This window comes from Prauserella endophytica (assembly GCF_005146945.1).
GTDB classification, from domain to species: domain Bacteria; phylum Actinomycetota; class Actinomycetes; order Mycobacteriales; family Pseudonocardiaceae; genus Prauserella_A; species Prauserella_A endophytica.
In genome coordinates this window covers 112196-167946 of sequence record NZ_SWMS01000003.1, presented here as the reverse complement: position 1 = coordinate 167946, position 55751 = coordinate 112196, and the positions used below count along the sequence as shown (strand labels likewise).

Annotated in this window: 52 protein-coding genes (2 of these 52 running past the window's edge); 23 read left to right on the top strand and 29 right to left on the bottom strand. The window is 72.0% G+C overall.

Features of this window, described 5'->3' with window-relative positions; genetic code table 11:
* From FCN18_RS07895 to benA, 5 genes are all read right to left on the bottom strand, one after another.
* Nucleotides 1-2428, bottom strand: the 5' portion of a protein-coding gene (locus FCN18_RS07895) for a helix-turn-helix transcriptional regulator (protein WP_137094160.1). 251 nt of this gene lie to the left of the window's left edge; the window shows 2428 of its 2679 coding nt (coding positions 1-2428); its start codon is at nucleotides 2426-2428; its stop codon lies beyond the left edge, outside the window.
* A gap of 150 nt (nucleotides 2429-2578) precedes the next feature.
* The gene (locus FCN18_RS07890; RefSeq protein ID WP_137094158.1) at nucleotides 2579-3919 is read right to left on the bottom strand and encodes an MFS transporter; all 1341 of its coding nucleotides are present in this window, start codon (nucleotides 3917-3919) and stop codon (nucleotides 2579-2581) included.
* A 103-nt stretch (nucleotides 3920-4022) separates the two neighbouring features.
* Complete coding sequence (gene benC, locus FCN18_RS07885) at nucleotides 4023-6683, bottom strand: benzoate 1,2-dioxygenase electron transfer component BenC (RefSeq protein ID WP_137094156.1); 2661 nt, start codon at nucleotides 6681-6683, stop codon at nucleotides 4023-4025.
* 126 nt (nucleotides 6684-6809) lie between these two features.
* Nucleotides 6810-7343 (bottom strand): benzoate 1,2-dioxygenase small subunit, encoded by a 534-nt coding sequence (benB, locus tag FCN18_RS07880; RefSeq protein WP_137094154.1) that lies wholly within the window; start codon nucleotides 7341-7343, stop codon nucleotides 6810-6812.
* A gap of 10 nt (nucleotides 7344-7353) precedes the next feature.
* The gene (benA, locus tag FCN18_RS07875; protein WP_112269389.1) at nucleotides 7354-8745 is read right to left on the bottom strand and encodes a benzoate 1,2-dioxygenase large subunit; all 1392 of its coding nucleotides are present in this window, start codon (nucleotides 8743-8745) and stop codon (nucleotides 7354-7356) included.
* 257 nt (nucleotides 8746-9002) lie between these two features.
* Between benA and FCN18_RS07870 the strand changes: the two genes are divergently transcribed.
* From FCN18_RS07870 to FCN18_RS07850, 5 genes are all read left to right on the top strand, one after another.
* Complete coding sequence (locus FCN18_RS07870; protein ID WP_112269387.1) at nucleotides 9003-9911, top strand: LysR substrate-binding domain-containing protein; 909 nt, start codon at nucleotides 9003-9005, stop codon at nucleotides 9909-9911.
* Nucleotides 9908-11011: a mandelate racemase/muconate lactonizing enzyme family protein gene (locus tag FCN18_RS07865; RefSeq protein WP_112269385.1), complete on the top strand. Its 1104-nt coding sequence runs from the start codon at nucleotides 9908-9910 to the stop codon at nucleotides 11009-11011. The genes FCN18_RS07870 and FCN18_RS07865 overlap by 4 nt, the downstream gene beginning before the upstream one ends.
* Nucleotides 11012-11043: 32 nt before the next feature.
* Nucleotides 11044-11907 (top strand): catechol 1,2-dioxygenase, encoded by an 864-nt coding sequence (catA, locus tag FCN18_RS07860; protein ID WP_112269383.1) that lies wholly within the window; start codon nucleotides 11044-11046, stop codon nucleotides 11905-11907.
* Between the two features lie 32 nt (nucleotides 11908-11939).
* Nucleotides 11940-12215 carry a muconolactone Delta-isomerase gene (gene catC / locus FCN18_RS07855; protein ID WP_112269381.1) on the top strand — a complete coding sequence of 92 codons (276 nt, stop codon included), beginning with the start codon at nucleotides 11940-11942 and terminating at the stop codon, nucleotides 12213-12215.
* A 95-nt stretch (nucleotides 12216-12310) separates the two neighbouring features.
* On the top strand, nucleotides 12311-12964 hold the full coding sequence (locus tag FCN18_RS07850) for a GNAT family N-acetyltransferase (protein WP_170200521.1): 654 nt from the start codon (nucleotides 12311-12313) through the stop codon (nucleotides 12962-12964).
* A gap of 100 nt (nucleotides 12965-13064) precedes the next feature.
* Here FCN18_RS07850 and FCN18_RS07845 read toward each other — a convergent pair whose 3' ends face one another.
* Nucleotides 13065-13847 (bottom strand): IclR family transcriptional regulator, encoded by a 783-nt coding sequence (locus FCN18_RS07845; protein WP_137094151.1) that lies wholly within the window; start codon nucleotides 13845-13847, stop codon nucleotides 13065-13067.
* Between the two features lie 132 nt (nucleotides 13848-13979).
* Here FCN18_RS07845 and FCN18_RS07840 point away from each other — a divergent pair, with 132 nt between their 5' ends.
* Together FCN18_RS07840 and FCN18_RS07835 are read left to right on the top strand one after the other, a co-directional pair.
* Complete coding sequence (locus tag FCN18_RS07840) at nucleotides 13980-14714, top strand: CoA transferase subunit A (protein WP_112269379.1); 735 nt, start codon at nucleotides 13980-13982, stop codon at nucleotides 14712-14714.
* 10 nt (nucleotides 14715-14724) lie between these two features.
* A complete protein-coding gene (locus tag FCN18_RS07835; protein ID WP_113642155.1) occupies nucleotides 14725-15369 on the top strand; it encodes a CoA transferase subunit B in 645 nt (214 codons plus the stop codon).
* A 192-nt stretch (nucleotides 15370-15561) separates the two neighbouring features.
* Here the strand turns inward: FCN18_RS07835 and FCN18_RS07830 are convergent, their stop codons facing one another.
* The 4 genes from FCN18_RS07830 to FCN18_RS07815 all read right to left on the bottom strand — a co-directional run bounded on the left by FCN18_RS07830 (nucleotide 15562) and on the right by FCN18_RS07815 (nucleotide 19187).
* Complete coding sequence (locus tag FCN18_RS07830) at nucleotides 15562-15939, bottom strand: sporulation protein (protein ID WP_137094149.1); 378 nt, start codon at nucleotides 15937-15939, stop codon at nucleotides 15562-15564.
* A gap of 93 nt (nucleotides 15940-16032) precedes the next feature.
* Nucleotides 16033-17208 (bottom strand): acyl-CoA dehydrogenase family protein, encoded by a 1176-nt coding sequence (locus tag FCN18_RS07825; RefSeq protein ID WP_112269373.1) that lies wholly within the window; start codon nucleotides 17206-17208, stop codon nucleotides 16033-16035.
* A 26-nt stretch (nucleotides 17209-17234) separates the two neighbouring features.
* Entirely contained in the window at nucleotides 17235-18218 is a 984-nt protein-coding gene (locus FCN18_RS07820) for an alpha/beta fold hydrolase (protein WP_228713743.1), read from the bottom strand.
* 15 nt (nucleotides 18219-18233) lie between these two features.
* Nucleotides 18234-19187 (bottom strand): VOC family protein, encoded by a 954-nt coding sequence (locus tag FCN18_RS07815; protein ID WP_137094147.1) that lies wholly within the window; start codon nucleotides 19185-19187, stop codon nucleotides 18234-18236.
* Between the two features lie 156 nt (nucleotides 19188-19343).
* On the opposite strand from FCN18_RS07815, the gene FCN18_RS07810 reads away from it, so the two are divergent.
* A complete protein-coding gene (locus FCN18_RS07810) occupies nucleotides 19344-20342 on the top strand; it encodes an AraC-like ligand-binding domain-containing protein (RefSeq protein WP_137094145.1) in 999 nt (332 codons plus the stop codon).
* Here the strand turns inward: FCN18_RS07810 and FCN18_RS07805 are convergent.
* On the bottom strand, nucleotides 20331-20870 hold the full coding sequence (locus FCN18_RS07805) for a YceI family protein (protein WP_113642158.1): 540 nt from the start codon (nucleotides 20868-20870) through the stop codon (nucleotides 20331-20333). The two genes, FCN18_RS07810 and FCN18_RS07805, sit on opposite strands and share 12 nt — an antisense overlap.
* Nucleotides 20867-21466 (bottom strand): class I SAM-dependent methyltransferase, encoded by a 600-nt coding sequence (locus FCN18_RS07800; protein WP_112269365.1) that lies wholly within the window; start codon nucleotides 21464-21466, stop codon nucleotides 20867-20869. Before FCN18_RS07800 ends, FCN18_RS07805 begins: the two co-directional genes overlap by 4 nt.
* A 131-nt stretch (nucleotides 21467-21597) precedes the next feature.
* Between FCN18_RS07800 and FCN18_RS07795 the strand changes: the two genes are divergently transcribed.
* Nucleotides 21598-22737, top strand: coding sequence for a sensor histidine kinase (locus FCN18_RS07795; RefSeq protein WP_112269363.1), 1140 nt, complete (start codon nucleotides 21598-21600; stop codon nucleotides 22735-22737).
* Nucleotides 22734-23387 (top strand): response regulator transcription factor, encoded by a 654-nt coding sequence (locus FCN18_RS07790; RefSeq protein WP_137094143.1) that lies wholly within the window; start codon nucleotides 22734-22736, stop codon nucleotides 23385-23387. The genes FCN18_RS07795 and FCN18_RS07790 overlap by 4 nt, the downstream gene beginning before the upstream one ends.
* 334 nt (nucleotides 23388-23721) lie before the next feature.
* Here FCN18_RS07790 and FCN18_RS07785 read toward each other — a convergent pair whose 3' ends face one another.
* The 5 genes from FCN18_RS07785 to FCN18_RS39705 all read right to left on the bottom strand — a co-directional run bounded on the left by FCN18_RS07785 (nucleotide 23722) and on the right by FCN18_RS39705 (nucleotide 30679).
* The gene (locus FCN18_RS07785) at nucleotides 23722-24921 is read right to left on the bottom strand and encodes an NAD(P)/FAD-dependent oxidoreductase (protein WP_137094141.1); all 1200 of its coding nucleotides are present in this window, start codon (nucleotides 24919-24921) and stop codon (nucleotides 23722-23724) included.
* Between the two features lie 372 nt (nucleotides 24922-25293).
* Nucleotides 25294-25791: an SgcJ/EcaC family oxidoreductase gene (locus FCN18_RS07780; protein ID WP_158303071.1), complete on the bottom strand. Its 498-nt coding sequence runs from the start codon at nucleotides 25789-25791 to the stop codon at nucleotides 25294-25296.
* A gap of 142 nt (nucleotides 25792-25933) precedes the next feature.
* Entirely contained in the window at nucleotides 25934-26917 is a 984-nt protein-coding gene (locus tag FCN18_RS07775) for an Acg family FMN-binding oxidoreductase (RefSeq protein ID WP_137094137.1), read from the bottom strand.
* Entirely contained in the window at nucleotides 26914-27810 is an 897-nt protein-coding gene (locus FCN18_RS07770; protein ID WP_137094135.1) for a universal stress protein, read from the bottom strand. The genes FCN18_RS07775 and FCN18_RS07770 overlap by 4 nt, the downstream gene beginning before the upstream one ends.
* Before the next feature lie 157 nt (nucleotides 27811-27967).
* Nucleotides 27968-30679: an alpha-L-fucosidase gene (locus FCN18_RS39705; RefSeq protein WP_158303070.1), complete on the bottom strand. Its 2712-nt coding sequence runs from the start codon at nucleotides 30677-30679 to the stop codon at nucleotides 27968-27970.
* 461 nt (nucleotides 30680-31140) lie between these two features.
* Between FCN18_RS39705 and FCN18_RS07760 the strand changes: the two genes are divergently transcribed.
* Nucleotides 31141-31326 (top strand): hypothetical protein, encoded by a 186-nt coding sequence (locus FCN18_RS07760; RefSeq protein WP_112269355.1) that lies wholly within the window; start codon nucleotides 31141-31143, stop codon nucleotides 31324-31326.
* Here FCN18_RS07760 and FCN18_RS07755 read toward each other — a convergent pair.
* Entirely contained in the window at nucleotides 31289-31810 is a 522-nt protein-coding gene (locus tag FCN18_RS07755) for a GNAT family N-acetyltransferase (protein WP_112269353.1), read from the bottom strand. The two genes, FCN18_RS07760 and FCN18_RS07755, sit on opposite strands and share 38 nt — an antisense overlap.
* A gap of 9 nt (nucleotides 31811-31819) precedes the next feature.
* The gene (locus FCN18_RS07750) at nucleotides 31820-32611 is read right to left on the bottom strand and encodes an LLM class flavin-dependent oxidoreductase (protein ID WP_113642164.1); all 792 of its coding nucleotides are present in this window, start codon (nucleotides 32609-32611) and stop codon (nucleotides 31820-31822) included.
* Nucleotides 32612-32667: 56 nt separating this feature from the next.
* Here FCN18_RS07750 and FCN18_RS07745 point away from each other — a divergent pair, with 56 nt between their 5' ends.
* Nucleotides 32668-33075, top strand: a complete 408-nt coding sequence (locus FCN18_RS07745) for a helix-turn-helix domain-containing protein (RefSeq protein WP_228713741.1) — start codon at nucleotides 32668-32670, stop codon at nucleotides 33073-33075.
* Between the two features lie 35 nt (nucleotides 33076-33110).
* Entirely contained in the window at nucleotides 33111-33569 is a 459-nt protein-coding gene (locus tag FCN18_RS07740; RefSeq protein WP_137094132.1) for a VOC family protein, read from the top strand.
* Between the two features lie 44 nt (nucleotides 33570-33613).
* On the opposite strand, the gene FCN18_RS07735 is transcribed toward FCN18_RS07740, so the two are convergent.
* Nucleotides 33614-35239 (bottom strand): ABC-F family ATP-binding cassette domain-containing protein, encoded by a 1626-nt coding sequence (locus tag FCN18_RS07735; protein ID WP_137094130.1) that lies wholly within the window; start codon nucleotides 35237-35239, stop codon nucleotides 33614-33616.
* Between the two features lie 215 nt (nucleotides 35240-35454).
* Between FCN18_RS07735 and FCN18_RS07730 the strand changes: the two genes are divergently transcribed.
* A complete protein-coding gene (locus tag FCN18_RS07730; protein WP_112269619.1) occupies nucleotides 35455-35970 on the top strand; it encodes a nitroreductase family protein in 516 nt (171 codons plus the stop codon).
* Nucleotides 35971-35993: 23 nt separating this feature from the next.
* Here the strand turns inward: FCN18_RS07730 and FCN18_RS07725 are convergent, their stop codons facing one another.
* Entirely contained in the window at nucleotides 35994-36356 is a 363-nt protein-coding gene (locus FCN18_RS07725; protein WP_112269346.1) for an ArsR/SmtB family transcription factor, read from the bottom strand.
* A 242-nt stretch (nucleotides 36357-36598) separates the two neighbouring features.
* On the bottom strand, nucleotides 36599-37984 hold the full coding sequence (locus FCN18_RS07720; protein ID WP_137094128.1) for a M14 family zinc carboxypeptidase: 1386 nt from the start codon (nucleotides 37982-37984) through the stop codon (nucleotides 36599-36601).
* 179 nt (nucleotides 37985-38163) lie between these two features.
* On the opposite strand from FCN18_RS07720, the gene FCN18_RS07715 reads away from it, so the two are divergent.
* From FCN18_RS07715 to rnhA, 3 genes are all read left to right on the top strand, one after another.
* Nucleotides 38164-38745: a dihydrofolate reductase family protein gene (locus FCN18_RS07715; protein WP_137094126.1), complete on the top strand. Its 582-nt coding sequence runs from the start codon at nucleotides 38164-38166 to the stop codon at nucleotides 38743-38745.
* Between the two features lie 364 nt (nucleotides 38746-39109).
* Entirely contained in the window at nucleotides 39110-39841 is a 732-nt protein-coding gene (locus FCN18_RS07710; RefSeq protein ID WP_228713739.1) for a polysaccharide deacetylase family protein, read from the top strand.
* Between the two features lie 36 nt (nucleotides 39842-39877).
* On the top strand, nucleotides 39878-40351 hold the full coding sequence (gene rnhA / locus FCN18_RS07705; protein ID WP_112269617.1) for a ribonuclease HI: 474 nt from the start codon (nucleotides 39878-39880) through the stop codon (nucleotides 40349-40351).
* A gap of 102 nt (nucleotides 40352-40453) precedes the next feature.
* Here the strand turns inward: rnhA and FCN18_RS07700 are convergent, their stop codons facing one another.
* The 6 genes from FCN18_RS07700 to FCN18_RS07675 are packed head-to-tail and all read right to left on the bottom strand — an operon-like array spanning nucleotide 40454 to nucleotide 46051.
* A complete protein-coding gene (locus tag FCN18_RS07700) occupies nucleotides 40454-41437 on the bottom strand; it encodes an LLM class flavin-dependent oxidoreductase (RefSeq protein ID WP_137094124.1) in 984 nt (327 codons plus the stop codon).
* A 26-nt stretch (nucleotides 41438-41463) separates the two neighbouring features.
* Complete coding sequence (locus FCN18_RS07695; protein ID WP_112269336.1) at nucleotides 41464-42090, bottom strand: VOC family protein; 627 nt, start codon at nucleotides 42088-42090, stop codon at nucleotides 41464-41466.
* The gene (locus tag FCN18_RS07690) at nucleotides 42087-43430 is read right to left on the bottom strand and encodes a M20 family metallopeptidase (protein ID WP_137094122.1); all 1344 of its coding nucleotides are present in this window, start codon (nucleotides 43428-43430) and stop codon (nucleotides 42087-42089) included. The genes FCN18_RS07695 and FCN18_RS07690 overlap by 4 nt, the downstream gene beginning before the upstream one ends.
* Entirely contained in the window at nucleotides 43427-44206 is a 780-nt protein-coding gene (locus FCN18_RS07685) for an ABC transporter ATP-binding protein (RefSeq protein WP_137094120.1), read from the bottom strand. The genes FCN18_RS07690 and FCN18_RS07685 overlap by 4 nt, the downstream gene beginning before the upstream one ends.
* Complete coding sequence (locus FCN18_RS07680) at nucleotides 44203-45204, bottom strand: ABC transporter substrate-binding protein (RefSeq protein WP_137094118.1); 1002 nt, start codon at nucleotides 45202-45204, stop codon at nucleotides 44203-44205. The genes FCN18_RS07685 and FCN18_RS07680 overlap by 4 nt, the downstream gene beginning before the upstream one ends.
* A gap of 34 nt (nucleotides 45205-45238) precedes the next feature.
* Complete coding sequence (locus FCN18_RS07675) at nucleotides 45239-46051, bottom strand: ABC transporter permease (RefSeq protein ID WP_113642172.1); 813 nt, start codon at nucleotides 46049-46051, stop codon at nucleotides 45239-45241.
* A 228-nt stretch (nucleotides 46052-46279) separates the two neighbouring features.
* On the opposite strand from FCN18_RS07675, the gene FCN18_RS07670 reads away from it, so the two are divergent.
* From FCN18_RS07670 to FCN18_RS07660, 3 genes are all read left to right on the top strand, one after another.
* Nucleotides 46280-46972 (top strand): GntR family transcriptional regulator, encoded by a 693-nt coding sequence (locus tag FCN18_RS07670; protein WP_137094115.1) that lies wholly within the window; start codon nucleotides 46280-46282, stop codon nucleotides 46970-46972.
* Between the two features lie 23 nt (nucleotides 46973-46995).
* Nucleotides 46996-48663, top strand: a complete 1668-nt coding sequence (locus FCN18_RS07665; protein WP_137094113.1) for an AMP-binding protein — start codon at nucleotides 46996-46998, stop codon at nucleotides 48661-48663.
* Nucleotides 48664-48906: 243 nt separating this feature from the next.
* Nucleotides 48907-52077, top strand: coding sequence for an arabinosyltransferase domain-containing protein (locus tag FCN18_RS07660; RefSeq protein ID WP_113642174.1), 3171 nt, complete (start codon nucleotides 48907-48909; stop codon nucleotides 52075-52077).
* Between the two features lie 160 nt (nucleotides 52078-52237).
* On the opposite strand, the gene FCN18_RS07655 is transcribed toward FCN18_RS07660, so the two are convergent.
* Nucleotides 52238-52768 (bottom strand): TetR/AcrR family transcriptional regulator, encoded by a 531-nt coding sequence (locus FCN18_RS07655; RefSeq protein WP_112269320.1) that lies wholly within the window; start codon nucleotides 52766-52768, stop codon nucleotides 52238-52240.
* 91 nt (nucleotides 52769-52859) lie between these two features.
* Here FCN18_RS07655 and FCN18_RS07650 point away from each other — a divergent pair, with 91 nt between their 5' ends.
* The 3 genes from FCN18_RS07650 to FCN18_RS07640 form a co-directional block, all read left to right on the top strand.
* Nucleotides 52860-54392, top strand: a complete 1533-nt coding sequence (locus FCN18_RS07650) for an MFS transporter (protein WP_112269318.1) — start codon at nucleotides 52860-52862, stop codon at nucleotides 54390-54392.
* Nucleotides 54393-54400: 8 nt separating this feature from the next.
* Nucleotides 54401-54898 (top strand): pyridoxamine 5'-phosphate oxidase family protein, encoded by a 498-nt coding sequence (locus FCN18_RS07645; RefSeq protein WP_137094111.1) that lies wholly within the window; start codon nucleotides 54401-54403, stop codon nucleotides 54896-54898.
* Between the two features lie 140 nt (nucleotides 54899-55038).
* Nucleotides 55039-55751, top strand: the 5' portion of a protein-coding gene (locus tag FCN18_RS07640; protein ID WP_137094109.1) for a hypothetical protein. The gene runs 412 nt beyond the window's last position; 713 of the gene's 1125 nt are visible here — the first part of the coding sequence; it begins with the start codon at nucleotides 55039-55041; the stop codon falls past the right edge of the window.

The following is a 55751-nucleotide window of genomic DNA, read 5'->3' as shown; positions in this document are numbered from 1 at the left end:
TCGTCGCGCCGAGCGCCGCGAACGTCTCTCGCGCGGTGGTGAGCACGGTGTCGGCGTCCCTGCGTTTGCCCGCTCGGCGCAGGATCTGGCCGTAGGCGAAGTTCACGCGCGCGCTGTCGTAGCGCAGCGGCAGGTCCTCCAGCAGCTCCAGCGCCGCTTCGAACGCCTCGCGCGCCTGGTCCAGCTCACCCTGACTGCCCAGGAGCCTGCCGCGCGCCGCGCCGAGCCGCGCCCGAGCCGAACCGGGGCCACGGCCGGCGGCGAGGGCCTCCTGCCGGGTCAGGAACGTGTCCGCCTCAGCGTACCTGCCCTCCAGCACGAGTGCGTGCGCGTACATGTCGGCCCACGGCCACTGGCCCGGCTGGTCGACACCGCCGCCCGCCCACGGCTGCGTGAGCGGGCGCAGCGCCCGCAGCACCCCGGCGGAGTCCGCCCGCGCCTCGGCCACGTGCGCGCGGGCCAGGTACGACGGCACGCGCATGATCTCGTAGTCCTGCGGCCCCGCGTCGGCTCGGCGCAGCGCCAGCTCGGCGTCGTCCCAGTCGCCGCGCAGCGCGTGCACGGCGACGGCCGTCCAGTACAGCAACGGACCCGCCAGCACGATTCCGGCCCGGTCGAGCAACGGCGTCGCCTCCCGTACCGTGCGCACCGCGTCGTCCCAGTCCCCCGTGAGGAACTGCGCCCGCGCGAGCCAGGCCCTTGCCCACAGCGAGATCCGCGTCGAGCCGCCGAGGAACGTGGTGGGCACCGAGCTCTCCAGGTCGGCCCTCGCGTCGTCGACCGCGTCGACCATGAGGCTGAGCCAGCCCCGGCCCATCAGGATCCGCTGGGCCTGCGCACCGTGCTGCACGCGCTCGGCCAGCTCGGCATAAGCGGCGAGCGCTTCGGCCGCCCGGCCCGCGGCGGCGAGGCCGAGCCCCCGGATCGCGGCCGCCTCGACGCCCGCGGGCGCGTCCTCACCCGCCAGCGCCACGGCCTGGTCCGCCCACGACACCAGTTCCTCCGGGCGGAGGCGGGACAGCGAGTGCAGCACGTAGCGCTGGCAGATCGACGCGGCGACGTCCGGCTCGCGCTCGGTGTTCACCAGATCCCAGGCCCGGCCGAGCCGGTTCTCGGCCTCCGCGGCGCGGCCCCGCACGATCGCGAGGTAGCCCAGCACGGCGTTGCGCAGCGGCGTCTCCCGCAGGCTCTCCACCTCCGGAACCAGAGCCGCCGCCGCGAACGCGTCACCCGCGCCGATCAGGGCGTCGACGGCCCTCGTGAGCCTGCTCTCGCGCTTGAGACGGTCCTCGGTGAGCCTGCTCGCGTCGTTGAGCAGCGAGGCCGCCACGCCCCACGCGCCCTCGGCCGCCCGCTCGGCGGCGAGCGCGTCGAGCCGGTCGGCCACGTCCGGGTCGGGCATCGGCGAGGCGGCGACCAGCAGCCGCATCCGGCGCACCGGGTCGTCGATGAGGTCGGCGGCCCTGCGGTGGGCGCGCGCCGCCGCGGCGGGTCCCATCGCGGCGAGCACGGCGGCCCTGACCATCGGGTCCGGCGGGCCGATCTCGGTGAGGCCGCGGCCGCCGAACTCCACGAGCCGGGCGGCGACCGCCTCGTCCAGCGCGGGCAGCACGTCTCCCGGCACCCCGGCGAGCAGCGCGGCGTCGCGCACGGTGGTGCCGGGTCCGAGCACGGCCGCGGCCTCGGCCAGCCCACGAGCCTCCGGCGAGCACCCGGCCAGCGCCGTGCGGACACTGGCCGCCACGGCGGCCGGAGCGGGCAGCGCCGGGTCGAACCGGGCCCACGTCGTCCTCGGCACCTCAGCCAGCAGCTGCCCGATATGCCGCGCGACGCCGCCGGTGTGCCGCCACAGCCGTTCCGCCATCGACGGGTGCAGCAGGGCGCCGTGCGCGGCGGCGAGCTCCCCCACCTCGGGCGGGGTGAACGGCTCCACGGTGATCGCGTGGTCCGCGACGCGGTGCAGCAGCTCCAGCGCGGGCGCGGGGACGTCCGGATCGCCGGTGACGGCGGTGGCGAGCACGAGCAGCCGCGTGTCCCGGTGGTGACGGACCGCGGAGGCCAGCGCCTGCAGCGACGGCTGGTCGGCCCAGTGCGCGTCGTCCACCACGGCGAGCACGGTGCCGCCAGCGGACTCGGCGTTCCGGGCGATCGCGGAGGACACCTCGACGGCCCCGCCGCGGCTGGATTCGCCGATGAGCTGGCCCAGGACGCCGTAGGCCCGGTCCCGTTCCCACTCCGCGCCCGTGGCACGCAGCAGCGGTCCGTGGTGACGGGCCGCCAATGCGTCGGCGAGCGTGGTCCTTCCGACCCCCGCCTTGCCGCTGACCAGCACGAACGCGGACCCGCGCTCGGCGGCGCCGTGCAGCAGGCGCTCCAGCTCGCCGAGTGCGGCGTCGCGGGCGATCAGCGGAGGGCGGGGGCGGACCACATGGTCACCCTAGGCCGTGCCTGCGGGAACTCTTCCGGCGCAAGCGGGATCGGCGCGGCGGCTGCCAAGGCGAGGACGAGCCTCGCACCGGCCGTTCTCGGCTCGTCCGGCGACGTGGTCGCGGCAGCGCCAGGATGCGTCAGGCTCGGCCTAAGCGGGATGCGGCGTCCCGGCCGCCGGCGCCGTCACGGGCAGGTCGTCCTCGGCGTGCCGCGAGCGGGGCACCAGCGCCGTGACGACCGCCGCGGCGAGCGCTATGGCGGCGAACAGGTAGAACGCCGTGGTGCCCCCGAGCCCCGCACCGACGAGCACGCCGCCGACCACCGGCCCGACGATGCCGCCGAGCCTGCCGAACCCGGCGCACCACGCGACCCCGGCCGCGCGTGCCCTGGTCGGGTAGTAGTTGGACACCAGGCCGTAGACGAGCACCTGGGTGCCGATCGTGCCGACCCCGGCCACCGCGACCGCGAGCAGGAGCGCGCCCAGCGGCAGGCTCAGCGGCAGCAGCGCGAGCGTGCAGGCGGCGAGCACGAACGTGGTGGCCACGACGCGCTTGGCCCCGGCCCGGTCGGCCCACAGCGACGCGAGCAGGCCACCGACGATGGCGCCGAAATTGAGCACGAGCAGGAAGGTCAGCGAGTAACTCTTGTCGTAGCCGTTGTCGGCCATGATCTGCGGCAGCCAGGTGTTGAGGCCGTAGGTGAGCAGCAGCCCGGCGAAGCTCATCGTGCCCAGCAGCAGTGTCGGAAGCGCCAGCGACCTCGTGGCCAGCGCGGGGAAACCGACGCGGGCGGTCCCGGCCGGTCGGCCTGGCTCAGCGGACAGCGCGATGCCGGTGCGCTCGGCGAGGGCCTTCGCCTGCTCGACCCTGCCCCGCGAGGCGAGCCACTTCGGCGACTCCGGCAGCTTCACCACGGCCAGCGGGAGCACCAGCACGATCGGCAGCGCGCCGACCCAGAACAGCCCGCGCCAGCCGACCGCGTCGGCCAGGACGAGCGCGAGGAGCGCGGCAAGCACGCCGCCGGCGGGCACTCCACTGTAGACGATCGCGTTGAGCCGGTTCCGCCGTCCCGGCGGGGCGAACTCCGCCACGAGCGCCCCGACCGTGGCCACCAGCGCGCCGACCCCGATGCCGGTCAGGAATCGGCCGATTCCGAAGGCGACGACGTTCTGGGTCAGCGCGGTCGCGCCCATCCCGATCGAGAACCAGGCGAGGTTGATCAGCATGATCCTGCGGCGCCCGATCCAGTCGCCGAGTGCGCCCGCGGCCAGTGCCCCCACGAGGACACCGACGAGTGCGTAGCTGCCGAGCGCGCCCGCCTGGCCGGGCGTGATCGCCCCGAGCTGGGAGGGATCGGCGAGCAGGGTGGGCAGCACGGTGCCGTAGACGACGAGGTCGTATCCGTCGAAGACGAGCGCGACGGTCGACAGTGCGACCACCCAGGACACGGTGCGCTGACGCCGGCGCGTCATTGCGTCGGTTTCGGACATGAGGAACTCCCCGGGAGTGTTGGAGGGGGCGGGAGGGCGGCCACGGGCTGAGGCCGCCCGGGCGGCGCGAGGCCGCACAACTGCGAGGGCGGGCGGACCGGTGTCAGCCGAGGTCGCCGCCCGCCACCGGCAGGACGGTGCCGGTGATGTAGGACGCCTCGTCGGAGGCGAGGAAGGCGATCGCGGCGGCCTGCTCGTCGAGCGTGCCGTAGCGCTTCATCAGCGACGTGCTCACGGTCTGCTCGATGTGCGCCTGGAACCAGGTCTGCTCCTGCTCGGTTTCCAGTGCCGAGCCGCCGCGGGAGATCCGGCGCGGCGGCGCCTCGGTGCCACCGGGAGCGGTCGCGACCACCCGGATTCCCGCGTCGGCGCACTCGAAGGCGAGCGAGGCGGTGATGGCGTTGATGCCGCCCTTCGCCGCCGAGTACGGGATCCGGTGGATGCCGCGCGTCGCCGCGGACGACACGTTGACGATCACGCCGCGGCCCCGCTCCGTCATCGACGGCAGGGCGGCCCGGCAGGAGAACAGGGTCGTCATCAGCGAGCGCCGGATCTCCGCCTCGATCTCCGCCGGGGTGAACTCGGTGAAGGGCTTGAACCAGATCGCCCCGCCGACGTTGTTGACGAGCACGTCGATCCGGCCGTAGCGCGCGAGCGTGGCCTCGGCCACCTCCTGGGCCCCCTCCCACGTCTCCAGATCGGCGAGCACCGGCAGTGCCTCGCCGGTCAGCTCATCGGCCAACTCGGTGACGAGGCCGGCGCGGTCGGCGAGCACCACCGTGCCGCCCTCCGCGCTGATCCGCCTGGCCACGCGCTCACCGATGCCCTGTGCCGCGCCGGTGACCACCACGACCTTGCCGTCGAAGCGGCCGGGGGTCACGAACGCGCGCGCACGCGACGGCCTCGCGTCGTCCATGGCCCTGCGCGTGGTGGTCTTCGCACGCTCGGCGTGCTCGACGACCAGCCTGCGGGCCGTCGTGCGGTCCCCCGCCTCGAACGCGGTGACGATGTCGAGGTGGTCCTGCGTGCACCGGGGATGGCACCACGTCGCGTCCCGCAGGGTCTCCTCCATGTGCCCCTGCACGCCGAGCGCGCGGTAGGCCTGGAGCAGGTGCTCGTTGCCGGTGAGGGTGAACAGGTAGTCGTGGAAGGCAGCGTTGGTCTCGGTGAACGCGGCGGCGTCGACGAACCGGTCGCCGTCCACATAGGGCACGGTCGCCTCGGCGAGCAGCCGGTAGCCCGCGAGCTGCTGCGACGAGAGCCTGCCGATCACGAGCTCCAGCGCGCCCAGCTCGAGTGCCCGCCTCGCCTCGAACACGGCATCCGACTCGTGCACCGACGGGTGCTCCTCGCCGATCTCGTAGCTGCCCTCCGGCTGGGGCGCCACGAGCGGCGCGAGATCGTCGGGCGCGGGCAGCATCTCCTGACCCGCGACGGCGCGGGCGTTGCCCGCGGGCAGCAACGCCTCGCCGGAGGTCAGGGAGCGGGTACCCGTGCCCTCGCCGGGCCAGATCGCCTGTCCGGCCACGGTTCTCGCCGTGGCGGCCTCCTCGGTGGCCGTGCGCACCGCGCCCGCGCCCAGGGGGCTCAGCGCCACGGGCTCGAAGATCCGCTGCCCCGCCAAGGCCCTGCCCTCTCCCTCGGTCACCGGGCGCACCGGCTCGGGTTCGGGCACCGCTTCCACCACGGGTTCCGGCGCGGCGGCGGGTTCCGGCTCGGCCATGGTCTCCACCACCACGGGCTCGGCCTGGGCGGACGCTCTGGAGAGCGCGAACTTCTCGTAGTAGAACCCGGTCGGCTCCACTCCCCGCTCGGTGAAGTGCGCGCGCACCGCCTCGACCATGGGCGGCGGCCCGCACAGGTACACCGCCACGTCCCCGCCGTGCAGGTGCTCGTCGCCGATCAGGCTCGTCACATAGCCCTTGTTGGGCGCGGAGCTGTCCGGGTCGGCGACGCAGTAGTCCCAGGTGAACCCGTCCACCTGCGCGGCCAGCTCGGCGAGCGTGTCCAGCTCCACCAGGTCGTCGTCGGTGCTCACGCCGTAGATGAGGTGCGCGGGCCGCGCCGAGCCCGTGGCCCGAAGCGTGCGCACGATCGACAGGATCGGCGCCAGGCCGGTGCCACCGGCCAGCAGCAGCACGGGCCGGTCGGCCTCACGCAGGAAGAAGCTGCCGTTGGGGCCGGTGAAGGTGAGCTCGTCGCCCGCGCTCGCCCGCTCGGTGAGGTAGTCCGACATCGCGCCGCCGGGCGTGAGCTTCACCAGAAAGGTCAACGACTTGTCGTCCGGCGCGTTGCTGAACGAGTACGACCGCGTCTCCCCGGTGCCGGGCACCTCGATATTCACGTACTGGCCGGGCAGGAAGGCCAGTTTGTCCCGGTCGGGGGTCTCCACGGTGAGCGCGAACGTCGTCGGCGAGAGCCGGTCCAGCGCGGTCAGGGTCGCGGGGTAGGTCGCCGCCTCGGTCTTGGCGACCGCCGACGTGCTCGCGATCTGCAGCACCAGGTCCGACGTCGGCTTCATGCTGCACGGCAGCACGTAGCCGCGCCGCGCCTCGTCGTCGGAAAGGGCGTCCTCGATGTAGGTCCCGCCGTCGTAGGTGCCCGACTCGCAGAACGCCTTGCAGGTTCCGCACGCGCCGTCCCGGCAGTCCAGCGGGATGTTGATCCGCTGGCGGTACGACGCGTCGGCGACCGTCTGGTCCTCCGCGCACGTGATGAAGCGGGTGACACCGTCCTCGAAGGACAGTGCGACCTGGAAAGTCATGATCCCTCCCTGGGACCGGGGTCATTCCGCAGCGGCGGAGCCGCTTGCACATGCGCCGTCAGCTTGCGCCGCCGCGGGTTCTGGTTCCGCCACCCGCACCGCAACGCAAGCCGCTCCGGGCAGTTGTCAGAAGTGGTAGATGTCGACGACGTGGTGGATGTAGTCGTTCTTCAACACCACGGTCTTGCGGCGGATGAGCGGCGAGTCGCCGGAGAAGTCGATGGTGTAGAACGAGGTCCCGTAGTACGGATCCACCGTCTTGTACCGGAAGTACATGGTGTGCCAGTTGAACCGCACGTCCACGAGGTCGCCCCGCCGCTCGATGAGCTCGACGTTGCTGATGTTGTGGCTCGTGCGCGGCTCCGGGATCGACGTCGCGCTGGAGCGCTCCGTGCGGATCCGGAACACCCGGTCCTCGAGCCCGCCCTTGTTCGGGTAGTAGATCAGCGAGACGTCCGTCTGCGGGTTCTCGGTCAGCAGGTCGTCGTCGCCCCACGAGGGCATCCAGTACACGACGTCGTCGGCGTAGCAGTCCAGCCACTTCTCGAACTCGCGGTCGTCGAGGTAGCGCGCCTCCCGGTAGAGGAACTGCTCGATGTCGTTCTGGGTGATGGTCTTCGTCGTGCTGGCGCTGGTGGCGGTGTCGGCGGTGACAGTCATCGGATACTCCTCAGGCGGTGGCGGCAGGCAGCGTGTCGTCCTCTTCGGACCGCGCCCGTTCGCGGGCGATCGCCTCGCGCATGGTCTGCGCCCAGAAGCCGTGCTGTACGGGGTAGAGGCCCTCGTCCTCGTTCTTCTGGCCCGCGGAGATGACGCCGGTCATGCCGAGCGTCCGCGCGACCTCGTCCGGCCCGGTCAGCCAGTGCTCGGCGCCGCGGCTCATGTCGTTCCACGGCGCGGCCGAAGCACGGAACGTCAGCTGGCAGGAGCGGAACTCCTCCAGGTCGTCCGGGGTGGCCATGCCGGAGGCGTTGAAGAAGTCCTCGTACTGGCGGATCCGCCACGCGCGGGCTTCGGAGCTCTCGCCCTTCGGCGCGATGCAGTAGATGGTGACCTCGGTCTTGTCCGGCGCGATCGGCCGGAAGTGCCGGATCTGCGTGGAGAACTGGTCCATCAGGTACACGTTCGGGTACAGGCACAGGTTCCGGGAGCCCTTGACCATGAACTCGCCCTTGGCGTCGCCGAACTCGCGCTTCAGCTCGTCCATCTTGTTCCACAGTGGACGGTCTTGCGGGTTGCCCGCCCACGTCCACAGGCACAGGTGACCCTGCGGGAACGACCAGTAGCCGCCACCGGACTTGCCCCAGCTGCCCGCGTCGAGCGTCTTCGTGTCGTTCTTGGAAGCACCGGTGCCGCGTCGCGCCGTGGTGGCCGCGTAGTTCCAGTGCGTCGCGGTGACGTGGTAGCCGTCGGCGCCGTTCTCGGCCTGCACCTTCCAGTTGCCGTCGTAGGTGTAGGTGGAGGAGCCGCGCAGCACCTCGAGACCTTCCGGCGACTGGTCCACGAGCATGTCGATGATCTTGGTTGTGTCGCCGAGGTGCTCGGCTAGCGGCAGGACGTCGGGGTTGAGGCTGCCGAAGAGGAACCCGCGGTAGCTGTCGAAGCGGGCGACCCGCGTCAGGTCGTGCGACCCGTTCGCGTTGAACGACGGGGGGTAGCCGGCGCCATCGGGGTCCTTGACCTTGAGCAGCTTGCCGTCGTTGCGGAAGGTCCAGCCGTGGAACGGACAGGTGAGGGTCGACCGGTTGTCGGTCTTGCGGCGGCAGATCATCGCGCCGCGGTGTGCGCACGCGTTGATCAGGCAGTGCAGCTCGCCGTCCTTGTCACGGGTGATGACCACCGGCTGCCTGCCGATGTAGGTCGTGAAGTAGTCGCCGGGGTTGGGGAGCTGGCTCTCGTGCGCCAGGTAGATCCAGTTGCCCTCGAAGATGTGCTTCATCTCGAGCTCGAAGATCTCCTCGTCGGTGAAGATCCGACGATTCGCCCGGTAGATCCCGGCCTCCCGGTCCTCGATGACGGCGTCGGCGAGGACGGCGGAGAGGCGATCGAGCGTGTCAGTCATGAGTCCTCCACGGTGGCCTTGATCGGCTTTGACCGGCCTCCAGCGGCCGGGGGCCGCCGTGGCGTGTTCCCCTGACCATGACAGCGGGTGGCAGCAGTCACACCGGGCGAATACCTAGTCCTGACCTAGGGTGCTATTAATCGATAGCATCGATCAATCACTCGAAAATCGCTCCTTGTCTTGACTCAATATCGGTACCTACGGTGAATCAATCGAGGCCACCGGTACGTCGACGTGGAGCCAGAGGAGGTCCGGCGATGGAACTGCGTCACCTGCGCTACTTCGCCGCGGTGGCCGACACCTGCCACTTCGGCAAGGCCGCGGAACGCCTGCACATGGCCCAGCCCGCGCTGTCCCACGCCATCCGGCAACTGGAGGCGGAGCTGGGCGCGCCCCTGTTCACCCGCACGACGCGGCAGGTCCGGCTCACCCCCGCAGGCGAGTACCTCCTCGCGGAGGCCCGCAGGGTGCTCGACACGGTCGAGCAGAGCATGCAGGGCGTGCGCCGGATCGCCGACGGCAGGCTCGGGATCGTCCGGGTCGGCTTCACCGGCACCTCGGCGTTCTCGCAGCTGCCCCGCATCGCCCGCGCGGTCAAGCGGGACGTGCCCGAGGTCGCCCTGGAGGTCCACGCCGACCTGCTCACGCCCGACCAGTGCGACGGATTGCGCACCGGCTCGCTCGACATCGGTGTGCTCCGCCCGCCGGCCAGCGGCGAGGGCATCGAGCTGCGCACGATCGAGGTGGAACCGCTGATCCTCGCCGTGCCCGCCGACCACCGGCTCGCGATCGAACCCGAGGTCTCGATGGCCGACCTGCGCACCGAGGGCTTCATCGTCTACACCAGCAAGGACTCCGTGGTGAACGACGCCGTGCAGCGCAGCTGCCAGGCCGCGGGGTTCACGCCACAGCGCGAGCACGAGGCCGCGGGCACGGCCGTGCTGCTCGCGCTCGTCGCGGGCGGACTCGGGGTCGCGGTCCTGCCCGCCTCGGCCCGCGCGCTGCCGCTGGCGGGCGTGGTGTTCCGCGACCTCACCGACGCGGGCAGCGTCGAGCTGGCGCTCGCCTGGCGCGCCGACAACGACTCCCCCCTCGTGCGGTCGGTCCTCGACGTGCTCGAAACCGCCATCTCCACCGAACCACACCCCTTCGAGGTCAGCCGATGAAGATCACCAGCGTGGAGGCGATCCCCTTCGCCATCCCGTACCGCAAGCCGCTCAGGTTCGCCTCCGGCGAGGTGCACGTGGCCGAGCACGTCCTCGTGCGCGTGCACACCGACGACGGCATCGTCGGCGTGGCCGAGGCCCCGCCCCGCCCGTTCACCTACGGCGAGACGCAGGCCGGCGTGATCGCGGTGATCGAAAAGATCTTCGCGCCGCAGGTGGTGGGGCTGAGCCTGCTGGAGCGCGAGACGATGGCGACCAGGCTCGCCCGCACCGTCGGCAACCCCGCGGCCAAGGCCGCCATCGACATGGCCGTGTGGGACGCGCTCGGCCGCACGCTCGACGTGCAGGTCACCGAGCTGCTCGGCGGCTACACCGATCGGATGCGCGTGTCGCACATGCTCGGCTTCGACGAGCCGGCCGCGATGGTCGCCGAGGCGCAGCGCATGCGCGAGCAGCACGGCATCACCACGTTCAAGGTGAAGGTCGGCCGCCGCCCCGTGGGACTCGACACCGCCGTGGTGCGCGCCCTGCGTGAGGGACTCGGCGACGACATCGAGCTGTACGTCGACGGCAACCGCGGCTGGACCGCCTCGGAGTCGGCCATGGCGATGAAGGAGATGTCGGACCTCGGCCTGCTCTTCGCCGAGGAGCTCTGCCCCGCCGACGACGTGCTGGGCAGGCGCTGGCTCGTCTCCCAGCTCGACGTGCCGTTCATCGCCGACGAGTCCGCCGTCACCCCGGCCGACGTGACCAGGGAGGTGCTGGGCGGCTCCGCCACGGCGATCAGCATCAAGATCGCCCGCACCGGCTTCACGCATTCGCAGCGCGTGCACCACCTCGCCGAGGGCCTCGGCCTTGAGGTCGTGATGGGCAACCAGATCGACGGCCAGCTGGGCTCCATGTGCACGGTCGCGTTCGGCTCGTCGTACCAGCTCACCTCGCGCCGCGCGGGCGAGTTGTCGAACTTCCTCGACATGAGCGACGACCTGCTCACCGAGCCGCTGGAGATCCACGACGGCGAGCTCACCATCCGTCCCGGCGCGGGGCTCGGGGTCGAGATCGACCCGGACAAGCTCGCCCGCTACCGCCAGGACACCTGAACCCCACCCCCGAGGAATCAAGGAGGATCCCCATGACCGCCACCCACCACGCCCCGGCGCCGTCCGCCGCGGACTCCGGCGCCAGCGCCACCGAGCGGTTCAAGTCGGACAAGTACGCCAACGTCGCTGACACCCCCAAGGAGCGCGTGTCGCTGCTGGCCCGCGAGGTGCTCGAGGCAGTGCACTCGACCATCCGCAGGCACAAGGTCACCTACGACGAGTACAACGCCCTCAAGGCGTGGCTGATCAGCGTCGGTGAGGACGGCGAGTGGCCGCTGTTCCTGGACGTGTGGGTCGAGCACGTCGTCGAGGAGGTCGCCACCGAGCACCGCGAGGGCAACAAGGGCACCATCGAGGGCCCGTACTACGTGCCCGGCGCGCCGGAGCAGGGCTCACGCGGCTCGGTGCCGATGCGCGACGACGAGCCGGGCACGCCGCTGGTGTGGACCGGCCGCGTCACCTCCACCGACGGCAGCGTCCTCGACCAGGCCAGGATCGAGTTGTGGCACGCCGACGCCGAGGGCCTGTACTCGCAGTTCGCGCCAGGCATCCCGGAGTGGAACCTGCGCGGCACCTTCTCCGTGGACGCCGATGGCCAGTTCGAGATCAACACCGTCCGCCCCGCGCCGTACCAGATCCCAACCGACGGCGCGTGCGGCAAGCTGATCGCCGCGGCGGGCTGGCACGCCTGGCGGCCCGCGCACCTGCACGTCAAGGTCTCCGCGCCGGGACACGAGCTGCTCACCGCGCAGCTGTACTTCCCCGGTGACGAGCACAACGACGACGACATCGCCTCGGCCGTGAAGCCGGAACTGGTGCTCGACCCGAAGCCCGCGGCCGACGGCAAGGGCGAGACCGTGTCCTACGGCTTCGTCCTCGACCCGGTCAAGGCCTGAGCACCACCGACGCAGAGAAGGAGTACTCACCCATGCTGTTCCACGTGCGGATGGACGTGCACCTGCCGGCCGACCTGGACCCGGAGATGCGCGCCGACATCGTGGCCCGAGAGAAGGCCTACAGCCAGGAGCTGCAGCGCTCCGGGAAGTGGCCGCACATCTGGCGCATCGTGGGTGAGTACTCCAACTTCTCCGTCTTCGACGTCGAGTCCGGCGACGAGCTACACGACATCCTCTCCGGCCTGCCGCTGTTCCCGTACATGGACATCAAGGTCACGCCGCTGGCCAAGCACCCGTCCAAGATCTGAGGCGCGCGCACCGTTTCCGCGCCACCGCAACGGACTTCGCCAGGGGCCGAGTACCCCTGCGAGTCCGTCGCGGCAGCGCGGTATGGTCATCGCCGATGATGACGCACCCGCCTCGTTCCGCGCTGACCACCTGTCGTGTGCCGGTGCCGGGCTGGGCCGGGCGCAAGGTGCGGCTGCGCGAGATCGACTCCGCCGACCATCGCACGCTGATCGGCTTCGACCGCGCCTCGGCGCGCGAGCGGTCCGCGCAGGTGGGTGGGTACCGGCACTGGGCGGCACACCGCGCGGGTGCCGCCGCGTCGGGCGACAGCCACTTCGCGATCGAGACCCTGCGCGGCGGGATGCTCGTCGGGTCGCTCTGCCTGAGCCAGGACGACACCGAGTCCGATCGGTTCAGCTACGGCATCGGCATCGGGGCGCAGCACCGGCGGTGCGGCTACGCCAGCGACGCCATCATGGTGCTGCTGTCCTTCATGTTCTTCGAGCGGAGCTTCCGCCGGTGCCAGGTGAGCATCTACGGCGGCAACGTCGGATCGCTGTCGCTGCACGGCGCGCTCGGCTTCCGTGAGGAGGGCAGGCTGCGCGACACGGAGCTCTCCCTCGGCGACATCCGGTACCTGGTGCTGATGGGCATCACGGCGCCCGAGTTCGCCGCGCGCCACCGCGACGTCATGCTCGCCCACGCCGACCCGAGCCCGCGCCGGGGCAGGCACTGGCGCCCCCGCCGGGGCAGGCACCGCCACGGCTAGAGCCTGTTCCAGCAGCGGCGAAGCCGCTCGCAGGTGCGCCGTCCACCAGCTCCGCCACCGGCACCGCCACGCGAACCGCATCCGGAGCACCCGCGGGCCTTCAGCGCCGGGCGGGCTCTCCGCTGCCGATGACACGGCTGAGCGCGTGCGCCTCCCGCAGCAGCAGGGCGCCCAGTTCGGACCTGCGCTCGGGGCGGAACCTCGTCTCCACGCCGGTCAGCGTCAGCGCCCAGGACGGTTGCCCCGCCCGGTCGAACACGGCCGCCGCCATTCCCCAGCTGCCTTCGACCACGAGGCCGGGGTTCACGGCGTAGCCATCGGTGCGGGTGCGGGCGATCCGTTCGCGCACCGCGTCCGGCGCGTGCGCGGCGCCCCAGCGGTTCACCAGATCCGTGCTCTCCAGGTAGGCGTCGATCTCGGCGTCGGTGAGGAACGACAGCACCACCAGCCCCGCCGACACGACCCCGAGCGGAAAGCGGGCGCCCTCGTACAGCACGAAGGACCGGATCGGGAAGTCCCCGTCCTCGCGCAGCAGGCACACGGTCTCTCCGCCCCGGCGCGCGGAGAAGAACGCGCTCTCCCCCGTCGCCGCCGCGAGCCGGTGCACGCTCTCCCGCGCGTGCTGGGTGACGTCGTAGCGCCTGCCTGCCGCCTCCCCGAGCAGGTACAGCTCGGGGCCGAGGAACCAGCGGCCGCTGCGCTGGTCGCGGTCGACGAAGCCCTCGTCGGCGAGCGAGCCGAGCAGGCGGTGCACGGTCGGCCTCGGCAGACCGGCCGCCCGAGCGAGCTCCGCGGTGCCGGCCCCGGACTCGTTGACCGTCGACAGCGCGCGCAGCACGGCGCCCACCCTGCCGACGAGGTGGGCGGCGGGGGTCGGGTCCATGCCTCCGAGCATACGTTCACTCAGTGAACGCCTGATCGCGCCCACGGCCGCCGGGTGATCGGTTTCCGGGTCGCTTGGGCCTGTTCCTTGCGAAAGGCCCTGGTGCGCACGTTGACTCAGGGCGCTCGAAGAATGAACGACCGAGAGGTGGGCGAGTTGTCGAAACTCCGCGCGGACGCGCAGGCCGCCTTGGCCGGAGTGCTGACCGACGGGATGACCATCGCCGTCGGCGGGTTCGGCCTGTGCGGCATCCCGAACGACCTCATCGAGGTGGTGCGGGACTCCGGGGTCACCGGGCTGACGATCGTGTCCAACAACATGGGCGTCGACGGCAAGGGGCTCGGGCTGCTGCTGGAGAACCGCCAGGTGACCAAGGTGATCGCCTCGTACGTCGGCGAGAACAAGCTGTTCGCCCAGCAGTACCTGGACAAGGTGCTGGACGTGGAGTTCTCCCCACAGGGCACGCTCGCCGAGCGCATGCGGGCGGGTGGCGCCGGGATCGCCGCCTTCTACACCCGGTCCGGCGTGGGCACGCCCGTCGCCGAGGGCAAGCCGCACGCGGAGTTCGACGGGCACACCTACGTCCAGGAGCGCGCGATCGTCGCCGACCTGGCGCTGGTGCACGCCCACACCGCCGACGAGGCGGGCAACCTGACCTACCGGGCCACCGCGCGCAACTTCAACCCGCTGGTCGCCACGTGCGGCCGGGTGACGGTCGCGGAGGCCGAGCATGTGTCCCCCGGGTTCATCGACCCGGGCCTCGTCGCGACGCCCGGCATCTACGTGAACCACCTCGTGCGGGCGCGCGAGCGGGTCAAGGACATCGAGAAGCGCACGGTCCGCCCCCGCGAGACCGTCGGAGCCTAGGAGTAGCCGCATGCCCTGGACACGTGACGAGATGGCGGCGATCGCGGCCGCCGAGCTCAACGACGGCGACTACGTCAACCTCGGGATCGGCATCCCGACGCTGGTCGCCAACCACATCCCCGACGGCGTGCAGGTGACCCTGCAGAGCGAGAACGGCATCCTCGGTCTCGGCCCGTTCCCCTTCGAGGGCGAGGAGGACGCCGACGTCATCAACGCGGGCAAGCAGACGGTGACCGTGGTCCCCGGCGCCAGCTACTTCGACTCGGCGACGTCGTTCGGGATGATCCGCGGCGGGCACATCGACATCGCCATCCTCGGCGCGCTGCAGGTGACCGCGAAGGGCGACCTGGCGAACTGGACCATCCCCGGCGCGCTGGTGAAGGGCATGGGCGGGGCGATGGACCTCGTGGTCGGCGCCCGCCGGATCGTGGTGCTCACCGACCACGTCGCCAAGGACGGCAGCCCGAAGATCGTCGGCGACTGCACGCTGCCGCTGACCGGTGCGGGCGTGGTGAACCGGATCATCACCGACCTCGCCGTGATCGACGTGACGCCGGACGGCCTGCGGCTGGTGGATCTCGCACCCGGCGTCGGCGAGGACGAGGTCCGCGCGAAGACCGGTGCCCCGCTGGAGCTGCCCGCCGCGGTCGGCTGAGCCCGGGCACAAATGAGGACCCACCCCGCCGCCACTCGGGGTGGATCCTCTTTTCGAGCAGGTCAGGCACGGGCCCGGCGGCCGACGAGTCCACTCCGGTTCCCGAGCGCGGCCTGTCGGGTCGTGTTCACGGCCGTGCGCACCGGCCGGCCCGGTGAACGGCGCGAAGGCGGTGGCCCTTGCCCGATCGGATCACTCAGTCGCCGGTTCGCCGGCCACCTCCGGACGGGTCCTGGCCTTCGCGCGGGCCCTGGCGATCCTCACTCGGACGAGCAGGAAGACGGTCACCACGACCCCGAGAACGATCAGCAGCCGGTTGACGTCGACCGCGGGCACCCACGTCACCGCACGGTCCCGGATCCGGTACGCGCCCACCGGACGGGCGGCGGCGCCGAACCCGCCACCCTCGCCCTGCCCACCCTTCTCGTCGACGCCCTGCCCGGCCCCGCCGCCGCCCAGCACGGCGGCGGCCGGGATCACGGTGACGCCCGCGCGCTCGATCGGCTCGCCGTAGACGCGGCCGACGGTGATGGTGTCGCGGGCCCTCGTCAGCAACTCCTCGACCTTCATCGGTTCTCCCCTCCAGCGTCCGCGCGGACCGGCGGTGGTCCCCGGCATCCAGCATGGACGCCGAGAGGCCGGCCGGCGAAGGGTCGTTGGTCCTCACTCGGTGAGGTCGAGGAAGGCCCACTTCGCGTTCGGAGCCAGGCCGGCCAGCCATCTGCCGCAGTTCTGCAGCACCACCGGGCCGGAGGTGACGTGCTGGGTACCGGCGTGCAGGTCGCGGAAGTAGCGCTGCAGGTCGCCCCGGCGCAGCGCGGCCGTCGCCGCCCACTTGTGTACCGTCTGCCCCACCGCGTGCACCGACCACGTCGTGTTGTTGAGCATCAGCCGGGTCAGCGTCTCCTGCTCCGTGTCGAGCAGGTCACCGGCGCCCAGGGTGGCCTCGTTGCCCTCCCACACCTCCATCGCCCACGCCCGCGCGGCCCGCAGCTTCGCCTCCGCCTGCGCGTACTCGGCGTGGAACTGTCCCGTGTCGACGGACGCGCCCGGAGTGCCGGTCTTCTTGTCCACCAACGCTTTCAGCTCGTCGAGCATCCGCCGGCCGACGCCGAGCGCCCACCCGGTGTGGCAGACCCCGGACATGTTGGCCAGTCCCATCCGGTAGATCGCGCCACCGTGGCGCGCGGCCATCGTGGTGACCTCGTAGACGTGCGTCTCCGGCACGAACACGTCCTCGCAGACGTAGTCGATGCTGTTGGTCGCGCGCAGCCCCAGCACGTCCCAGTTGTCCACCAGCGTGGCCTGCTCCTTGGGCAGCGTGAACACGAGCGGCGTGCCGGTGCGCTCACACAGCGCGGCCGTGTGGATGTGGGTGGCCATCGAAATGCCCGACGCGAAGCTCCAGTGCCCGCTGACGCGGTAGCCGCCTTCGACCGGCACGGCCTTACCGAGCCGCGTGCCCTGCCCGGCGACGAGCGCGTAGCGGTCGCCCGCGACGTCGGGGAACAGGTCGGCCGCGGCCTCGTCGCCGAGGTAGGCGGCCGTGGTACCGGTGACCATCTGCAGCGCCATGAACGACCAGCCCGCCGAAGCGTCCGCCTCCGTGATCCGCGCGATCGTGTCGATCACCTGCCGCGGCGAGAACTCGTAGCCGCCGAGCTCGGCCGGGATGCCGACCTTCAGCGCGCCGCTGCCGCGCAGTGCCTCGGCGACCTCGTCGGTCAGGCGGCCCAGTTCCTCGCCCTTCTCGGCGCCCGCGCGCAGCACCGGCGCGATGTCGTCCAGGCGGCGCATCATCTCGTCGTAGGAGTCGCTGACGTGCAGTTGGGAGCCCATTCGCCTTCCTTCGCCTCAGTGCCGGCTCAATGTGAGTCGATCCAGTCGATGACCGGTCGCACCGTCTCGTCGGAGTTCGCCTCGAAGATCAGCCCGTGGCCGTTGCCCTTGATGCCGTGCGCGGGCAGGTGGAGGTGCTCGGCCCGCGCGCCCGCGGCGGCGAGGAACTCGGCCACCTTCGGCGCGAAGGCGGCGAACGCCGACGCGCCGCCACTGACCACGGCCACCGGTTTGCCCGCGAGCGCGGGCATGCGCAGTTCCTGCGCCGCGCGGGCCTCTCCGGGGCTCGCCACCGGTGGGTCGTAGCGGATCGGTGCCGCCGTGAGTCCCCAGTCGAGCGAGCCGAGCCCGGGGAACTCCGCGAAGGCCGGGCCGATCGGCTCCACCGCGACGATCGCGGTCACGTGCCCTGGCCGGGCGTCGGCGGCCAGCCAGCCGACGGGGCCACCGGCCGAATGGGTTACCAGCACGGCCTCGCCGGTGAGGTCCAGCAGCCGAGCGAGACGGTCCGCGTCCATGCGCTGCGACTCGGCGAGGTCGGCCGGCAGCGGACCCATCGGGCTCACCAGCTGGTCGAGGTCCGCCGAGCCGAGCTCACGGTCGTAGGTCCACTGCACCTGCTCGCCGCGCGTCTCGTCCGGCAGGAAAAGCGCCCGTGCCGCCTCGTAGGGGAACGGCGCGCCCATCGGTCCGACGACGTCCGGGTGGTACGGCGAGCGGCCGTGACCGCACCGGTCGACCACGTACACGGCGAAACCGGCCTCCACGAACCGGGTCGCCCAACCCGGGCGCCCGTCCGGGGTACCCGTCCAGTCGGTGCCCTGGCCGCCACCGCCGTGGACGAGCACGAGCGGACGCGGGCGGGTCACCTCTGGCGGCGCCTCCCACTGCACGAACATCGGGGCCCGCGCGACTGTGCCACCCAGCGTCTCCACCCGCTCGCCCGGAATCCAGAACTGGCCCCGGCGCACCGTGATCTCGTACCCGCCCCGCACGTGTGGTGCGACCATTCCCGGCCTCCCAGGCTAGATCGAGATCGGTTCGAGCCTACGGAAGATCTCGTCCCTGCGGTGCTCGAACCGCTCGGGAAGCTGGAACCGTGTGCCCAGCTCCCTCGGCGACTCGTCACACGTCCAGCCGCCCTCGGGGTGGGTGACGGCCAGCTCGAACAACGCACCACCCGGCGTGCGGACGTAGACGCTCTTGAAGTACTTGCGGTCCTTCAGCTCGGAGATGTCGGTGTAGCCCCGGCCCTCGATCTCGAACTTCACCGCGTCCTGGTTCTCCAGATTCGCGACGTTCCAGGCGAAGTGGTGATAGGTACCGGCGCCGTAGCCCCACGTCCCCTGCTCGTCGGTCCGGTTGACCGTCAGCTCCAGGTGATTGCCGTGCTTCCGCTCGCCGATCCGCAGGCTCACCCGGTCGCCTTCCTCGACCAGACCCTCCCGCGCGAAGAAGGACTCCTCGGCGAACTCCACCATCCGGTCCGGCGTCGCGACGTGGACGCCGACGCCGTGGATGCCGTGGATCGCGTGCTCCGGCGGGACGCCGTAGCCCGGATGGCCGACCCGTTCGTCGCCGGTGTTGCCGACGAACACGTACTCGATTCCGCAGGGATGCCGGAAAACGAGCCGCCGGTCGCCGAAGGGCTCGATGTTCTCCACCTCGATGCCGTGCTCGGTGAGCCGCCGGTGCCAGTAGTCGAGCGAGCCGTTGGGCACGGACAGCAGCACCTCGCGCGCCTGGTTGGTGCCGCGTGTGCCGTAGAACCCGGCCTGTGCCCACGGAAACGTCGTCACGACGCTGGACGGGTCGCCGGCCGCGTTCGAGTAGTAGAGGTGGTAGATCGGCAGGGACCCGTCGAAGAGCACGGTGCGCTTGATGAGCCGCATGCCGAGCACCTTGACGTGGAAGTCCACGTCCTCCTGTGCGCCACCGACCGACAGCGTCACGTGGTGTGAACCTTCGACGAACGCCATGACGACCTCCACGGTGAGGGATCGAGCGGTGTGCCCGACGCTAGGAGACCGCCGCCTCCGCGTCATGAGCCGCAGGCGCACGGCAGTGTCGAATCCGCGCACTCCTGGTAGCCTCCGGCGTTGGACCGAGGGCCCGCCGAGCCCCTGGAGACGACGATGACGTCACGCGCAGACCAGGCAGACCAGGCAGCGCACCCGGTGCTGACCGCGGACCTCGTTCCCCGGCCGAGGGGTCCGAGGGTCGAGTTCGGCACCTGGACCCACGCCGTTGAGCGCAGCGTGCTGCGGTTCCGCTTCGACTGCGAACGCCCCGGCGCGTTCACCGGTGTCGTCAGCAACCGCCCGCTCGCGGACGTGAACTTCGTCGACATGGAATGCGGCAGGCACGCCGCCCACCGCGACGCCACGACGATCTCGGAGGGCGAGCCACCGTACTGCGTGCTCACCCTGCAGCTCTCCGGCGAGCTTCGCCTGGCACAGGACGACCGGGTCGCCGTGCTGAAGCCGGGCCTGTTCGCGATCTACGACTCCGCCAAGCCCGCCACGCTGATCTCCAGCGACGACTACCGTTCGACGTGCATCCGGTTTCCCCGGCGCTACCTCGGCGGCAGGCACGACGATCCGCTCGCCGGCATCACGGCCACCGCGTTCGACTGCGCACCGGGCCTGCCCTCGGCGGTGTGGGACATGCTGCTGAGCCTCAACCGCAACGTGGAGACGCTCGGCCCGAACGGGCCGCACGCGGTGCGCTCCGTGCTGGACCTCGTCGCGGTCATGCTGCGGGCCGAGCGGGGCGAGCGCGCAGCGGGGCCCGCCGACCCGAGGGAGGCGTTGCTGGAACGCGTGCGCGCCTACGTGGACGAGCACCTCTCCGATCCGGAGCTCGGGCCGGCCGGTATCGCCGCCGCGCACTACGTGTCCCCGAGGAGCTTGCACAACCTGTTCGCCCGCACGGGCTTCACGGTCGCGTCGTGGATCAGGGCGCGCCGGGTGGAGCGCTGCATGCGCGATCTCGCCGACCCGCTGCTGCGGGAGGTGCCGGTAGCCGCGCTCGCGGCCCGGTGGGGGTTCACGAGCGCGTCGCACTTCGGGCAGGTGTTCAAGCGGGAGACCGGCCGCACGCCCGCGGAGTTCCGGCAGGACTCACTCGGGTGAACGAACGGCCGTGACGTCGAGCGTCAGCGTCAGGCGCCGCCCGGTCATGCCCTTCATGGCGGTGATGCCGAACGCGTAGCGGTCGACCTCGGCGCTCGCCCGCAGGCGGATCCTGCCGCCCTCGGCCCGCAGCCGCTCCACCCGCACGTCGAGCGGGCGGGTCGTGCCCCGCACCGTCAGCTCGCCGTGCAGGATCCAGCCGCCGTCGCCGTGGTCCAGGCCGGTCGAGACGAACCCGATCCGCGGATGGTTCTCGGCGTTGAGGTACTGCGCGGAACGGACCGTGGTGTCCCTGGCGGCGTTTCGGGTGTCGACGCTCGCTGCCGGGATGGCCGCCCTCGCCGACGACTCGGTGACCGGCTCCGCCACCTCGATGTGCCCGTCGCCCAGCGCGAAGCTCCCGCGCACGGGCGCCAGCCCGAACAGGTGGCGGGTGACGAAGGTGATCGTGGAGTTCTCCGGGTCGATGCGGTAGCCGCCCTCGGCGGGGATCTCGACGGTGTCCGTGGTCGCGGCCGGGTCGCTCATGAGGTGGGTCCTTTCCCTGTGTCGGCCGGGCGCACGGCGGCGCCGGCGAGGTGCGGAATGCCGGCCCCCAGCGGACCTGGCACGACGAACCGGTGGACGTCGGCGAGCTCGAAACCGGCCCGCGCGATGGCGGACCCGGCGCACCGGTTCGGCCGGCATTTCCCGCCGAACCAGCGGCTGGCCCGCGCCAAGCCGTCCTGTCCCCGCCGCACCCAGGTGCCCTGGGGAGCGGCGACGTGCTCGGCGAGAACATACCGTCCGCCAGGGCGCAGCACCCGGCGGATCTCCGTGAGTGCCGCCGTGACGTCGTCCACGGAGCAGAGCACGAACGTCGCCACGACGGCGTCGACGCTGTGGCCGGGCAGGTCGAGCCGCTCGGCCCGGCCGTCCAGTACCTCGCCGGTGCCGCCGAGCCGGGCGATCGCCCTGCCGAGCCGCCCCCGGCTCCGCGGGTCGGGCTCCACGCCGATCCAGGTGACGCCGGGCGCGTAGTGGGGCAGGTTCACTCCGGTGCCGGGGCCCAGTTCGAGCACCGTGCCGCGCAGCGGGGCGAGCAGTGCGGCCAGCAGCGAGGCGGGCTGGAAGCTCGTGGTCATGGTGCCCAGCGTCGCCGCACGGGGCCGTCGCGTGCATCGGCCACCGGGAGCGCGGGCGCTCTCCGGAGGCCGGGTGCGGTTTCGACTTTGGTCGGTGTGCCGACCGCCGGGCCGACCGTAGGCTCAGCCTCGTGCCTGGTGAGCTGTTCTGCGCGACCCGCACCGCGCTGCCCGTCGTGGTGGTCGGGGCGGGCGCGGCCGCGACCACGTGGGGGGAGTTCGCGGCGGGCACACGCGGCTGGCCGCTCGCGATCGACCTCGCGGTCGTGGTGGCCGGCTGCTGCCTGGTGCCGGTGCTGCTGCGCAGGCCCGCGGCCACGACGCTGGTGATCACGGCGCTCGCGCTGAGCTCGCCCGCCGGCACCCCGGCGGCGAGCGTGGGCGTGCTGCACACCGCGCGCACCCGGCCGTTCCCCGTGGCGGTGGGGGTCGCCGCGGTGAGCGTTGCCGCGCACCTGCTGCGCTGGCTGTGGCGACCGCTGGGAGGGCTGTCCTTCTGGTGGTGGCTGGCGCTGGTGGTGGTCGCGCACACCGCCCTGCTCGGCTGGGGGGCGCTGGCCGAGGCCCGCAGGGCGCTCATCGCGTCGCTGCGGGAACGCGCCGAGCGCGCGGAGGCCGAGCAGGGCAGGCGGGTCGCCGAGGCGCGGGCGGCCGAACGCACCCGTATCGCGAGGGAGATGCACGACGTGCTCGCCCACCGCCTTTCGCTGCTGGCCACCTACGCGGGTGCGCTGGAGTACCGGCCCGGAATGCCGGCCGAACGCGTGTCCGAGGCGGCGGGCGTGATCCGCAGGACGGTGCACCAGGCGCTGGACGAGCTGCGGGACGTGATCGCGCTGTTGCGCGACGACCCCGTGAGCGAGGGCACCGACCGTCCCATGCCGGCGCTGGCGGACCTGCCGGAGCTGGTCGCGGAGTCCCGCTCCGCCGGCACGGTGGTCGACGTGCGCGACGGGCTCACCGATACCGCCGCGCTGCCCGGCACCACCGGGCGTACCGCGTACCGCGTGCTGCAGGAGGCACTGACCAACGCGCGCAAGCACGCGCCCGGCCAGCCGGTGAGCATCGCGCTCGACGGCACGCCGGGCACGCGGCTGGTGATCACGGTGTCCAACCCGCTCGCCGACCGGGCCGCGGTGTCCTCCGTCCCCGGCGCCGGGACCGGGCTGGTCGGGCTCACCGAACGTGTGCGGCTGGCCGGGGGCAGGCTCGACCACCGGGCGACGGCCCGCGAGTTCCGGCTGCACGCCTGGCTACCGTGGCCGGCATGACGGAACCGGTCAGGGTGCTCATCGTCGACGACGACGCGCTGGTGCGCGCGGGACTGACGATGATGCTCGACGGCGCCGACGGAATCGCCGTGGTCGGCGAGGCCGACGACGGCGACCGGGTGCCCGCGGCGCTCGACACGCGCGTCACCGACGTGGTGCTCATGGACGTGCGGATGCCGAGGGTGAACGGGATCGCCGCGACCCGCCGGGTACGCGCCAGGCGGAACCCGCCGGAGGTGATCGTGCTGACCACGTTCGACACCGACGAGAACGTGCTGCGCGCCCTGCGGGCCGGGGCGAGCGGGTTCCTGCTCAAGGACTCGCCGCCGGCCGAGATCGCCGAAGCCGTGCGCACGGTGGCCTCCGGTGACCCGATCCTCTCCCCCGGCATCACGCGCAGGCTGATGGACCGCGCCGCCACCGACGCCACGGCCTACGACCGCGCCCGCACGGCACTCGCCGCGCTCAGCACCCGCGAGCACGAGGTCGCCGTGGCACTCGGCAAGGGCAAGTCCAACGCCGAGATCGCCGGGGAGCTGTTCGTCAGCGTCGCGACGGTCAAGGCGCACATCACCCGCATCCTCACCAAGCTCGGGCTCGGCAACCGCACCCAGGTGGCGCTGCTCGTGCACGACGCCGGGCTCTGCTGAGCGGCTCCGCGCGAGCCCGCCGCCCGGATTCGCCCCACGCGGCCGCCGGCCACGGCGCGATGCGGAATCGGCGCAACGCCGGAGGCGCCGGGGTTCACCGGCGACCTTTCCCGCGCCGTTTCCCGCCCGCACTGGCTCGCTCCGGCTCGCGAGTTCGGCGCTCATCGGGCTCATCGCCTACGGGCGCAGGGCGCGCGACCACGTCGATCGGGGCGAGCCCGTGCCCGCACAGCCGCGGGAGCGGACGGCGACCGTGGTGGTGACGCCTCAGTCCGACGGCTCGCCGCGGATCCCCTCGCCGGCGGGCCCGGGCGCTCGTGACCCGCCCGCGTGGTCAGGCCGGGGTCAGCACCTCGGACCGCTCGGCGCCCTTGGCCACGAGCGCCCGGTAGCGGGCGACGTGGCGAGCCGCGCCGAACCCGGCGACGCCGACGAGCCGGTCGCCCGAGAAGTAGCCGGCCACGGTGCCGCGCACGTCCCCGCCCGCGAGTCCGTCGCCCTGCAGGGCCACGACGTTGTCGGCGAGCTCGGGCCTGCCGATGACCTGGATCTTCATGCCGAACTGGTCCGACCACACGTACGGCACGCTCGCCGGCGGCGGCGGGGCGCCTGCGATGTCCCTCGCCACGACGGCGGCCTGGTCGACGGCGTTGGTCCAGTGCTCGCAGCGCGACCGCGCGCCGCGAGCGGGGTCCGCCCACGCGGCGACGTCGCCGACCGCCCACACTCCCGGCGCGCCGACCACCCGGCCGCGCTCGTCGCAGGCCAGGCCGGCGCTGACGTCCAGTTCCCGCCCCGCCGCGGTGCCGCCCAGCCAGTCGAGCATCGGCGCCGCGCCGACGCCGACCAGCACGACGTCGGCCGTCAGGCGTTCCCCGCCCGCCAGCTCCACGGTGCGGGCGTCCACGAAGCGTTCCAGCCGGGCACCGAGCCGCAGGTCGACCCCGGCCTCGGTGAGCAGCCTGCCGCACAGCACGCCGACCTCCGGGCCGAGGGCACGCTCGCACGGCACCGGCAGCGCCTCCAGCACGGTGACGTGCAGGCCCTGGTCGCGGGCACCGCTGGCCACCTCGGCGCCGATGAAGCCCGCGCCGACGACGAGCAGCGACCGCGCGTCCTTGAGTGCCGCCTGCAGGGCGAGCGAGTCGTCGAGGGTCCGCAGCGTGTGCACGCCGTCGGGCTGACCAGGCAGCTTTCGTGCCCGCGCCCCGGTGGCGATCACAACCGCGTCGGCGTTCAGCAGCGTGCCGTCGGCCAGTTCCACCGCGCCGTCGTGCACGCCCACCGCGGCGACTCCGAAACGGGTCCGCACCCTGAGTTCCGCGAGCGCGTCCTCGTCGCGCAGCACGACCTTCTCGGCGGGCCAGGCACCCGTGAGCACCTGCTTCGACAGCGGCGGGCGGTCATAGGGCGCGTGCGGTTCCGCGCCGACCAGGCTGATCTCGCCGTCGTACCCGGCGCCTCGCAGCTGCTCGGCCGTGCGCACACCACCGAGCCCGGCTCCGATCACCACGACGTGCTCGGGCTGACTCACCACTGGGCCTCTCCTCGCGTCGCTCGACAACGGTCGATCCTGTCACGAAGCGCCGCACCGGGTACGCGACGTAGGACACACCGCCACGAGGTCGTGCGCAGGCTACCCGCCGTCCGAGGCGCTGACCGGCGACGGCGGCGGGCGCCGCGGACCGCCGCCGGTTCTCGGGCTTGTGCGCCTCCACCGTGACGACGTCACTGAGCTTCAGCGGCCCCTCGGGAGTGGGCGAAGCAGATCGGCTCGCTCACGGCGGGACTCACGTCGCCGCTCCCCGGTGAGATGGCCGTGATACGTCATCGTGCCTCCCTCCTCACGCGCCCTGCTCCAGGCATCCGTTTTGGAAGGGCCAGGGCCGGCCGCGTCGCGGCAGCCTCAGTTCGGATCCGGAAGCTCCATCACCCGGGTGTTCTGGAAGGACTGCTGCAGCCAACGGCCTTGGCGTTTCACCATGACGTTCGTGTTGCGGGACAACGAGTCCTCACGGCACTCGGTGCCCTTCGGCTCGAGCTGGCAGCCGGTGCGCACGATGATCGCGAGATCCGGCCCGGCGAACCGGACGTGCTCGTCCACAGTGCGCAGTCGCGTGTGGTCGATGTAGTGCTCGAAGTAGAACCGCATGCCCTCCTCGATGCCGTCTCGGGTGCGCAGGTGGTCGCCGTTGAAGGTCACCACGTCGCCGTCGGCGGTGAAGGTCGCCGCGAACGCGGCGCTGTCCTCGCGGTACCACGCATCCGCCTGCTGGTCACGGATGCGGTCGAACGCGGCCAGCGCACGCTCCCGCTCCCCGCCGGAAGCCGGCGTCGTGGTGCCCGGCTCCGCTCCGGCGAGCAGTGCCGAGCCGCCGACGATCGCGGCCGTGACAGCGGCCACGGCCACACCTCTCGTCATTGCCTTGCGTCCCAAGGGTTTCTCCCATCCGATCCGGCCGGTGCACCTCACCGGCACGGGAGAAACCTAGAAGCGCGAAGGCGAACGCGTCCTCAGCCCCCGGTTGCGTCCTGCGCCGAGGCTCCTACCGCTGAGGTAGTGCCTCGACGACCGCGTGCACGGGCCTGCGGGGTGTGGCGGCGCCGGGAAAACCGTAGCCAAGGCGCAGCACCGCCTGCGGGTGCTCGTGCTCACCGAGCATCGCCTTGAGCACGGCGCGTCCCGCGGGCACCTCGACCGGCTGAGCCAGGAACGAGGCGCTCAGGCCGTGGGCCGTCGCCGTCAGCAGCACCCGCTGCATCGCCTGCCCCGCGCGCAGCCGCGCCAGGCGGGTGTCGCCGGGTGCCTGCAGCACCGCGACGAGCGGGTCCCGCTCGAACCGGCGCTCCACCGCCGAGTCACGCTCGCCGTAGTCGCGCAACGCCAGCACGCCGCCGTCCAGCGCCCTCGGCCCGCCCGCCGTCCTCGGCACGCCGTCCACGGCGGCGCCATCGCGCGTCCACGCGGCGAGCTCGGCGCGGAACGCCGGGTCCTCGGACTGCAGGTGGTCGGAACGCCGCAACAGCGCCGCGAATGCCTCCAGCTGCCCCGGCTGGTCCAATAGCACGAGCCGGGCGCCCTCCGCGACGGCGGCCCGGCGCAGCGCGTGCCGCAGGTGCAGTGGCACCCGGCGGTCGAGGAATGGCCTGCGGTTGGTGTGGCGGCGCGGGATCGCCGCGGCGAGCCGGGTGTCCTCGGGTCCCGGCCTGCGCACCCGGCCGGGCCGGATGGTGGCGAGCAGCAGCGGCTGTTCCCGGTCGGGCAACAGCTCCACGAGCGGAGTCCGCCCGGCGTCGGCGATGCTGAGCCGCATGTTGAGGATCGCCGCGCCGCACGCGAGCACGGCCTCTCTGGCGTCGGGATCGCACACGGGCAGGACGCGGCCGGGGTCGAGCCAGACATCGATCCGTCCGGCGTGGACCCGGAACCGCCAGGGCTGGGTGTTGTGCGGCGAGGGTGCCCGGACGGCCGCCGCGAGTGCCGCCTCGACGCCGGGTGTGGTGGGGCTCGCCGGGACGGTCGTGCTCATCGGTTCTCCCCGGTGGCAGGCGGGCGCACCACCGCGACGGGGCACGACGCGTGCGTCACCAGTGCCCGGCTCGTGGAACCGAGCAGCAGCCCCCGGAATCCCCCTCTGCCCCTGCTGCCGACGACGACCAGCTGCGCGCGCTCGCTGTGCTCCAGCAGCGTGCGCGCCGCGCGACCGCGCGCCACCACCGCCTCCACGGGAACCTCCGGGTAGTCCTCACGCACGGCGTCGACCTGCGCCTCCAGCAGCGCGCGCTCCTCGGCGTCGATGTCGTCCGGGTTCACCGAGAGCGGGTACATGCGCAGTGTGGCCTCGAGCATCGCGTCGTTCCAGGTGCGCACCGCCACCAGCGGCAGGCCGCGCGCCGAGGCCTCGGCGAAGGCGAACTCGATCGCGGCGACGCTCGCCGGGGAGCCGTCGAGCCCCACGACGACCGGTCCCTCGGCCGGCGCCACGCCCTCGGCGCCGCGGCCGCGCACCACCACGACCGGGCAGCTCCCGTGCGCGGCCAGGGCCACGGCCGTCGAGCCGACGAGCAGGCCGCTGAAGCCGCCGAGCCCTCGTGAGCCGAGGACCACGACGCGGGCGGTCCTGGACTCGCCGAGCAGGGTCACGGTCGGGTCCGCCTCGACGAGCACGGTCTCCACGTCGATCCCGGGCGCGGCCTTCTCGGCGGCCTCCCTCGCCTCCCGCAGGCGGTCCTCGCCCTGGGCGCGCAGGCCCTCCCGTAACTCGCCCACCGAGGTCAGGAACGCCGGGTAGCCGTGCTCGGGTACCGCGTACGCGCTCACGAGCCGTAGCTTCTCGCGGCGTGGTGCCGCCTCGGTGGCGGCCCAGGCCACCGCGTGCAGAGCTGAAGTGGACCCGTCGACGCCCGCGACGATCGTGCTCATGTGCTCCCGGCCTTCCGTGAAGGGACTGTGCCCTCATCGTGACCGGAGCGAGGGGCCGCACGCGTGGGCCGAAAGCCCCTGCTTCGAGTGACCTCGGGCCCGCCCGCGAGTCGTGCGTTCGGGCGCGCCTGAACGCACGACTCGCGGTCGGGGCCCGTCAGGGCTCGGTCACGAAGGTGACGTAGCTCGACGAGCTGCCCGAGGTCGCCCCGTTGGGACCGAGTGCGATCCGGCCCGCGGGCAGCTCGGCCCGGTGCACCACGAGACGGGAGCCGCCCGGGTCGTCGGTGCCGACGGTGAGGCCGGTGCGCTCGAAGCCCAGCTCGGCCAGCCAGTCCGGCCACCAGTCGGCACGCTCCGGGGCGCCCCGCTCGTCGAAGGCCACGTACACGGTCGCGTCGCGGCGCAGGTCCAGGACGAGGTAGTCGGCGAAGGCGTCGTTGTCCCACTGCCCCGTGCCTGCCGAGAAGTCGTCGGCCAGGAGCACCTGCCCGCCGGGATCGGTCACGCGCACGTCGTCGAACTCGGCCGTCTCGTTGGCCGCCTCCCGGAAGCCCACGGTACCGGCCGCGAACGTGCCGTCCTCCCGCTCGTCCACCAGCTGCCCGTCGACGAACGTGCGGATGAGCGACCCGCGCAGCTCCATCCTGACCCGGTAGTCGCGTCCGGCGACGACGTCGAGCGGGATGGTTCCGGCGAGACGAGTGAACGTGCCGTCCCGCAGGAGGTGAGGGGTCAGCCCGGTGCCGGGGTACAGCTGCCACATGTACCCGTTGCGCCGGTCGGGCGCACGGAACACCCAGCCCGCGCCGCGCGTGGTGGGCCGCACCGTCAGCTCCACGTCGTAGTCGGTCCACTCCTGGCCCGTCTTGGCCAGGGTGACGTCGCCGCCCGCCACGCGCGCCCGTCCGTCCACAACGGACATCGGTCCCGGCTGGATCCGCTTGTCGTCGTTGGCTCCGGGCACGAGCACGGCGCCGGTCAGCTCGTCCGGCAGCTCGGTGAGCGCCCAGTTGCGGTCGACGTAGGGCCGCACGCCGGCGCCCGCGATGGTCAGCGCGGTCAGCTTCTCGGGCTTGACCACGCGTACCAGGTCGCTCAGCAGGATCGAGTCGGCGGGCTGGTAGGTCACGTGTCCCGCCGTGACGTCCGCGGTGAGCCGGTAGTGCGCGGGCGGCGCGTCCTCCGGCGGGGTCACGGTGAACGTCATCGTCCTCGTCTCCCCCGGCCGCAGCGGCGGCTGGTGCGCACGGGCGGGCTCGACGCTCCAGCCGTCGGGCGCGGTGAGCCGCACGCGGGTCGGCGGCGCGACGTGCCTGCCGGGGTTGGTGATGGTCACCGTCGCCGGGATCGGCTCGCCGGGCTCGGGCTGGCCGGGCAGGTCCAGCCCGGTGTGCAGCGGCGCCTCAAGGCCGGGCGTGGCGATCTTGAACGTGTAGGCGTAGCGGCTCTTGGTCGCCGACTCGCCCCGCTCCGGCATCGTGATCCGCACGCGGCCGTCCGCCCGCTGCCACGCCAGGCTCTCGCCGTCGGAGCCGAGGAGCGTGACCTGGCTCGACGCCGCCAGTGGCAGATCGCCGGAGAGCGTGAGCTCCTCGCCCGGCCACGCGAACGCGGTGACGTAGAGGTTGCCGTCCCGCTCGGTGTAGCGCACCGGCACGTTGCTGTGCTCGTCCTCCGCGTGCGCCCAGTACGTGCTGCCGTAGATGGCCTCGCCGTTGATCTTCAGCCACGCGCCCAGCTCGCGGACACGCTCGGCCTGGATCTCCGGGATGGAGCCGTCGGCCTTCGGGCCGATGTTGAGCAGCAGGTTGCCGTTCTTGCTGACGATGTCGACGAAGCTCTCCACCAGGTCCTCGGAGCTGAGGTAGTCCTCGGGCGCCTCCTCGGCGTTGTAGCCGAAGGAGTGGCCGATACCCCGGGTCGCCTCCCACTTGGCCGGTTCGATGTCGGCCTGGGTCTCGTACTCGGGAGTGGTGAAGTCGGCGTGCTCGTTGCCGCAGCGGTCGTTGACCGTGACGTCCTTCGGCTGGGGCCGGTTCGCCGCCTGGTCGAAGTAATGATCGACGAACGCCTCGCTGTTGTTCGGCACGTGGATGCCGATGTCGCACCACATGATGTCGGGGTCGAACTTCTCCACCAGCTCCATCATCTGCGGGTACTGGTGGTCCATGACGTCGTCGTCCACCGGGGTGTAGCCGGTGTAGGGCACGGGCTCGCCCGTGTACGGGTTCGCCGGCCCCTCCTCGAGGCTGTGGCCGCGCGGCGGCACCCAGCCGCCCTTCGGGTGGTACCACTCGGCGAGGGAGTAGTAGAGCCCCTTCTTGAGCGGGTACTTCTCCGCGGCGGTGAACAGTTCGGAGACGAGGTCGCGGCGCGGGCCGAGCTCCACGGTGTCGCGACCGGTGGTCTCCGAGTCCCACAGGGCGACACCGTCGTGGTGTTTGGAGGTGAGGACGAAGTACTTCGCGCCGCCGTCCACGAAGAGGTCCAGCCATTCCTCGGGGTCGAAGCGGTCCGGCTTCCACTGCTCGATGAACCGGTCGTACGGGAAGTCCGTGCCGTACTTCGCGGCGTGGTGCTCGTACGTCGCGCTGCCGGGGTGGTTCATCTCGTACCAGTACCACTCGGCGTAGCGGAAGGAGCCGTCGCGAGCGCCGCCGGTCTTGGGCGCATAGGCGGGCACGGAGTACGGGCCCCAGTGAACGAAAAAGCCGAGCTTGGCGTCGTTGAACCACCCCGGCGCCTCGTGCGGCGCGGGCTCCGGTTCGGCCGGCTGGGCTCGAGCCACCGGCCCCACCGGCCCCGGGGCAACGGCGACCATGACCGTGGCCAGAATTCCCGCGAGCGCCGCCCTGCTGGTCCTCATACGAGCCTCCCAGAGATCGGATCTCTAGCGAGACTAAGGACTCACCCAGACCGGATCAACGCAAGAACTTGGCCGAAACCGGACAATCGGGCGCGTCGATTCATCCAATGAATCGGCTGCCATGTGGACGGCCATGTGACCGCGGGCTCCTCGCCCGAGCCGGGGGCCGGGCAGCATGGCGACCGGGCCCGGTCGCTCCCCCGCCGGCGACCTGCGGAGCAGCCCCTCGCCGCCGAGGCTCGCCGTCGCCTCCGGCCCGTCGGCGCCCTCCTGGTCAGCACCGCCCGATGGCTGGTGACGCCGCCCGCCGCGTCACGGGTGACCGAGCCGCGGCGGAGGCTCTGTGACCGGTGGGCGACGCTCGCGCTCCGGTACGGCCGACATCCGCAGGCACCGCTCGAACTGGTCGATGTGGACGGTCGGGTCCGGCAAGCTCGCCATGGGCGGCGGCCGGGAAGCGCGTGGACAGCGCGTTCGTGTGCCCGTTCGCCTCCTACCACCTGCCGCACCGCGACGACCCGCGCGCCGACCTCGACCGGGCGAGCTACGGGGTGGTGAAGGTGCTCACCGGCGCCGACCGGGACGTGCCGTGGGAGCCCGAGGCCGCGTTCACGGCACTGGCTGAGTACTACGGCCGGACGGCGTGACGTCCTTGACATAGCGGTGCGCGGGCACCGGGATGGGCCCCGCCTCGCTCGCGGCGGCGTAGTCGAACGGTCCCTCGTCGCGCCAGCCGCCGCGCTCGTAGAACCGGCGCGCCCTGGTGTTGCCGCCGACCACCGCGAGCCACGCGCACTCGTGCCCGCCCTCGGCGACCAGCCGTTCGGCCTCGGCGAGCAACGCCGCCGCGACGGCGCTGCCCCGGTGCTCCCTGGAGACGTACACCTGCTCGACCTCGTCCTCCACCACCATCACGAAACCGGCGACCGCGCCGCCTACCGTGGCGACGGTGGTGTCGGCGATGCGCTGCGCCGCGCGGGCCGTGAACGACTCCTCGGTGCGGATGGCGAGCAGCTCGGCGGGGACGTTGCCGAGGTGGCCGTCCTGCCAGCCGAGGTACCAGATCCGCGCCACGGCAGCCGTGTCCTCCGGCGTAGCGGGGCGCAGCGTCACGACGTTCTCGGCAGGCATCCGCCCAGTCTAGGCACGGGATCCGAGTGCGGCGCGCACCTCGGCGGCGAAGTCGTAGCCGGGCCGCCAGCCCTCGCCACCCGGCGCCAGGATCACGCGCTCGGCGCCGGCCTCGGCGTAGGCGGCCAGCCGTTCGGCGGCCTTCGCGGGCGAGCCGTCGAGCGCCGGGGCGACCACCGTCGCGCGCGGCACGGGCCTGCCGTGCCCGGCGGCGAGGTCACCGAGCGCCTGGAGCCCGGCCGCGACGTCCTCGGGAGAGGAGCCGATGGAGATCCAGCCGTCACCGAACTGGGCGGCGCGGAGCCATGCCCGCTCGCCGTTGCCGCCCACGAGCACCGGCGGCATCGCCGAGCCGGGCGCCAGCGCCACCTCGAGGCCGTCGTCGAGCACGGCCCGCCGCCCGGTGACCAGTGCGGGCAGCACACGCAGCGCTTCGTCGGTGCGACGGCCCCTTCCGGAGAACGACGTGCCCGCGGCCCGCCACCCGGCGTCGCCGTGCGCTGGGTTGCCGGTGCCGACGCCGACCGCGAGCCGGCCGGCCGACACGAGTTGCAGGGCGCTGATCTGCTTGGCCGCCACGGCGACCCGCCGCAGGGCCAGCAGCAGCACGCCGTAGCCGATCGTGATCCGCTCGGTCACGGCGGCGGCGGTGGCGAGTGCCACCGTGCTGTCGAGAATCGGGCCGCTCGCGACGAGGTGGTCGGTCGCCCACAGCGAGTCGAGCCCCGCCTCCTCGGCGAACCGTGCGCTCGCGCGGATCTCCCCGGGAGCCTGGCTCGGCAGGAACACACCGATCTTCATGCTTGATCGCAACCGCGGAAGCCCGAGCCGTGTTCCCGGCCTTCTACGATGGCCGGGTGGCACCTTCCCTGAGCCCGCTCGAGGACCAGAACCTGCGCCTGCTGCGGGCCAAGGACGCGATCGACCGCGACTACGCCCGCCCGCTCGACGTTCCGGCGCTGGCGCGGATCGCGCTGATGTCGCCGTCGCACTTCACGCGCTCCTTCCGCGGCACCTTCGGCGAGACGCCGCACCAGTACCTGCGACGCAGGCGGATCGAACGCGCGATGGCCCTGCTGCGGGCGCACTCGGCGACGGTCACCGACGTGGCCGCGAAGGTGGGCTTCGAGAGCCTCGGAACGTTCAGCCGGACGTTCCGCGCCATCACCGGCACGTCCCCCAGCGAGTACCGGGCGAGCGCGCGGCCGCTCGCCGTTCCGGTGTGCTTCGTGAAGGCGTGGACCAGACCGAGTCGTTTCGGATAAGCCGCCGGGCGCCTCCACCGCATACGGTTCGGGTCATGTTCACGCGTATCAGCATTCACTCCGTGCCCGTGCTCGACCAGCAGGAGGCGCTCGACTTCTACGTCGGCAAGCTCGGCTTCGAGGTGTCGTCGGACGTCGACCTCGGCTTCATGCGCTGGCTGACCGTCGCGCTGCCGTCCGACCCCGATCGCCAGCTGCTGCTGGAGGTGCCGGGGCCGCCCGCGCTGAGCGAGGAGGTCGCCGCCCAGGTCCGCGACCTGGTCACCAAGGGCGCGCTGGGCACGGCCGCGATCCTCAACACCGACGACTGCCAGCAGACCTACCAGACCCTCCGCGCCCGCGGTGTCGAGTTCACCGAGGAGCCCACGAAACAGCCCTACGGCATCGACTGCGCGCTGCGCGACCCCTTCGGCAACCACATCCGCATCACGCAGCTCGCCGAGGGCCCGGTCAAGATCACCGACGCCGACATCGCCCGCTGGCAGGGCGAGTAGCCGGGTACGAGGGGTGCCGGACCCCGGCCCGGCACCCCTCGCCCTCAGCCCACCGCGAGCCGCGGCCAGCCCGCGGTGTCGCGCAACAGTTGCCGGTCGTGCGTCGCGAGCACCACCGCAGCGCCCGTGGCTCCGAGTGCCTGGGTCAGCTCGTCCACGAGCGCCATGGACAGGTGGTTCGTCGGCTCGTCGAGCAGCACGACGTGCGGGCGCGCCGCCAGCAGTGTCGCGAGGTCGAGCCTGCGCTGCTGCCCGATCGACAGCTCGCCCACCGGCCGGTGCGCGGCCCAGGAGGGCAGCAGGCCCAGCTGCCCGAGCCCGATCCGCTCGGACTCGGCGAGCCGTCCCTCGCTGACGAGCCTGCCGACGGCGGCCTCGTAGACCTCGAACGCGGGCCGCCGCGACGGGCGTGGCGACTCCTGTGCGAGCAGGCCGATCCTGGCTCCGCGCTTGCGCTGCACCGAGCCGGTGTCGGGCTCGAGCACTCCTCCGAGCACCGCGAGCAGCGTCGACTTGCCCGAGCCGTTCGGTCCGGTCACCACGAGCCGGTCGCCGGAGCGCAGGAGCACCGACCTCGGCTCCGTGAGCCGACCGCGCACGGTCACCTCGTCGGCCCGCAGGAGCGTGGCGCCCGGCAGGGTCGCCAGCTCCGGCAGGTGGAACCGCATCGGCGGCTTCGGCACGTCAACGACGTGGGCCTCCAGCTCCTCCTGCCTGCGGTGCACCGCCCGCACCAGTGCGGGTGCCCTCGTGGCGCGGGTGTGCTTGCCGGTGCCCTTCTCCGGACGCCAGCCCGTGGACAGCCGGTTCTGCGCCGCCGAGAGGTCCTGGGCGAGCCGCTGCCGCTCGTTCTGCTGGTCCCGGTAGGCGTTCTCCCACCGTTCCCGCTCGGCCCGCCGTCCCTCGCGGTATCCGGCGTACCCGCCACCGTAGACGCGGGGACGGCCGTCTGAGGTGGGGTCGAGGTCGAGCACCGTGGTGACCACATCGGACAGCAGCGCGCGGTCGTGACTGACGAGCACGACGCCGCCCGGGTGCTCCCGCAGCTTCGCCGTCAGGTGGTCGAGCCCACTCGCGTCGAGGTGGTTGGTCGGCTCGTCGAGCAGCAGCAGGTCGTGCCCGGCGCCGAGCAGGCACGCGAGGCGGATCCGGTACCGCTGCCCCACCGATAGCTCGGCGAGCGGTCGCCTCCGGTCGGCCACGGCGCCCAGCGCGGCGAGCGAGACGTCCACGCGGCGGTCGGCCTCCCACGCGTCGATCGCCTCGGCCGCCGCGAGCGCCTCGGCGTAGGTCTCGTCGGCGCCGGGAAGGTCCTCGGCGAGCGCGAGTGTGGCGGCCTCGAAGTCCCGCAGCACGGCGCGGACCTGGCTCAGCTCCACGTCGATGAGGTCGCCGACGGTGCGGTGGTCGCCCGCAGGCATCTCCTGGTCGGCGACGCCGAGGGTGCCGGCACGGTGCACGGAACCCGAGTCGGGCTCTAGCGTTCCCGCGAGGACCCGCAGAAGCGTGGTCTTGCCCCGGCCGTTCTCGCCGACGACGCCGAGGCGGTCGCCCGCCGACACGGTGACGTCCACTCCGGTCAGGACGGGCCTACCGCCGCGCGCCAGCGTGACATCGGTGGCGTTGAGGTGGGCACGCGCCCGTGCGGGCAGCACGATGAGACTGGACATACCTCCTCCAGCTGGTCCGGACCTCGCACGGCTGGCGGAACGGTCCGGGAAGTTCGGGCGAACATGCGACATGCCCGGCTCTGCCCGGAGACGACACGGGCGGCCAGGTGCTCGACCGATCAGAGGAAGTACAGGTATTGCACGGGTCCACGATAACAGACGAAGATCGCCGGCCGCTCGTGATTTCCGTCGCGGGCGGCTGCGACGATGGCGGCATGACCGACACCGGCCTCATCACGTCCCTGCGCGCGACCCGCTTCTTCCTCGACCACGCGGTGCCGCCGGAGGACATCGAGGCGATCGTGGACGTCGCACGCTGGACGGGATCGGCGCGCAACCGGCAGCCCTGGCGGTTCGTCGCGGTGAACGACCGGGGGGTACGGGCCGGGCTGGCCCGCCTGGGCCAGTACGCACAGGTGCTCGCGCACGCGCCGACCGTGCTGCTCCTGCTCTCCGGCCCGGACCGAAGCCAGGACACGGAGTTCGACCTCGGCCGGGTCTGCCAGTCGCTGCTGCTCGCCGCGCACGCGCGGTCGCTGGGCAGCTGCCCCGTCTCGCTCTACCCGGAGGACAACGCGTACGCCGCGGCACGGCTCGTCGGCCTGTGCGCGCCCTGGCGAGCGGACCACGCCATCGCGCTCGGCCGTCCCGCACCGGCGCCGCCGGGTCGTTCGGCGATCCCCACGGGCCGCAAGCCGGTGCGGGAGCTGCTGACCCACTTCCGGGCCTGAGCACGCTAGTCCACTCAGGACGGTCAGTCCGCGGCACCCGGCCGGTCGGCAAGGCCGAGCCGCAGGTGCTCGATGTGGTAAACGGCCTCGTCGAGCAGTTGCGCCACGTGGTTGTCGTAGAGGCTGTAGACGATGCTGCGGCCCGAGCGGGTGCCGCTGACCAGGCCGAGGTTGCGCAGCAGCCGCAGCTGGTGGGAGACGGCGGACTGCTCCATCCCGACCGCCTCGGCAAGCTCGGTGACGGGCAGGGGCCGCTGGCGCAGCTCGGTGAGAATCAGCAGCCTGCTCGGCGTCGCGAGCGCCTGCAGCGTGGTCGCGACGTGAGTGGCGGCGTCGGCGTCGAGCCGCGCGGCGGGCCGGGCCCTGCCCTCCACCCCGTGTCCCATGGCCGGAGTGTAGCGCAGGCTACCTGTATGAAGACGTCTTCATAGGTAGCCAGGGTGCCGGGCATCGCCGGTCAGGCGCGGCCGCGGCCGTGCCCGCCGCGGCCGCGGTGACCGGCACGGCTGCCGTCCTGCCGCCGTCCGGCACCCACGGTCCGCAGCGCAGCCGTCCCCGGGGACGACGGGTCCTTTTCGGACCCCGACCCGGGGAGACAGCTCCCCTCTTCGTTGTGGCACCGGCCGATTCACCCGGACGCGGGCATGACGGCTCGGGCGGTGAGGTACTCGGCGGCGGCGATCGTGGCGGCGTATTGCGTGGCCACGAGCAGCCGGATCGGGACCACCTCGTAGCGCTCCACGGCCGCGTCCTCGGCGAGCCAGCGGTCGTACTGCGCCGCGACTCGCTCCCTCGCCTCCCGCACGGCGGCACGGACGTTGCCGACAGCCAGCTCGCCGTCGAGCGCCCGGAGCAGGATTCCGGCGTAACGCAGGCGGAAGCTGTGCACGTCGCCGGCGAGCGAGGCGACCTCGGCCACCGTCGCGCGCCGCCGTGCCTCCGCCGACTCGCTGCGCCCGCGCGCCGAGTCCGCCGCCGCGGAGAGGAAGTCCGTGAAGAACCGGCTCGCCCGCCAGTACGGCGAGTCGGGGACCATGAGGCTCCCCTCCACGTCGTCAAGCGTCTCCCGCAGCAAGGCGTGCAGTTCGCCGAGGTCCCGCGCCTTGGTGGCGAGCGCGCCTGCGTACGGCGTGTCCGACGGCGTCTCGTCGGCCGTCGCCGGGTCCTTCCAGTGCGGCAGCTCGCTGATGAGCGTCAGCGCACCGTAGCGCTCGGCGTAGGACGCCGTGTTGTCACCCGAGCCGCCAGGCCACCGGCCACCATTCTCGACCAGCCGGTCGTAGGCGGGCCGGATCGACGAGCCGCGGAAGATGGCGTCGGAGAAGCGGACCATGTGCGGGCCCTCCGGCTCGCCGTGGTCCAGCGGCAACCCCAGCGTCTCCGGGATCGCCCGCAGCACGGGGTACAGCTCCGTCTCGGGCCGGTTGAGGTAGTAGTAGACGCCGCCGAGCTCGCTGTTGTGCAGCGAGCAGACCAGTGCCGGGCGCAGCTGGTCGATCAGTCGCATGAGCGTCTGGGTCTCCGGAAGCGCCGCGTCGAAGTAGGCGTCCTTGTAGTCGAGGGGGAAGGTCCACTCGACCTGGTCGCCGCCCGCGGGACGGTAGAAGTTGCGCGCGTAGTGCTCCCGGGTGAAGGGCCCGGCGAGCCAGCCCTCGTTGAGCCGCAGGCCGTCGGGGTCGATGCACGCGATGATCTCCCACCGGTGGCCCAGCCGCTCGCGCAGCCCGGCGTCGCCGCACAGCCGCTCGGCCAGGTGGAGAGCGGTCAGTCCGCCGATGGGCTCGTTGGGGTGCGGCAGCCCGAACACGAGCGCGACCGGCAGGTCCGCGTCGCCGTCGACGGACAGGCACAGCAACGGCTCACCCTGCCGCGACGTGCCCACCCGGCGCAGGCGAGTCATCTCCGGATAGGCCGAGGCCACGGCACGCAGCCGCCGGTGCAGCTCGTCGACCCCGGCGAACGCGCTGAACGGGGGAACCTCGTCGATCTCCTTGACCAGCCACTCGGACAGCACGGGTGGGTCCTCCCTCGGATTCGGTCGCGCCCGCGAGTCTCGTCCTGACCTGGCGCCCGGCCAAGGGGCTCGCGCCCCGGTTCACCGGCTTGGCCTCATCCGGGACGAGAGTGTGTCGAAACGCGCCCCTGGCGTTCGACGCGTAGGCAGGACAGCAGTCGCCAGGAAGGAACGATCCGATGACACGACAGACCGCGCAGATCCGGTTGTACATGGCCATGTCGCTGGACGGCTTCATCGCCGGACCGGACGACCGGCCCGGGCAGGAGCTCGGACAGGGCGGCGGGCGCCTGTTCAACTGGCTCGACCACCGGATGTCCGACGGACCGGACGGGCAGGTGTACGGCGAGGCCATGGCGACCGGTGCCGTGATCTCGGGCAGGCGCACCTTCGAGCTGGCGGGCCGCTGGCAGGGCGACCACCACGACGGCGTGCCGATCAACGTGCTGACCCACCACGTCGACGAGGGCGACGAGCCGCCGGGCAGCGCCCGGTTCTACACGGATGTCCTCGCGTGTGCCGCCGACGCCAGGGCCGCCGCGGGCGACCGTGCCGTGCTGGTGCACGGAGCGGGGGCGGCGCGGGCGCTGCTGGAGGCAGGCCAGCTCGACGAGCTGGAGATCCACCTCGTGCCCGTTCTGCTCGGCGCGGGCAGGCGACTGTTCGACGACCGGGACGGCGACCCCACCGAGCTGCGGCTCGTCCGGCGGCTCGACGGGCGCGACGCGACCCACCTGCGCTATCAGGTCCTGCGCTCCTAGGAACCGTCGGCTCACCGCGCGACGGCGGGAGCAACCTCCTCCCCGCCGTCGCGGGCTCGAGCAGGTCGGCCGGCAGGAGCTGCGTCGGTCAGGTGCGAGTCCGGACAGGCCGATCAGCAGCAGAACAGGGGCGCCGCGGCGGAGCCGGAGAGTCCCTCGGCGGTACCGAGGCGGGAACATGGCGATTCCAATGAAACGGGCGAACGGCGCACACCGTTAGAACCAACAGCGGAATCGCCACGGAATGCGATCGAGAAAAGGGCGACACGCGCAATTCGTTAACTCGTCCGGGAACAATTTCACCTTATCGTGCTACGGCATGCGCTACCGCGTGCTGCGGCCTCCCTACTGTTATCGCTGGGCCGTGCTGATTCTGACGCTGGTCACGATCACCACGTTCGGCGTCGCCGCGCTGCGCGGCTCGTCGGCCGAGGGCGCACCCACGGCCACGAAACCGGTCAACCAAGGGAAATCCACGCCGGCCCGCGCGACACCGGTCACCGCGGAGGTCGTCCGGCACACCGAGCGTCCCGGCCGAGTCGTCGCGCTCACGTTCGACGACGGCCCCGATCCGGTCTACACGCCACAGGTCCTCGACCTGCTGTCCGAGCACGACGCCGTGGCCACGTTCTGCATGCTGGGCTCCGAGGCCCGCCGCCATCCCGAGCTCGTCCAGGAGGTGCTGGCCCGCGGCATGCGGCTGTGCGACCACACCGTCAGCCACGACCGGGACCTGCGCACCCGCAGCGAGCAGCGCATCACTGCCGAGATCGTGGGCGGCTGGACCGATCTGCAGATCGCGGCGGGCCGCGACGTGCCCATCCCCTACTTCCGCGCACCCGCAGGGAACTGGTCCGAGCGCACGAGCGCCGTTGCGGCCCGGCACGGCATGCGCTCACTCGCGTGGTCGGTCGATTCCCGCGACTGGACACTGCCCGGTGCCGAACGGATCGTGACGACCGTCAAGGAGGGCGTCGCACCGGGCGCGGTCGTGCTGCTGCACGACGGCGGCGGGGAGCGCGAGCAGACCGTGGCCGCGCTGGCCGAGCTGCTGCCGTGGCTGCTCGCGCAGGGCTACGAGCTCGGCTTCCCCTGAGGTTGCTAACCTCGCCGCGTGGACGCCGCCGAGCCGATGATCGTGGAGATCTACACCGACGGCGCGTGCAGTGGCAATCCCGGCCCCGGCGGCTGGGGCGCGGTGCTCCGCTACGGCCGCCACGAGCGCGAGCTGTACGGCGGCGAACCGGAGACCACCACCAACAACCGGATGGAGCTGACGGCGCCGATCCGCGCGCTGGAGGCGCTGACGCGCCCCTCGGTGGTGAAGCTCTACACCGACTCGAGCTACGTCCGCAACGGCATCACGAGCTGGATGACGCGCTGGAAAGGCAACGGCTGGCTCACCAGCACCAGGGAGCCGGTGAAGAACGCCGACCTGTGGCAGCGGCTCGAAGCCGCGGTGAGCAGGCACCGGGTGGAGTGGCACTGGGTGAAGGGGCACGCCGGGCACCCCGAGAACGAGCGCGCCGACAAGCTCGCCGTGAAGGGCGTGCAGGAGGCGCGCGAGCGACTCTCCTCAGCCGCCGCCCGCGCGAGAGGTACCTGACGATCGACCGCCGGTAGCCCCTTCTGCAGTGAAGGCCACCTTCACTGCGTTCGACGCAGTGAAGGTGGCCTTCACTGCAGTCGCCTTCACTGGGTGGCGGCCTCAGGGGCGTAGGTCCAGCCGGGGGATCACCTCCTCGACCAGGACCTTGAGCTGCCGCCGCCAGTCCCACGACGTGATGCGCAGGGTCACCTCCGTGGCGCCGTCGGCGTAGAGCGCCTGGATGTCGGCCGCGGCCTGGTCCGGGGTACCCGTCGCCGTCCAGTGCCGCGTGTCCTCCCTGCTGAACACTGGACCGTAGTACTCGCCGAGGAACCGGTAGCTCTCGTCGTAGGCGGCCTCGCGGTCCGGGTTCAGGTTGAGGTTGTGGTACGCCGAGACGCCGAAGTCCTCCGGATCGCGGCCCTCCTCGGCGAGGAACTCCTTGATGGCCGGCAGGTTCACGGTCAGGTGCTCGGGGCTCTTGCGGGTGGTCATCCAGCCGTCCGCGATGCGGGCGACCCGGCGCAGCGCGCGTTTGGCGAGCGGTTGCGGGGCAGGGTTCGACGCGATGTAGACCGGCGGCGGCGACTGCACCGGCTTCGGCAGCACGGTCACGTCCTCGAACGACGTGAACTCGCCGTGGAACGTCACGTTGTCCTCCGTCCACAAGCGACGGATGATCTCGGTGTTCTCCTCGAGCCGCGCGGCACGCGAGCGGTCGGTGACGCCGTACAGCGCGCCCTCCTTCGCGGAGGCGTCCCTGGCCTTGACGATCCCCGTGCACACGGCGAGCAGCATCCGGCCCTTGGAGAGCTGGTCGAGAGTCGCCCACTGGTCGGCGAACAGGATCGGGTCGCGGACCGGGAAGCTCGCGAGGCAGCCGACGGCGAGCCGCACGCGGGAGGTGACGGCCGCGAGCGAGCCGAACAGGGCGATGGCCTCGGGCCGCGGTTTGGCCAGTAGGCTGTCGCCGATCCAGACGGAGTCGAACAGGCCCGTCTCGTCGGCGTAGTGCCCGGTCTCGACGAGCTCGCTGAGGCTGAGCACGTCGAAGAACGCGCCGCGCTGGGGCAGGGTCAGGCCGATCTGCCGCTGCTGTGTCATGGAGTCCCTTCCTTCTCGGCTCCGCGCTAGCGGAGGGTGATCCGGCCGTTCGGCGTGTCCAGCACGGCTTCCAGCGCCGGAGCGCCCTCGGTGACGTCGAGCTCGACGTCCAGCGCCCGCAATGCGGCCAGGAGCGCCGCCGGGTCGGGGTGGAACCCGCGCAGGGACACCAGCGGCAGGACGGGCAGGTCGTTCGTCGTCGGGTGCGGCGCGTCCAGCCAGTCGATGAGCGCGGGCGCGAGCCCGTCGAGGCGGTCACCGCGGTTGGGCGTCAGCCGCCACTCCAGCAGCGTGCCGTCCGGGGTGCGCCGCGACAGCGGGCCGATGTCGCCGGGGTCGTAGCCCTCCGCCCTCGCGCGCTCGACGGTGGCCTCGATGTCCGGCGGGCGCACGACCCACGCGGCGAGCCTCGGCCCGGTGAGCCGGTCGATGCCGAAGGTCGCCGGTTTCCCTTCCGGCGCCTCGGGATCGTCGGGCCCGATCAGCTCGAGGTAGGCGTTGCCGCCGAGACCCGCGAGGTAGTTGCGGGTGCCCCGGCCGACGTGCCTGCCGCCGAGCACCGGCTTGACACCCGTGCGCTCGGCGAAGGACGTCACGAGCTCGTCGATGTCGGGTGCCGCGTAGACGAGGTGGTCGAGCAGTGGTTCGGTCATGAACTGGTGCCTTCCGGTGTGTCGGGGTGGAGTGCGTCGGCGAGGTGCACGCGGCCGCCCGCGCGGTCGAACTCGGCGCGGGCGTCGGCGCGCAGCCGCTCGTCGGCGAGGAAGTCGGCCGCGGTGGCGGCGATTCCGAACGCGGCGTCGTGCATGGCGGCGGTGCCGGAGTCCGCGGCCGCGTAGGCCGCGAACTCCGCGGTGTGGTTGGCGACGCCACGCGGGGCGATGGCGATGATCGGATGGATGGCCGGAACGTACACGCTGACGTTCCCCATGTCGGTCGAGGCCACCTCGTCGGCAGGCCGCGCCTCGGCCGGCAGGACCTTGCGCCGGGACGCGAGATTCACGGCGTAGCGCGCCTCCAGGGTCGCGTTGGCGCGCAACGGCAGGTACGCGGGCGCGCCGTCCCAGCGGATCTCGGCCACCGTGCCCGTCGCCAGCGCCGCGGCCCGCAGGATCGCGTCGGCCCGCCCATGCAGGTCGGCGAGTGTGTCGATGTCCAGGGAGCGCACGTAGAACACCGCGGACGCCGTCTCAGGCACCACGTTCGGCGCCTGCCCGCCGTCGGTGATGATCCCGTGCACCTTGTCGGAGGACAGGATGTGCTGGCGCAGCTGCGCGATGCCGTTGTAGGCGGTGACGACGGCGTCGAGCGCGTTGACGCCCCAGTGCGGCCCGGTGGCGGAGTGTGCGGCCAGGCCCCGGTAGGTCACCGCGACCTGCCGGAAACCGAGCGAGCGGCTCCCGGCCACGTCCAGGTTGCCGGGGTGGACCATGAGCGCGAAGTCGATGTCGTCGAACCCGCCCGCGTCGAGGATGCGCTGCTTGCCACCACCCCCCTCCTCCGCGGGCGCGCCGATCAGCTCGACGGTGCCCCCGTCCTCCCGCAGCGCGTGCGCCAGGGCGAGAAAGGCGCCAACGGCGCTCGCCGCGATGATGTTGTGCCCGCACGCGTGCCCGATGCCGGGCAGCGCGTCGTACTCGGCGACCACGCCGACGCGCGGGCCGCCTCGCCCGGCGACGGCGCGGACCGCGGTAGGCAGGCCGTAGGCCCCGGTCTCGGCGGCGATGCCGTGTGCCCGCACGGTGTCCGCGATCGCCGACGCCGCGTGGTGCTCGGCGTAGGCCAGCTCCGGGTGGGCGTGCAGGTCGAGCGACAGCGCGGTCAGTTCCGGCGCCAGCACGCCGAGCCGCCTGGTCAGCGCCGTCAGTGTCTCCGGCGGGGCCCCGGTGTGCGGCGAGGACGCCGGCGCCGTCTCGCCGAGCACACGCTCCAGCTCGCGGCCCCGCCGCTCCCGCAGCCCGGGGTAGGGCCGCCTCAGGTACTGGACGGTCATCGTGGCTGTCCCTCCTTCTCCCACGTACCGGTGTCTTCGAGCTGGGCGTAGATCTCCTCCCGCAGCGCCGTCAGCCCGGGGTCACCGAGCGTGCGGGGCCTCGGCCGCGGCACGTCCCACGTTCGCGCTATCCGGCCCGGTCCCGGGGTCAGCAGCACGATCCGGTCGGCAAGCACGATCGCCTCGGCGACGTCGTGGGTCACGAACACCACCGTGCGGGTGTCCTCGGCCCAGAGCCGCAGCAGGTCGTGTTGCAGCTGCAGGCGCGTGAGGTGGTCCACGGCGCCGAACGGCTCGTCCATCAGCAGCACGTCGGGCCGGGTCGCCAGCGCCCGTGCGATGCCGACGCGCTGGCGCATGCCGCCCGAAAGCTGCCGGGGGTACTTGTTCCCCGCGTCCGGCAGGCCGACGAGTTCCAGGTGCTCCTGTGCGACGGCCCGGCGCCTGCCCTTCGGCAACCCCGCAAGCTCCAGCCCGAGCTCGACGTTGCGGCCGACCGTGCGCCACGGGTACAGCGAGGGATCCTGGAACACCACACCGATCCGCTCGTCGGGCTCGGTGATCTCACGGCCACCGAGCCGCACCGTGCCGGTCGTGGGCCGCTGCAGCCCGGCCATGATCTCCAGCAGCGTGCTCTTGCCGCAGCCACTGCGGCCGAGGAGCACCACGAACTCCCCCTCGCCGACGGTCAGGTCGATGCCGTCGAGCGCGCGCACCTCACCCGCGCCGCCGTAGGTCTTCGACACGCCCGTGACCGTGAAGCCCTGCCCGTTCATCGAGCGCTGCCCGCGGCCGCGAGGTCCTGCGCGCTCGGCAGGTAGGTGTCGTCGACGACCTCGCTCGTCTCGTAGATCGTGTCCTGCAGGCCCAGTTCGCGCTGGATCCGCTGAGTGTCACGCAACGCGCCCGGGTCGACCTCGGGCCTGTTCTCCCAGATCGGCTCCTCGCGGCGGAGCGCGCTGGCCTGCACCTCGGCCGGCACCTTGATCTGTGAGCTGGCGAAGTCACGGAACTCGTCCTGATGCTCCTTCGCGTAGATCGCGGAGCGGAAGTACGCGGTGAGGAACTTCCTGACCACGTCGGGGTTCTCCTCGGCGAACCGCGTGCTCGTGATCTCGACGCCGGTGTGGAACGTCGGCAGGTAGTCCCAGCCCTTGGCGAGCAGGTGACCGACGCCGGTGGACTCGGCGAGCGACACGAACGGCTCGTGGATGATCGTGGCATCCACCTGGCCGCTCTCCAGCGCGGCGTAGGCGGGCTGGTAGGCACCGGTGGGGATCAGCGTCACCTCCGACTCGGAGATGCCGTTCTCCCGCAGGATGTAGCGGGTGTAGACCTCCATGCCCGAGCCCTTGCGGCCGATGCCGATCCGCTTTCCCTTGAGGTCGGCCATATCCCGCACGTTCTTTCCGCCGATGAGGTAGAACGGGCCCTTGGTGCGATACATCGAGGACACGATCTTGATCGGCGCCGACTTGCCGGCGGCGATCACGGCCGAGGTGGTGTCGGAGTCGGCGATCTGCACGTCACCGCTGCTGACCAGGCCCACCGGGTCCTGCGCCTCGACGAAGGTCACGTCGAGGCCTTGCTCCTCGAAGAAACCCTTCTCCTTGCCGAACTTCGCGGGCAGGCCGCTCGGGCCCGCGAACGACGCGTAGGTGACCTTGATCAGGCCGGACGAGGTTCGCTCGACCTCCTGCGCACACGCCGTCAGTGTCAGTGCCAGCACTGCCGCGAGCGCCGCGGCGACCGGTTTTCTCCTGCTGCGCAACATATCGGGGATTGCCTCCTGGTTCGGGGCCGGCCGCTCAGCGCAGCCGGGTCTGCCGGGGCCGCCACTTGAGGAAGACCCGTTTCTCGAGCTGGTCGATCACGGTGACGCTCGCGACGGAGACGAGCGTGATCAGGATGATGAAGGCGAACGCCCTAGGGGTGTCGTAGAGCGATGTGGCCTCCGTGAGGCCGTTGCCCAGTCCCGCCTTGGACGCGACCATCTCGCCGAAGATGGCGCCGACGAGCGCGGCGGCCGCCTCGACGCGCAGTGCCGCGAAGATCGTGGGCACCGCCGAGGGCAGCACCACCTTGGTGATCACCTGGAATCGGCTCGCACGGAACGACCTGGCGACCTTGAGGTGGTCGGCCGACGTCTGCTTCACGCCGGCGATCGTGTTGTAGACGATCGGGAAGAAACAGAACAGGAACACGATGATCACCTTGTGTCCGAGGCCGAGCCCGAACCACAGGGTGAGCAACGGGATCACGGTTACCTTCGGCACCGCCATCAGCGCCGCGAGAAACGGCCGGAAGAACGCCTCGGCAAGCGGGACGAGCGCGAGGAACAGGCCGAAAAGAATTCCGGCCGCGACAGCGAGCAGGTAGCCCGTGAGAAATTCCTGCAACGTCACGGCGAGGTTGCCGTAGAAGCCGTTGTCCCCCGACAGCAGCAGCACCACCTCGTCGAGGACGTCGGTCGGCGCGGGCAGGTACAGGCTGGACACCACGTTGCCGCGGACCAGTGCCTCACACAGCGCCAGCACGCCGGCGAGCAGGGCCACCTGCCCGAGGACGAGCCCGGCCCTGCGGCGCCGGGCCGCGGGTGCGTCGGTGCGCGAGGTCGGCATGGGTTCACTCCGTCACGAGATGGGTTCGAGGGATCGCTCCGGTGCGGGAAGCGGCCGGAATCACCCGGCTCGCCAGGTCAACCTAGGCGCGATTTTGTGTACATGTCAATTCATTGTGTATCCATCCTGGAATGTGGAAACGTGCCTATTTGTGGTCACCGGATTAGTAATTCAGCGAACAATTCTCCGGTGTCCTCATCCGGCACGGAAATGGATACACTCGCCGACATGACGCGACCGGACGACACCGCGACCGTCCAGCATCAGCGGCTGCGCGGCATGATCCTCGATCGCGAGCTCCCGCCGGGCACCGTGCTGCTGGAGACTCCGCTCTCGCAACGCCTCGGCGTCTCGCGGACACCCGTGCGCGAAGCGCTCGCCCGGCTCGCCCAGGAGGGGCTGATCACGCGGCGCACCCGAGGGTATGTCGTGCACGAGCTGTCGCCGGAGGAGATCATCGAGGTCTTCGACGCGCGGATCGTCCTCGAACGCGCCATCGCCGAGCGGGCCGCGACCGCGGCGAGCGAGTTGCGGCTCGCCCATCTCGAACAGCTCACCGACGAGCTCGACCGGCTCGTGCGCGCGCTGTGGGCAGCGGGCGACGAGGAGACGGCGGAAGAGCTCCGGGCCCGCATCCGCCCGCTCAACGTCGCCTGGCACGACGCGCTGCGCGCCTGCGGCAACAACGGCACGCTCACGCGGCTGCTCGAACAGGTGCTGGACGTCCAGCGGATCTACAACCCGCTCATGCACCAGCACGACGCCGAGGAGATCGCGCTCGGCCAGCGGCAGCACCACGAGATCGTCACCGCGCTGCGCCGCCGGGACCCGGCGACCGCGGGCGAGGTCATGGCGCGGCATCTGGAGACCGTGCGCAGGAGCAAGGTCGCGGAGTTGACGCGTGTCCTCCGGCCGACTTAGGTCGACCGTGAGGAGGTGTCCTCGTGTCCGGCTATGACGACAGGCCCTGGCTCGCGCACTACGGCGAGGGACAGCCGGCCGAGCTGGCACCGGAGTTCCCGCACGCGCTGGCGATGTTCGAGGCCGCGGTGCGGCGTGATCCCGGGGGCCACGCGATCCGCTACTTCGACGGCCGCCTCACCTTCGCCGAGCTGGCCGCACTCAGCGACGCGTTCGCCGCGGGCCTGCTGTCGAAAGGCTTCGCGCCCGGCGAACGGGTGGCGCTGTACCTGCAGAACGTGCCGCAGTACGCGATCGGGCTGCTCGGCACCTGGAAGGCGGGCGGCATCGCCGTCAACGTCAACCCGATGAACCGCGAGCGCGAGCTGGAGCTGCTGCTGCGCGACTCGGGCGCGACGGTGCTGCTGACGCTGGAGGGGCTCCACCGCGACGTCGCGGCCGCGGTCGTCGGCGGCACCGCGGTGCGCACGGTGCTCACGACGTCGGAGCTGGAGTACCAGACCCGAGGCGACGCGCGGGTGTTCGCCGGTGCCGGGCGCACTGGTGCGGCCGGGGGCGCGGCGGACCTCGCCGAGTTCCTGGCGGCGCATCGGGGGCAGGCACCGCCGCCGGTTTCGTTCGCGCCGGACGACACCGCCGTGCTGACCTACACCTCGGGCACCACCGGACCGCCGAAAGGCGCGATGAACACCCACGGCAACATCGTCTTCAACTCCCAGTGCTACCGGCAGCTGTGCGAACTGGGCGCGGACGACATCGTGCTGGGCGTCGCACCCGTCTTCCACATCACCGGGCTGATCGGCCACGTCACTCTCGCACTACTGCTCGGGGCGCCGCTGGTGCTGACGTACCGCTTCGAGCCGTCGCTGGTGGTCGACGTGATCCGCGAGCAGCGGCCCACGTTCACGGTGGGCGCGATCACCGTGTTCATCGCGCTGCTCAACGCCCCCAACGCCGACCGCGCGGCGTTGGCGTCGCTGCGCAAGATCTGGTCGGGCGGAGCGCCGATCCCGCGGTCGACGATCACGGCTTTCGAAGAGCTGACCGGCACGTACATCCACAACATCTACGGGCTCACCGAGACCACCTCACCGAGCCACGGCGTGCCCGCGCCCGCGCGGGCACCCGTCGACGAGCGGTCCGGGGCCGTCTCCATCGGCGTGCCGGTCTACAACACGGTGGCGCGGATCGTCGGCGACGACGGCACGGAGCTGCCGCCAGGCGAGATCGGCGAGGTGGTGATCAGCGGGCCCCAGGTGGTGAAGGGCTACTGGAACAAGCCGGACGAGACGGACCGCGCGATCCCCGGCGGCGAGCTGCACACCGGTGACGTGGGGTACATGGACGCCGAGGGCTGGTTCTACCTCGTCGACCGAAAGAAGGACCAGATCAACGCGAGCGGTTACAAGGTGTGGCCGCGCGAGGTGGAGGACGTGCTCTACGAGCACGACGCCGTGCGGGAGGCCGCCGTGGTCGGCGTGCCCGACGACTACCGAGGCGAGACGATCAAGGCGTTCGTGAGCCTGCGGGCAGGCAGGCGGGCGACCGAGGAGGAGCTGATCGCGTTCGCGCGCGAGCGCCTCGCGGCGTACAAGATCCCGCGCCGGGTCGAGTTCCTCGACGAGATCCCGAAGACCGTCTCTGGCAAGCTCCTGCGCCGCGAGCTCCGCGAGCGCCACGCCGACCACTGACCCCGCGAGTCCCGCACTCCAGCACGCGAGTAGCGCACTCAGGACACCGAGTCGTGTGCTGGAGCGCAAAACTCGGTGTCGGGAACGCACGACTCGCGGACTGGAACGCACGACTCGCGGCCGGGAGTGGGGACCCCCTCGGGCGCGCGGCTACGCACGGTCGTACATTCCTCGCGTACAAGAGGTAGATCTCGGGGGCATGAGGGTGCGCGGCCCAGCAGCCCGGACCGGAAGGAACGCTGCGTGAGCGAGGAGTCGTCCCGGCGGCGGCGCGTCAAGCTACTGGGCCTGCTCGCCACGATCGTGGGCACGCTGAGCGCGATCCTCGCGATCGCCGTTCCGCTGCTGCCGGTGAACCAGCAGGTCACCACGCTCGACTGGCCGACGGAGCAGGGCACCCGCGCGGTCGCGGCGCCGCTGACCGCGCAGGCCCCGGTGCGGCTCACCGCAGAGGTCCCCTGCACCGCCGCCACGGACCTCGACCGCCGCACCGACGGCCCCGCGACGCTGGTCAGCACCAACGCCCCCACCTCGGAGCCGGGCAGGCTCACCGGGCTGGCGCTGCGCGTGGACAGCGGCCTGCTGTCGATCACCACGCGTGGTCAGCAGCTCGGCTCGGCGCCGATCGGCCCCGGTGAGTGCGTGATCGAGATCCGCTCCGACAGCGCGGGCACGTCGGCGCGGATCGGTGACGAGGTCCTCGCCGCCGCCGAGGGCGACTACCGGCCGCAGGTCACCGGCATCTACTCCGACCTGGACGCGGGCAGCGACGACGTGCGTGGCCTTTCGGTGTCGGTGGAGGTCGACAACCGCTGGGACACCACGGCCACAGTGGTCAAGTGGATCGCGATCGTGCTTTCGACCTGTTGCTTCGTGGTCGCCATGTGGGCGCTGTACCGCCTCGACCGGCTGACCGGCCGCAAGCCGCCGCGCCTCGCCCCGCGCGGCTGGTGGAAACCGAGGCCGCTGGACTTCGCCGTGGTCGGCACGCTCGTGGTCTGGTGGCTCCTCGGCGCGATGACCGCCGACGACGGCTACTTCCTCACCATGGCGAGGATCCGCGACGACGCGGGCTACATCGGCGAGTACTACCGCTGGTACGGCACGGCCGACTCGCCGATGGCGTGGTTCGTGGACCTCTACGCCGCGATGACGCACGTCAGCACGCTCGCGCCGTGGATGCGGCTGCCGTCGCTGCTCATGGGCATCGCATCGTGGGTGCTCATCAGCAGGGAGGTGCTGCCGCGCCTCGGCCAGCAGGTCCGCCGCAGCAGCGCCGCCGCGTGGGCGGCAGGCGCGGTGTTCCTCGCCTTCTGGCTGCCCTACAACAACGGGCTGCGCCCGGAGAACATCGTCGCGGTCCTGTCGCTGATCACGCTGTGCGCGGTGGAGCGCGCGGTCGCCACACGCAGGCTGCTGCCCGCCGCGCTCGGCCTCACCACCGCTGCGCTGTCCGTGGCGACCAACCCGCACGGCCTCATGGCGGTGCTGCCCTTCATCGTCGCGGGCAAGCCGCTGTTCAAGATGGTGCGTCACCACGCGCTGCGGTTCGGCTGGCTTCCGGTGCTCGCGCCGATCGCTGCCAGCGGCTTCGTGATCCTGAACCTCGTCTTCTACGACCAGACGCTCGGCGGCGCGCTCGGGGCGACCGAGCTGCGCACGGCGATCGGGCCCAACCAGGCGTGGCACCAGGAGCTCTCGCGCTACACGATGCTCTTCACCGACGGCCCCGACGGCTCGATGACCCGCCGGTTCCCGGTGCTGCTGGTGATGCTGTGCCTCGCCACGTGCGCGGTGGTGCTGCTGCGCCGCGGCATCATTCGTGGCGCGGCACTCGGCCCGAGCAGGCGCCTGCTCGCGATGGCCGGCCTTTCTTTCGTGGTGCTGGCCCTGACCCCGACCAAGCACTCGCACCACTTCGGGATGCTCGCGACGATCGGGGGAGCCCTCGCCGCGCTCACGGCGCTGGCGACCAGCACCAACGTGCTGCTCTCGCGCCGCAACCGGGCCGGGTTCGTCGCCGCGCTGCTCGTCATCGCCGCGCTCGCCGCGACCGGCCCGAACGCGTGGTGGTACGTCTCCGGCTGGGGCGTGCCGTGGTACGACATGCCGCCGCAGCTCCTCGGGATACCGCTCAGCACCATGCTCCTGGTGGCGGCCGCCGCCGCCTTCGCCGTCGCGGTGGTGGAACACATCAAGCACGACGAGCACAAGCCGTTCGAGCTGCCGCCGCGCATGGAGAGCCGCAGCCGCGCGCTGCGGCTCGGCACCGCGCCGCTGTCGATCGTGTGCGCCGTGCTGGTGCTCTTCGAGATCGGCAGCATCGGCAAGGCCACGGCCGAGCGCTGGAACACCTACAACAGCGGCACCGACAACGCCGCGCAGCTGGCGAGGCAGAGCTGCGGCCTTTCGGACTACGTGTACGTCGAGCAGCATCCCCGCCGCGGCCTGCTCGACCCCAGCCCCGAACAGCCCCTCGCGCCGGCGCCGGGCTGGCAGACCCCCGAGGGCACCGCGCCGGAGGTCACCCCCGAGCAGTGGCTCCAGCCGGCGCAGGACGGCTTCGTCACCGGGGGTGGCCTGCCGCAGACGGCCAACGGGCAGAGCTGGCAGCCGCCGGAGGAGCTGGGCGGACGGGACGCGCCCGCGTGGGGAAGCCACGAGCCGACCGGCAACGGAACGGGCCAGTTGCGCACCGCCTGGTACCCGGTGCCGCAGCGGGCGAAGGACGGCGACGTCCCCGTGGTCGTCGCGGTGGCGGGACAGATCGACGGCGCCAACTCGATGACCGCCGAGTTCGGCAGGCAGACGGAGAACGGCTTCGAGATCGTCGACCGGCGCCCGGTCACCGCCTCCTCCAGCGGGCCGGACTGGCGTGACGCGCGGATCACCGTCGACGGCGCCGCGAGCGAGGCCGACCAGATCCGTATCGTCGCCGAGGACAACGGGCTCGGCCCCGACGCGTGGCTCGGCTTCACCGCGCCCAGGGTGCCCGCGCTGGAGCGGATGACCGATGTCGTGGGTGACACGCCGACCTTCCTCGAGTGGGCGGCGGCCTTCCAGCACCCGTGCCTGAGCCCGTCCACGGTCGTCAACGGCGTGGCGGAGATGCCGAAGTACCGCGTGAGCGCGGGCGGCTCGTTCCGCGACATCGGCGAGTCCTGGTCGTCCCCCAAGGCGGGCGGGCCGTTCGGCTGGATCAACGTGACCACGCGCGCCCGCGAGCTGCCCACGTACCTGAAGGGCGACTTCAACCGCGACTGGGGCTCGCTCTACGTCCTCGAGCCCTACGAGCCGGACGCGCTGCCCGCCGAGGCCGCCGAGCACCAGCGCACGGTGACCAGGACGGGACTGTGGACGCCGGGCCAGTTCGTGCTGCCCTCCCAGCTGCACAGCAACGCCGAGACGAGCTAGTGCCCTCCGCCGGAAGTCTGTTGCTTGAGTCGGTGGGTCCAGGTTTCCGCTGGCAAGGCGCCGGTTCGTCCTCGTACTGGGCTGTACTTGGGCGGACCGGCAACGCAGCCGGCGGGAAGCGGGGCCGCCGAATTGTGTGGCGAACTTCCGGCGGGGGGCACTAGCTCACGTCGAGCCGGTGCAGGACGTCCGGCAGCCGGTCGAGCAGCGGCTGCCGGGCCGGCCCGCCCACCGTGGCCCGCAGGTAGAGGCCGTCGCCCAGCACGGCGACCAGCTCCGCGGTGAGCGGGTCTTCGACGTGCTCGGCGAGCAAGCCTGACCACAGCCTGCTCACCTCCACCATCGTCTCGGTCACCTTCGGCTCGCTGCCGAGCAGCCGCAGCGCGGCGACGGACGTTCGGTGCGCGGGCTTGTCCATGCTCGCATCGGTGACCGAGGAGAGCAGGTAGTAGCGCACCACACCCTCCGGCGCCGTGCGCGCGTACTCCACGTCGGCGACGGTGAGCCGCACGAGACGGTCGAGCAGCCCGTCGAGCAGCGCGTCCTTGGAGCCGAAGTGATAGAGCAGGCCGCCCTTCGACACCTTCGCTCTCGCCGCGACGGCGTCGAGCGTCACTGCGGCCGAGCCGCTCTCGATGAGGATGTCCTCGTAGGCGTCGAGGACCTGTTCCCGCGCTGAAGGCCTGCCCATGGCGCTTGACTATACCGTCCAGACGGTTTAGTTTCGACTCGAGGGGCAAACTTTACCGTCTGGACTGTTCAGTTATTTCTAGGGAGACATCGTGACCAAGGCAGGACGCCGGGACTGGCTGGCGCTCGCTGTGCTGGTGCTGCCGGTGCTGCTGATCAGCGTCGACATGACCGTGCTCGGATTCGCCCTGCCGTACCTGAGCGAGGACCTCGGCCCGAGCGGCGCCGAGCAGCTGTGGATCGTCGACATCTACTCGTTCGTGCTCGCCGGCCTGCTCGTGCTCATGGGCACGCTCGGCGACCGCGTCGGGCGGCGCAAGCTGCTGCTGGCGGGTGCCGCGGCGTTCGGGGCGGCCTCGGTGCTGGCCGCCTTCGCGAGCAGCCCCGGCATGCTCATCGCCGCGCGGGCGCTGCTCGGCGTCGGCGGCGCGACGCTCATGCCCTCGACGCTGTCGCTGATCCGCAGCATCTTCGCCGACCCCGCTCAACGGCGGCTCGCCATCGCCGTCTGGGGTTCCGGGTTCTCCGGCGGCATGGCGCTGGGCCCGGTGATCGGCGGATGGCTGCTGGAGCATTTCTGGTGGGGCTCGGTGTTCCTGATCAACGTCCCCGTGATGCTGCTGCTGCTCGTAGCGGGACCGTTCCTGCTGCCGGAGGCCCGCGATCCGAGCCCCGGCCGGTTCGACCCGCTGTCGGCACTGCTGTCGCTGGCGGCGATCCTGCCCGTGGTCTACGGGATCAAGCGCTTCGCCGAGTACGGCGTCGAACCGCTCGCCGCGCTGAGCGCACTCGCCGGGATCGCGCTCGGCGTTGTGTTCGTGCGCAGGCAGCGCGCGCTGCCCGATCCGATGCTCGACCTGTCGCTGTTTCGCAACCGGGCCTTCAGCACCTCGGTGCTCACGAACATGCTCGGCGTGTTCGCGCTCGTCGGCCTGCTGTTCCTGGTGCCGCAGTACCTCCAGCTGGTGCTCGGCATGCGGCCCATGACCGCGGCCCTGTGGCTGCTACCGACGACGGCGGCCGGTGTCGCGGGATCGTTCGCCGCGGCGAGGCTCGCGCGCAGGTTCCCGGTGCCGTGGCTGATCGGCGGCGGGCTCCTGGTCGCGGCCACGGGCTTCGTCGTGCTGGTGACGATCGGTGTCGACAGTGGACTGGCGATGCTCGTGACCGGCATGGCACTGGTCGGGTTCGGTGTGCCGCTGTCGGAGACGCTGACCAACGACCTGATCATCACGGCCGCTCCCCCGGAGCGGGCAGGGGCGGCTTCGGCGATCTCGGAGACCGGCTTCGAGCTGGGCGGCGCACTCGGCACCGCGGTGCTCGGGAGCATCGCGACGGCGGTCTACCGCTCGGGCGTCCCCGTCGAAGCGGGAGAGACCGCGCGGGAGACGCTCGGCGGTGCGGTCGCGACCGCGGCCCAGCTGCCGCCCGAGCAGGCCGCCGCACTGCTCGCGTCGGCGAAGGAGGCGTTCGTGCAGGGCGTGCAGGTGAGCGTCGTGGTCGGTGCCGTCCTGCTGGCCTACACGGGGGTGCAGGCGCTGGTCCTGCTGCGGCGCCACCGCGAGCGTGCGGAAGATGAGGGCGAGACGCTCAGCGATGGCTCCCCCGCCACTACGCGTCGTTGACTGTCCTCATGACCACCAACACCCAGGACAAGACCACCCGCCAGGTGCTCGAGGCGATCAGGAAGCGCTCGTTCTGCACGCTCGCCACCACCTCCCCCGCACACCGGCCACACGTCGCCGGTGTGCTGTACCAGGCGGTGGGCTCCACCTTGTACGTCAGCACCCTGCGGGGCAGCCGGAAGGCCCGCAACATCGCCGCCAACCCGAATGTCGGCGTGTGCGTCCCGGTCCGGCGCCTGCCGTTCGGCCCGCCCTCGTCGGTGCAGCTCCAGGCGGTCGCCGACATCCTCGCCCTCGACGACCCGCACCTGCTGCGCCTGGTGGAGGACGGCGCATTGCCCGCCATCACCAAGCACGGTGAGCTCACGGAACCCGATGGATGCTTCCTGCGCGTCACCCCGGTGAGCAGGCTCAACACCTACGGGGTCGGCATGCCACTGCTGACCTTCCTGCGCGATCCGCTGCACGCGCTGGGGACGGTGGAGCTGAGCGGGTTGAAATCCTGATCCGTCCACAGTGGTAGTCCACTGTGGATATGCCGGGAATTCACCAACATCAACCGCGGCCAGGTCGGATCCGCCGCCGTCACGGTTGCGTCACGGCACGCCGCCACGGTCGGCCGCCCCGGGTAGGTTCTCGGTCGACCATGACAGAGATCATCGACGGCGACCGGCCCGCCACCGCCGGCGCGGGGCCGCTGACCCCGCTTCGGGCCCGGCCGCTCGGCGACCGGCCCGCACGCGACGAGCCGCTGCTCGGCCCGCCCCTGCTCCGGGTGTGGCGCAAGACTCGGCCAGGCCTCTTCCTGTATCCCCTGCTGACTGTGCCCTTCGCAGCGGGTCTCGTGCTCGGTGACCCGCGCGTCCCTGTCGCACTGCCCGTGCTCGGCACCGCCTTCTTCTGCTTTGGCGGGCTGTACAACCTCGTGCTGTGGCTGCGGTTCCCCTGGCGCGCGGTGAAGAAGCTTTCGACGCAACCGGTCCGGGAGGTGACCGGGACACCTGCCGGGCTGCGCGTCACGAGGCTGCGAGTGGCGATGCGCATCGCCGGAGCGCCGGAAGAGCAGTGGCTCAGGATGGTCCTGCCCGCCGGACTGCGCACGCAGGTGCTCGCCGAACCGCGCCTGTGGGTGGCGGGACCCGACCGGAAGGGCAGGGCGCTGGTGGCGCTGCCCGGCGCAGCGCTGCTGCGGCCCGCGTGCATCACCACGGCACCACCTCGCCGGTCGCGACCGCCGCAGCCGGTACCGCAGGGCATCTCGGCGCCCTGCGACGATCCGGTGCTCGGCGCCCACGTGCGCTCGGTTCGCCGATGGTCGGTGCTCGGCACCGTCGCGGGCGCGGTCTCGGCCGGCTGGCT

Coding starts and splice junctions, on each gene's coding strand:
- FCN18_RS07695 (WP_112269336.1), bottom strand. CDS start 42,090: ATGACCGAACCACTGCTCGACCACCTCGTCTACGCGGCACCCGACATC.
- FCN18_RS07815 (WP_137094147.1), bottom strand. CDS start 19,187: ATGGCGTTCGTCGAAGGTTCACACCACGTGACGCTGTCGGTCGGTGGC.
- FCN18_RS07735 (WP_137094130.1), bottom strand. CDS start 35,239: ATGTCCAGTCTCATCGTGCTGCCCGCACGGGCGCGTGCCCACCTCAAC.
- FCN18_RS07810 (WP_137094145.1), top strand. CDS start 19,344: ATGACGTCACGCGCAGACCAGGCAGACCAGGCAGCGCACCCGGTGCTG.
- FCN18_RS07690 (WP_137094122.1), bottom strand. CDS start 43,430: ATGACCGTCCAGTACCTGAGGCGGCCCTACCCCGGGCTGCGGGAGCGG.
- FCN18_RS07645 (WP_137094111.1), top strand. CDS start 54,401: ATGACCACCAACACCCAGGACAAGACCACCCGCCAGGTGCTCGAGGCG.
- FCN18_RS07750 (WP_113642164.1), bottom strand. CDS start 32,611: ATGAAGATCGGTGTGTTCCTGCCGAGCCAGGCTCCCGGGGAGATCCGC.
- FCN18_RS07865 (WP_112269385.1), top strand. CDS start 9,908: ATGAAGATCACCAGCGTGGAGGCGATCCCCTTCGCCATCCCGTACCGC.
- FCN18_RS07800 (WP_112269365.1), bottom strand. CDS start 21,466: ATGACCACGAGCTTCCAGCCCGCCTCGCTGCTGGCCGCACTGCTCGCC.
- FCN18_RS07870 (WP_112269387.1), top strand. CDS start 9,003: ATGGAACTGCGTCACCTGCGCTACTTCGCCGCGGTGGCCGACACCTGC.
- FCN18_RS07655 (WP_112269320.1), bottom strand. CDS start 52,768: ATGGGCAGGCCTTCAGCGCGGGAACAGGTCCTCGACGCCTACGAGGAC.
- catA (WP_112269383.1), top strand. CDS start 11,044: ATGACCGCCACCCACCACGCCCCGGCGCCGTCCGCCGCGGACTCCGGC.
- FCN18_RS07820 (WP_228713743.1), bottom strand. CDS start 18,218: ATGGTCGCACCACACGTGCGGGGCGGGTACGAGATCACGGTGCGCCGG.
- FCN18_RS07715 (WP_137094126.1), top strand. CDS start 38,164: ATGACACGACAGACCGCGCAGATCCGGTTGTACATGGCCATGTCGCTG.
- FCN18_RS07740 (WP_137094132.1), top strand. CDS start 33,111: ATGTTCACGCGTATCAGCATTCACTCCGTGCCCGTGCTCGACCAGCAG.
- FCN18_RS07775 (WP_137094137.1), bottom strand. CDS start 26,917: ATGAGCACGACCGTCCCGGCGAGCCCCACCACACCCGGCGTCGAGGCG.
- FCN18_RS07805 (WP_113642158.1), bottom strand. CDS start 20,870: ATGAGCGACCCGGCCGCGACCACGGACACCGTCGAGATCCCCGCCGAG.
- FCN18_RS39705 (WP_158303070.1), bottom strand. CDS start 30,679: ATGAGGACCAGCAGGGCGGCGCTCGCGGGAATTCTGGCCACGGTCATG.
- FCN18_RS07725 (WP_112269346.1), bottom strand. CDS start 36,356: ATGGGACACGGGGTGGAGGGCAGGGCCCGGCCCGCCGCGCGGCTCGAC.
- FCN18_RS07840 (WP_112269379.1), top strand. CDS start 13,980: ATGAACGACCGAGAGGTGGGCGAGTTGTCGAAACTCCGCGCGGACGCG.
- benC (WP_137094156.1), bottom strand. CDS start 6,683: ATGACTTTCCAGGTCGCACTGTCCTTCGAGGACGGTGTCACCCGCTTC.
- FCN18_RS07675 (WP_113642172.1), bottom strand. CDS start 46,051: ATGCCGACCTCGCGCACCGACGCACCCGCGGCCCGGCGCCGCAGGGCC.
- FCN18_RS07755 (WP_112269353.1), bottom strand. CDS start 31,810: ATGCCTGCCGAGAACGTCGTGACGCTGCGCCCCGCTACGCCGGAGGAC.
- FCN18_RS07700 (WP_137094124.1), bottom strand. CDS start 41,437: ATGACACAGCAGCGGCAGATCGGCCTGACCCTGCCCCAGCGCGGCGCG.
- FCN18_RS07730 (WP_112269619.1), top strand. CDS start 35,455: ATGACCGACACCGGCCTCATCACGTCCCTGCGCGCGACCCGCTTCTTC.
- FCN18_RS07830 (WP_137094149.1), bottom strand. CDS start 15,939: ATGAAGGTCGAGGAGTTGCTGACGAGGGCCCGCGACACCATCACCGTC.
- catC (WP_112269381.1), top strand. CDS start 11,940: ATGCTGTTCCACGTGCGGATGGACGTGCACCTGCCGGCCGACCTGGAC.
- FCN18_RS07680 (WP_137094118.1), bottom strand. CDS start 45,204: ATGTTGCGCAGCAGGAGAAAACCGGTCGCCGCGGCGCTCGCGGCAGTG.
- FCN18_RS07685 (WP_137094120.1), bottom strand. CDS start 44,206: ATGAACGGGCAGGGCTTCACGGTCACGGGCGTGTCGAAGACCTACGGC.
- FCN18_RS07890 (WP_137094158.1), bottom strand. CDS start 3,919: ATGTCCGAAACCGACGCAATGACGCGCCGGCGTCAGCGCACCGTGTCC.
- rnhA (WP_112269617.1), top strand. CDS start 39,878: ATGATCGTGGAGATCTACACCGACGGCGCGTGCAGTGGCAATCCCGGC.
- FCN18_RS07790 (WP_137094143.1), top strand. CDS start 22,734: ATGACGGAACCGGTCAGGGTGCTCATCGTCGACGACGACGCGCTGGTG.
- FCN18_RS07825 (WP_112269373.1), bottom strand. CDS start 17,208: ATGGGCTCCCAACTGCACGTCAGCGACTCCTACGACGAGATGATGCGC.
- FCN18_RS07770 (WP_137094135.1), bottom strand. CDS start 27,810: ATGAGCACGATCGTCGCGGGCGTCGACGGGTCCACTTCAGCTCTGCAC.
- FCN18_RS07850 (WP_170200521.1), top strand. CDS start 12,311: ATGATGACGCACCCGCCTCGTTCCGCGCTGACCACCTGTCGTGTGCCG.
- benA (WP_112269389.1), bottom strand. CDS start 8,745: ATGACTGACACGCTCGATCGCCTCTCCGCCGTCCTCGCCGACGCCGTC.
- FCN18_RS07845 (WP_137094151.1), bottom strand. CDS start 13,847: ATGGACCCGACCCCCGCCGCCCACCTCGTCGGCAGGGTGGGCGCCGTG.
- FCN18_RS07670 (WP_137094115.1), top strand. CDS start 46,280: ATGACGCGACCGGACGACACCGCGACCGTCCAGCATCAGCGGCTGCGC.
- benB (WP_137094154.1), bottom strand. CDS start 7,343: ATGACTGTCACCGCCGACACCGCCACCAGCGCCAGCACGACGAAGACC.
- FCN18_RS07835 (WP_113642155.1), top strand. CDS start 14,725: ATGCCCTGGACACGTGACGAGATGGCGGCGATCGCGGCCGCCGAGCTC.